45 protein-coding genes and 2 tRNA genes (2 of these 47 cut by a window edge) are annotated in these 57,671 nt (G+C 60.3%); 33 read left to right on the forward strand and 14 right to left on the reverse strand.

What is annotated here, in order from left to right; all coding sequences use genetic code 11:
• From F8N85_RS07555 to F8N85_RS07580, 6 genes are all read left to right on the forward strand, one after another.
• Window positions 1-244, forward strand: partial view of a YqiA/YcfP family alpha/beta fold hydrolase gene (locus tag F8N85_RS07555; RefSeq protein WP_150803029.1) — the 3' end only. Its footprint begins 365 nt before the window's first position; the window shows 244 of its 609 coding nt (coding positions 366-609); its start codon lies off the left edge, out of view; the stop codon is at window positions 242-244.
• 45 nt (window positions 245-289) lie between these two features.
• Entirely contained in the window at window positions 290-2,194 is a 1,905-nt protein-coding gene (parE, locus tag F8N85_RS07560) for a DNA topoisomerase IV subunit B (protein ID WP_150803030.1), read from the forward strand.
• On the forward strand, window positions 2,194-3,189 hold the full coding sequence (locus F8N85_RS07565) for an esterase-like activity of phytase family protein (protein WP_150803031.1): 996 nt from the start codon (window positions 2,194-2,196) through the stop codon (window positions 3,187-3,189). Before parE ends, F8N85_RS07565 begins: the two co-directional genes overlap by 1 nt.
• Window positions 3,186-3,710: a TIGR02281 family clan AA aspartic protease gene (locus F8N85_RS07570; protein ID WP_150803032.1), complete on the forward strand. Its 525-nt coding sequence runs from the start codon at window positions 3,186-3,188 to the stop codon at window positions 3,708-3,710. Before F8N85_RS07565 ends, F8N85_RS07570 begins: the two co-directional genes overlap by 4 nt.
• Before the next feature lie 7 nt (window positions 3,711-3,717).
• A complete protein-coding gene (parC, locus tag F8N85_RS07575; protein WP_150803033.1) occupies window positions 3,718-5,985 on the forward strand; it encodes a DNA topoisomerase IV subunit A in 2,268 nt (755 codons plus the stop codon).
• Window positions 5,986-6,153: 168 nt separating this feature from the next.
• Window positions 6,154-6,864 carry a membrane integrity-associated transporter subunit PqiC gene (locus F8N85_RS07580; RefSeq protein WP_150803034.1) on the forward strand — a complete coding sequence of 237 codons (711 nt, stop codon included), beginning with the start codon at window positions 6,154-6,156 and terminating at the stop codon, window positions 6,862-6,864.
• Between the two features lie 232 nt (window positions 6,865-7,096).
• On the opposite strand, the gene F8N85_RS07585 is transcribed toward F8N85_RS07580, so the two are convergent.
• Complete coding sequence (locus F8N85_RS07585) at window positions 7,097-8,623, reverse strand: AhpA/YtjB family protein (RefSeq protein ID WP_150803035.1); 1,527 nt, start codon at window positions 8,621-8,623, stop codon at window positions 7,097-7,099.
• 134 nt (window positions 8,624-8,757) lie between these two features.
• Between F8N85_RS07585 and serB the strand changes: the two genes are divergently transcribed.
• Complete coding sequence (serB, locus tag F8N85_RS07590) at window positions 8,758-9,972, forward strand: phosphoserine phosphatase SerB (RefSeq protein ID WP_150803036.1); 1,215 nt, start codon at window positions 8,758-8,760, stop codon at window positions 9,970-9,972.
• 165 nt (window positions 9,973-10,137) lie between these two features.
• Here serB and F8N85_RS07595 read toward each other — a convergent pair whose 3' ends face one another.
• From F8N85_RS07595 to F8N85_RS07610, 4 genes are all read right to left on the reverse strand, one after another.
• On the reverse strand, window positions 10,138-11,940 hold the full coding sequence (locus F8N85_RS07595) for a molecular chaperone (RefSeq protein ID WP_150803037.1): 1,803 nt from the start codon (window positions 11,938-11,940) through the stop codon (window positions 10,138-10,140).
• A 216-nt stretch (window positions 11,941-12,156) separates the two neighbouring features.
• Window positions 12,157-13,017 carry an archaetidylserine decarboxylase gene (asd, locus tag F8N85_RS07600; protein ID WP_150803038.1) on the reverse strand — a complete coding sequence of 287 codons (861 nt, stop codon included), beginning with the start codon at window positions 13,015-13,017 and terminating at the stop codon, window positions 12,157-12,159.
• Between the two features lie 19 nt (window positions 13,018-13,036).
• A complete protein-coding gene (rhdA, locus tag F8N85_RS07605; protein ID WP_150803039.1) occupies window positions 13,037-13,852 on the reverse strand; it encodes a thiosulfate sulfurtransferase in 816 nt (271 codons plus the stop codon).
• Between the two features lie 103 nt (window positions 13,853-13,955).
• On the reverse strand, window positions 13,956-15,488 hold the full coding sequence (locus F8N85_RS07610) for an HDOD domain-containing protein (protein WP_150803040.1): 1,533 nt from the start codon (window positions 15,486-15,488) through the stop codon (window positions 13,956-13,958).
• Window positions 15,489-15,652: 164 nt separating this feature from the next.
• Here F8N85_RS07610 and motA point away from each other — a divergent pair, with 164 nt between their 5' ends.
• Complete coding sequence (motA, locus tag F8N85_RS07615; protein WP_150803041.1) at window positions 15,653-16,504, forward strand: flagellar motor stator protein MotA; 852 nt, start codon at window positions 15,653-15,655, stop codon at window positions 16,502-16,504.
• A gap of 3 nt (window positions 16,505-16,507) precedes the next feature.
• A complete protein-coding gene (gene motB / locus F8N85_RS07620) occupies window positions 16,508-17,554 on the forward strand; it encodes a flagellar motor protein MotB (RefSeq protein WP_150803042.1) in 1,047 nt (348 codons plus the stop codon).
• 58 nt (window positions 17,555-17,612) lie between these two features.
• Here motB and F8N85_RS07625 read toward each other — a convergent pair whose 3' ends face one another.
• The 4 genes from F8N85_RS07625 to rsgA form a co-directional block, all read right to left on the reverse strand.
• Complete coding sequence (locus F8N85_RS07625; protein ID WP_150803043.1) at window positions 17,613-18,104, reverse strand: toll/interleukin-1 receptor domain-containing protein; 492 nt, start codon at window positions 18,102-18,104, stop codon at window positions 17,613-17,615.
• Window positions 18,104-19,066, reverse strand: a complete 963-nt coding sequence (locus tag F8N85_RS07630; RefSeq protein ID WP_150803044.1) for a caspase family protein — start codon at window positions 19,064-19,066, stop codon at window positions 18,104-18,106. The genes F8N85_RS07625 and F8N85_RS07630 overlap by 1 nt, the downstream gene beginning before the upstream one ends.
• A gap of 3 nt (window positions 19,067-19,069) precedes the next feature.
• Complete coding sequence (locus F8N85_RS07635) at window positions 19,070-19,477, reverse strand: TIR domain-containing protein (protein WP_150803045.1); 408 nt, start codon at window positions 19,475-19,477, stop codon at window positions 19,070-19,072.
• A 244-nt stretch (window positions 19,478-19,721) separates the two neighbouring features.
• On the reverse strand, window positions 19,722-20,753 hold the full coding sequence (gene rsgA / locus F8N85_RS07640) for a small ribosomal subunit biogenesis GTPase RsgA (RefSeq protein WP_150803046.1): 1,032 nt from the start codon (window positions 20,751-20,753) through the stop codon (window positions 19,722-19,724).
• A gap of 107 nt (window positions 20,754-20,860) precedes the next feature.
• On the opposite strand from rsgA, the gene orn reads away from it, so the two are divergent.
• The gene (gene orn / locus F8N85_RS07645; protein WP_150803047.1) at window positions 20,861-21,403 is read left to right on the forward strand and encodes an oligoribonuclease; all 543 of its coding nucleotides are present in this window, start codon (window positions 20,861-20,863) and stop codon (window positions 21,401-21,403) included.
• 182 nt (window positions 21,404-21,585) lie between these two features.
• Window positions 21,586-22,197, forward strand: a complete 612-nt coding sequence (locus tag F8N85_RS07650; protein ID WP_150803048.1) for a trimeric intracellular cation channel family protein — start codon at window positions 21,586-21,588, stop codon at window positions 22,195-22,197.
• On the opposite strand, the gene queG is transcribed toward F8N85_RS07650, so the two are convergent.
• On the reverse strand, window positions 22,179-23,258 hold the full coding sequence (queG, locus tag F8N85_RS07655) for a tRNA epoxyqueuosine(34) reductase QueG (RefSeq protein ID WP_150803049.1): 1,080 nt from the start codon (window positions 23,256-23,258) through the stop codon (window positions 22,179-22,181). The two genes, F8N85_RS07650 and queG, sit on opposite strands and share 19 nt — an antisense overlap.
• Window positions 23,259-23,321: 63 nt before the next feature.
• Between queG and F8N85_RS07660 the strand changes: the two genes are divergently transcribed.
• From F8N85_RS07660 to F8N85_RS07715, 12 genes are all read left to right on the forward strand, one after another.
• Window positions 23,322-24,821 carry an NAD(P)H-hydrate dehydratase gene (locus F8N85_RS07660; RefSeq protein ID WP_150803050.1) on the forward strand — a complete coding sequence of 500 codons (1,500 nt, stop codon included), beginning with the start codon at window positions 23,322-23,324 and terminating at the stop codon, window positions 24,819-24,821.
• On the forward strand, window positions 24,809-25,279 hold the full coding sequence (gene tsaE / locus F8N85_RS07665) for a tRNA (adenosine(37)-N6)-threonylcarbamoyltransferase complex ATPase subunit type 1 TsaE (RefSeq protein ID WP_150803051.1): 471 nt from the start codon (window positions 24,809-24,811) through the stop codon (window positions 25,277-25,279). Before F8N85_RS07660 ends, tsaE begins: the two co-directional genes overlap by 13 nt.
• Before the next feature lie 15 nt (window positions 25,280-25,294).
• A complete protein-coding gene (locus F8N85_RS07670) occupies window positions 25,295-26,707 on the forward strand; it encodes an N-acetylmuramoyl-L-alanine amidase (RefSeq protein WP_150803052.1) in 1,413 nt (470 codons plus the stop codon).
• Between the two features lie 8 nt (window positions 26,708-26,715).
• Window positions 26,716-28,614, forward strand: a complete 1,899-nt coding sequence (gene mutL, locus F8N85_RS07675) for a DNA mismatch repair endonuclease MutL (RefSeq protein WP_412072484.1) — start codon at window positions 26,716-26,718, stop codon at window positions 28,612-28,614.
• On the forward strand, window positions 28,614-29,585 hold the full coding sequence (gene miaA / locus F8N85_RS07680; RefSeq protein ID WP_150803054.1) for a tRNA (adenosine(37)-N6)-dimethylallyltransferase MiaA: 972 nt from the start codon (window positions 28,614-28,616) through the stop codon (window positions 29,583-29,585). The genes mutL and miaA overlap by 1 nt, the downstream gene beginning before the upstream one ends.
• Window positions 29,586-29,682: 97 nt before the next feature.
• Window positions 29,683-29,943 (forward strand): RNA chaperone Hfq, encoded by a 261-nt coding sequence (hfq, locus tag F8N85_RS07685; RefSeq protein WP_150640442.1) that lies wholly within the window; start codon window positions 29,683-29,685, stop codon window positions 29,941-29,943.
• Between the two features lie 12 nt (window positions 29,944-29,955).
• Window positions 29,956-31,257 (forward strand): ribosome rescue GTPase HflX, encoded by a 1,302-nt coding sequence (hflX, locus tag F8N85_RS07690; protein WP_150640441.1) that lies wholly within the window; start codon window positions 29,956-29,958, stop codon window positions 31,255-31,257.
• A gap of 96 nt (window positions 31,258-31,353) precedes the next feature.
• Window positions 31,354-32,526: an FtsH protease activity modulator HflK gene (hflK, locus tag F8N85_RS07695; protein WP_150803055.1), complete on the forward strand. Its 1,173-nt coding sequence runs from the start codon at window positions 31,354-31,356 to the stop codon at window positions 32,524-32,526.
• A complete protein-coding gene (gene hflC, locus F8N85_RS07700) occupies window positions 32,526-33,395 on the forward strand; it encodes a protease modulator HflC (protein WP_150803056.1) in 870 nt (289 codons plus the stop codon). The genes hflK and hflC overlap by 1 nt, the downstream gene beginning before the upstream one ends.
• A 318-nt stretch (window positions 33,396-33,713) precedes the next feature.
• Window positions 33,714-34,901 (forward strand): ATP phosphoribosyltransferase regulatory subunit, encoded by a 1,188-nt coding sequence (locus F8N85_RS07705; RefSeq protein WP_150803057.1) that lies wholly within the window; start codon window positions 33,714-33,716, stop codon window positions 34,899-34,901.
• Window positions 34,902-34,955: 54 nt separating this feature from the next.
• A complete protein-coding gene (locus F8N85_RS07710; protein ID WP_150803058.1) occupies window positions 34,956-36,248 on the forward strand; it encodes an adenylosuccinate synthase in 1,293 nt (430 codons plus the stop codon).
• A gap of 138 nt (window positions 36,249-36,386) precedes the next feature.
• Complete coding sequence (locus F8N85_RS07715) at window positions 36,387-38,321, forward strand: methyl-accepting chemotaxis protein (protein WP_150803059.1); 1,935 nt, start codon at window positions 36,387-36,389, stop codon at window positions 38,319-38,321.
• 113 nt (window positions 38,322-38,434) lie between these two features.
• Here F8N85_RS07715 and F8N85_RS07720 read toward each other — a convergent pair whose 3' ends face one another.
• The 4 genes from F8N85_RS07720 to F8N85_RS07735 form a co-directional block, all read right to left on the reverse strand.
• Complete coding sequence (locus tag F8N85_RS07720) at window positions 38,435-40,000, reverse strand: ABC transporter permease (protein ID WP_150803060.1); 1,566 nt, start codon at window positions 39,998-40,000, stop codon at window positions 38,435-38,437.
• Window positions 40,000-41,010 (reverse strand): extracellular solute-binding protein, encoded by a 1,011-nt coding sequence (locus F8N85_RS07725; protein WP_150803061.1) that lies wholly within the window; start codon window positions 41,008-41,010, stop codon window positions 40,000-40,002. The genes F8N85_RS07720 and F8N85_RS07725 overlap by 1 nt, the downstream gene beginning before the upstream one ends.
• Before the next feature lie 359 nt (window positions 41,011-41,369).
• Window positions 41,370-41,456 (reverse strand) — tRNA-Leu (locus tag F8N85_RS07730).
• A gap of 167 nt (window positions 41,457-41,623) precedes the next feature.
• Window positions 41,624-41,710: transfer RNA gene (locus tag F8N85_RS07735), tRNA-Leu, on the reverse strand.
• A 225-nt stretch (window positions 41,711-41,935) separates the two neighbouring features.
• Between F8N85_RS07735 and rnr the strand changes: the two genes are divergently transcribed.
• The 10 genes from rnr to F8N85_RS07790 all read left to right on the forward strand — a co-directional run.
• Window positions 41,936-44,566: a ribonuclease R gene (gene rnr, locus F8N85_RS07740; RefSeq protein ID WP_150803062.1), complete on the forward strand. Its 2,631-nt coding sequence runs from the start codon at window positions 41,936-41,938 to the stop codon at window positions 44,564-44,566.
• Window positions 44,563-45,324 (forward strand): 23S rRNA (guanosine(2251)-2'-O)-methyltransferase RlmB, encoded by a 762-nt coding sequence (gene rlmB / locus F8N85_RS07745; RefSeq protein ID WP_150803063.1) that lies wholly within the window; start codon window positions 44,563-44,565, stop codon window positions 45,322-45,324. Before rnr ends, rlmB begins: the two co-directional genes overlap by 4 nt.
• A gap of 285 nt (window positions 45,325-45,609) precedes the next feature.
• Window positions 45,610-46,035 carry a 30S ribosomal protein S6 gene (gene rpsF / locus F8N85_RS07750; RefSeq protein WP_020299424.1) on the forward strand — a complete coding sequence of 142 codons (426 nt, stop codon included), beginning with the start codon at window positions 45,610-45,612 and terminating at the stop codon, window positions 46,033-46,035.
• 28 nt (window positions 46,036-46,063) lie between these two features.
• A complete protein-coding gene (gene rpsR / locus F8N85_RS07755) occupies window positions 46,064-46,294 on the forward strand; it encodes a 30S ribosomal protein S18 (protein WP_002551829.1) in 231 nt (76 codons plus the stop codon).
• Window positions 46,295-46,330: 36 nt separating this feature from the next.
• A complete protein-coding gene (locus F8N85_RS07760) occupies window positions 46,331-47,224 on the forward strand; it encodes a hypothetical protein (RefSeq protein WP_150803064.1) in 894 nt (297 codons plus the stop codon).
• Window positions 47,225-47,243: 19 nt separating this feature from the next.
• Window positions 47,244-47,690 carry a 50S ribosomal protein L9 gene (gene rplI / locus F8N85_RS07765; RefSeq protein WP_003197251.1) on the forward strand — a complete coding sequence of 149 codons (447 nt, stop codon included), beginning with the start codon at window positions 47,244-47,246 and terminating at the stop codon, window positions 47,688-47,690.
• 123 nt (window positions 47,691-47,813) lie between these two features.
• A complete protein-coding gene (dnaB, locus tag F8N85_RS07770; RefSeq protein WP_150640431.1) occupies window positions 47,814-49,208 on the forward strand; it encodes a replicative DNA helicase in 1,395 nt (464 codons plus the stop codon).
• Window positions 49,209-49,449: 241 nt separating this feature from the next.
• Window positions 49,450-51,753: a YgiQ family radical SAM protein gene (locus tag F8N85_RS07780; protein WP_150803065.1), complete on the forward strand. Its 2,304-nt coding sequence runs from the start codon at window positions 49,450-49,452 to the stop codon at window positions 51,751-51,753.
• Window positions 51,754-52,072: 319 nt separating this feature from the next.
• The gene (locus tag F8N85_RS07785) at window positions 52,073-55,348 is read left to right on the forward strand and encodes a DUF2126 domain-containing protein (RefSeq protein ID WP_150803066.1); all 3,276 of its coding nucleotides are present in this window, start codon (window positions 52,073-52,075) and stop codon (window positions 55,346-55,348) included.
• An 88-nt stretch (window positions 55,349-55,436) separates the two neighbouring features.
• A protein-coding gene (locus F8N85_RS07790) for a circularly permuted type 2 ATP-grasp protein (protein WP_150803067.1) crosses the window boundary here: on the forward strand, window positions 55,437-57,671 show its 5' portion. 252 nt of this gene lie beyond the right edge of the window; the window shows 2,235 of its 2,487 coding nt (coding positions 1-2,235); its start codon is at window positions 55,437-55,439; its stop codon lies off the right edge, out of view.

Here is a 57,671-nt window from a genome sequence, read left to right on the forward strand (position 1 = left end):
GGCCCTGACCGAGCTGGAAGTGCCGGCGCCCCAGGATCCGCAGCGGTTTCAAGTATGGTTGCAGACAGGTGACGAGACCCTGGACTATCGTCTTGCCCAGCAGTACTACCGAGCCTGCGCCTTGCGCATTCAGCCCGGCGGCGACCATGGTTTCCAGGGATTTGCCGGGCAATTGCCGGCCCTGTTGAGTTTTGCCGGCATCGGCGCGGATCAGTACCAGGCGATCGACTTCACTACACTGTGAGTTTCCTGGCCTCTATTTTCATTGAACGACTAACGACGAGACCCCATGGCCACTCCCAGCGCTAGCTCTTATAACGCAGACGCCATCGAAGTCCTCTCGGGCCTCGACCCGGTGCGCAAACGCCCGGGCATGTACACCGACACCAGTCGGCCGAACCACCTTGCCCAGGAAGTCATCGACAACAGCGTCGACGAAGCCTTGGCCGGGCACGCAAAATCGGTGCAGGTCATCCTCCATGCCGACCACTCCCTTGAAGTCAGCGATGACGGCCGTGGCATGCCGGTGGACATTCACCCGGAAGAGGGTGTGTCGGGAGTCGAGCTGATTCTCACCAAGCTTCACGCCGGCGGCAAGTTTTCCAACAAGAACTACCAGTTCTCCGGCGGTCTGCACGGAGTGGGTATTTCCGTGGTCAACGCCCTGTCGACCCAGGTACGGGTGCGCGTCAAGCGTGACGGCAACGAGTACCAGATGACCTTCGCCGATGGCTACAAGGCCACCGATCTGGAAGTGATTGGTACTGTGGGCAAGCGCAACACCGGCACCAGCGTCTACTTTGTGCCGGACCCCAAGTATTTCGATTCGCCAAAATTCTCCGTCAGTCGCCTCAAGCATGTGCTCAAGGCCAAGGCTGTGCTGTGCCCGGGCCTGCTGGTCAGTTTTGAAGACAAGGCCACCGGCGAAAAAGTCGAGTGGCATTACGAAGACGGTCTGCGCTCCTACCTGGTGGATGCGGTCGCCGAGTTCGAGCGTCTGCCGGACGAGCCGTTCTGCGGCAGCCTTGCCGGTAATAAAGAAGCGGTGGACTGGGCCTTGCTGTGGCTGCCCGAAGGTGGCGACAGCGTTCAGGAAAGCTACGTCAACCTGATCCCGACTGCCCAGGGCGGTACCCACGTCAATGGCCTGCGCCAGGGTTTGCTGGATGCCATGCGCGAGTTCTGTGAGTTCCGCAGCCTGCTGCCGCGGGGCGTGAAACTGGCGCCGGAAGACGTTTGGGAGCGGATCGCGTTCGTTCTGTCGATGAAAATGCAGGAGCCGCAATTCTCCGGCCAGACCAAGGAGCGGCTGTCCTCGCGTGAGGCGGCAGCGTTCGTTTCCGGGGTGGTCAAGGATGCCTTCAGCCTGTGGCTCAATACGCACCCCGAGCTGGGCATGCAGCTGGCCGAGCTGGCGATCAACAACGCCGGTCGTCGCCTCAAGGCCAGCAAAAAGGTCGAGCGCAAGCGCATCACTCAAGGTCCGGCACTGCCGGGCAAGCTCGCTGACTGCGCCGGGCAGGACCCGATGCGCTCCGAACTGTTTCTGGTGGAAGGTGATTCCGCTGGCGGCTCGGCCAAGCAGGCGCGAGACAAAGAGTTCCAGGCGATCCTGCCGCTGCGCGGAAAGATCCTCAATACCTGGGAAGTCGATGGCAGCGAAGTGCTCGCCAGCCAGGAAGTACACAACATCGCCGTGGCCATCGGCGTCGATCCGGGTGCGGCGGACATCAGCCAGCTGCGCTACGGCAAAATCTGCATCCTCGCCGACGCCGACTCCGACGGTCTGCACATTGCGACCCTGCTTTGCGCGTTGTTCGTCCAGCATTTCCGCCCGTTGGTGGACGCCGGACACGTCTACGTCGCGATGCCGCCGTTGTACCGGATCGACTTGGGCAAGGAGATTTTCTACGCCCTGGACGAAGCCGAGCGCGATGGCATTCTCGATCGCCTGGTGGCCGAGAAGAAACGCGGCAAGCCGCAGGTCACCCGATTCAAGGGTCTGGGTGAAATGAACCCGCCACAACTGCGCGAAACCACCATGGACCCGAACACCCGGCGTCTGGTGCAGCTGACCCTGGATGATTTCGAGGCGACCTCGGAAATGATGGACATGCTGCTGGCGAAAAAACGCGCCGGTGATCGCAAATCCTGGCTGGAGTCCAAAGGTAACCTGGCCGAGGTTCTGGCCTGATGCCGAGCGGTTTCGCCCTGGCATTTTTGTTGTGGGCGGCTGCGGCTGCGGCGGCTCCGTTGCCGTTGCCATTGCCCGAGTTGGCGTTGCTTGCCGAGCATCCGGTGCAGGGCATGCGTGGCGCCAACCTTTCGGGGCTGGCGCTGTGCGGTAACGAACTGTGGACGGTGTCCGATCGCGATGACAATCAGATCTATCGGCTCGATACCCGCGAGACGGTCTGGCAGGCCGAAACCGTGCGTATCGACGTACCGCCCGTGCCGGACAGCGGTCTGCCGTGGAGGTTGAGTATGCTCACCTGGGCGATCGGCCCTTTGCGTGGCGGCGATCTGGACTTCGAAGGCATTACCTGCGACTCGGCAGGCAATCGGTATGTGGTCAGCGAAGCCCATGCGGCGGTCCTGCAAGTACCGACGACGGGCACTCCCGAGTGGTTGAACATCTCGCCGTTAATGGTCAGCCAGGCGCGGGCCAGTGGTATGTTGTTGCACTTTAACGCGGTGTTCGAAGGGCTTGCCATCAACCCCGCCGGCAATCTGCTCTGGCTGGCGGCCGAACGCAGGCATCGCGGTTTGCTCGCCGTGCACAAACAGCAGGCAGTGTGGGGTTGTGAGAGCAATTGTGTGCTGCTGAGCGAAGGTGGACTTGAACGACCGCCGGCCCAGGTCCCGACGACTCGCGGCCAGCAGAAGGATTTCAGCGACCTGGTGTTCTATCAGGGCAAGCTGTTCACCCTGGAGCGCATGGCTTACCGTGTTTGCCGCCGTACCCCGGAAACCGGGGAGGTCGAGCGCTGCTGGTCGTTTGCCGAAGTGGCCCTGGCGGACAACCGGCGTTACAACACCCGATACGGTACAACCGAGGCCTTGGCCATCGATGATGGCGGCGCATGGATCGGTGTCGATAATGGCAGTCATACCCGTGCCGATGGCGAGAAGCGGCCGATTGTCTGGCGCTTTGCAGCGCCGCAGGGTGGCTGGAGTGCCAAGTCATGAGTCAGCAACCACCGGGCAAGCGTGCCGGCCGGGTGCTGCTGGTGCTGGCCTGGGGTGCCGGGCTGTTTTTGGCGACACGATTTTTCGGGCAGTGGGAACAGCGTCAGGAAAACCCCAACGCCGTCGTCAGCTCGCAACAGCACGAGGGGTATATCGAGGTGAAGCTGGTCGGCAACGGTCAGGGGCATTTCGTCGCCAGCGGCCAGATCAACGGCCAGCCGGTGGATTTCATGCTCGATACCGGGGCGACCGATGTGTCGATTCCGTCCAGGCTGGCCGAGCGTCTTGGCCTGGAGAAAGGTGCCCCGGTGATCCTGAGCACCGCCAATGGTCGTAGCGAGGGCTATAGAACCCGTCTCGACCGCCTGCAGCTGGGCGATATCGTGTTGCGCGATGTTCGCGCGCTGGTGGCGCCAGGGCTCGGCGGCGAACAAGTGCTGCTGGGCATGAGCGCCTTGAAAAAACTTGAATTTACCCAGCGTGGTGGCACCTTGCTGCTGCGCCAGACAACGAATAAATGAGGCCCGCATGAGTGACATCCTTGCAGACAGCTTAGATGGCGTTGAACGCCGATCGCTGGCTGACTTCACCGAAAGTGCCTACCTCAACTACTCCATGTACGTCATCATGGACCGTGCCTTGCCGCATATCGGCGACGGCCTGAAGCCCGTACAGCGGCGCATCATCTACGCCATGAGTGAGCTGGGGCTGGACGCTGACTCCAAGCACAAGAAATCCGCGCGGACCGTCGGTGACGTGCTCGGTAAGTTTCACCCCCACGGCGACTCGGCCTGCTACGAAGCCATGGTCCTGATGGCCCAGCCGTTCAGCTATCGCTACACGCTGGTGGACGGTCAGGGCAACTGGGGTGCGCCGGATGATCCAAAGTCCTTCGCCGCCATGCGTTATACCGAGGCGCGGTTGTCGCGTTACTCCGAAGTACTGCTCAGCGAATTGGGGCAGGGTACTGCGGACTGGGGCCCGAACTTCGACGGCACTCTCGACGAGCCGCTGGTGTTGCCCGCTCGTTTGCCGAATATCCTGCTCAACGGCACCACCGGCATTGCCGTGGGCATGGCCACCGACGTGCCGCCGCACAACCTGCGGGAAGTCGCCACGGCCTGCGTGCGCCTGCTGGATGAGCCAAAAGCCACGGTCGAGCAGCTCTGCGAACACATTCAGGGCCCGGATTATCCGACCGAAGCGGAAATCATCACGCCGCGCGCCGACTTGCTGAAAATCTACGAAACCGGCCGTGGTTCGGTCCGCATGCGCGCGGTGTATCGCATCGAAGATGGCGATATCGTCGTCACCGCGTTGCCACATCAGGTCTCCGGCGCCAAGGTGCTGGAGCAGATCGCCGCGCAGATGCAGGCCAAGAAGCTGCCAATGGTTGCCGACCTGCGTGATGAGTCGGACCACGAACATCCATGCCGCATCGTGATCATCCCACGCTCCAACCGGATCGATCTCGATGAGCTGATGCAGCATTTGTTTGCGACCACCGAGCTGGAATCGAGCTATCGGGTCAACATCAATATCATCGGCCTGGACGGCAAGCCGCAGCTGAAAAACCTGCGCACGCTGTTGGTGGAGTGGCTGGAGTTTCGCGTCAATACGGTACGCCGTCGCTTGCAGTTCCGCCTGGACAAGGTCGAGCGTCGCCTGCACCTGTTGGACGGTTTGCTGATTGCTTACCTCAACCTGGATGAAGTGATCCACATCATCCGTACCGAGGAGCATCCAAAAGCCAGGCTGATCGAGCGTTTTGCCCTGAGTGAAATTCAGGCCGACTACATTCTCGACACCCGCTTGCGGCAGTTGGCGCGTCTGGAAGAAATGAAGCTGCGTGCCGAGCAGGACGAACTGCTCAAGGAACAGGCCAAGTTGCTGTCATTGCTCGGCAGCGAAACCAAGTTGAAGAAGCTGGTACGCACCGAGCTGATCAAAGACGCCGAAACCTATGGCGATGACCGTCGTTCGCCAATTGTGTCCCGCGCCGAAGCCAAGGCCTTGTCGGAAAACGAGCTGATGCCGACCGAGCCTGTGACCATTGTCCTGTCGGAAAAAGGCTGGGTCCGTTGTGCCAAGGGGCACGATATCGACGCTACCGGGCTGTCCTATAAAGCCGGGGACGGCTTCAAGACCTCTGCTGCCGGGCGTTCTAACCAATTTGCGGTGTTTATTGACTCGACCGGGCGCAGTTATTCAGTGCCGGCGCACACCTTGCCATCGGCGCGGGGGCAGGGCGAACCGCTGACCGGTCGTTTGACGCCACCGCCTGGGGCTACTTTCGAATGCGTGCTGCTGCCTGAAGACGATGCGCTGTACGTCATCGCATCCGACGCCGGCTACGGTTTTGTGGTCAAGGGTGAAGACCTGCAAGCCAAGAACAAGGCAGGCAAGGCGCTGCTGAGCCTGCCGAACAACGCCAAAGTTATCTTGCCGCGTCCAGTGAGCGACCGGGAACAGAACTGGCTGGCCTCCGTGACGACCGAAGGTCGTCTGTTGATCTTCAAGATCAGCGACCTGCCGCAACTGGGCAAAGGCAAGGGCAACAAGATCATCGGAATCTCCGGTGAGCGAGTGGCCAGTCGCGAGGAGTATGTTACCGATATTGCTGTGCTACCTGAGGGTGCAACGCTGGTGTTACAGGCCGGTAAGCGTACTCTGTCATTGAAGGCCGATGACCTCGAACACTACAAAGGTGAGCGTGGACGCCGTGGCAACAAGCTGCCACGTGGTTTCCAGAGGGTGGATGCATTATTAGTAGAAACTCCTAATCAAGCGGTCTAGAGCGCCCGATCTACGATTTAACCCGTAGATCGACGCATTCGGGCTGGAGTCGCGGCGCATATTCACGGATGATATGGCCTTTCAAGCGCCGGCGTGGCTGAGCGTTCTTTAGAATTTTTTAGTATTTACACTGTGGTTTCGCCTTGTGGCAGCCACCTGGACGGGATGATGATTGCGCTACGCCTTCCTTTTATGTTGATGCTCGCTGGTCTATTTGGCCTGGCGGGTTGCAGCACACACCAGCCGGTGTCGCTGTATCAGTTAGACAGCGGAAGTCCGACTCAACCGGCACAAAGCGCTGGTATGGCGGTATTGCTCGGGCCGGTATCGGTAGCCGATTACCTGCAACGCGAAACCCTGTTGCAGCGCCAACCTGACGGCAGCTTGCAAGCGGCGACCGACGGTCGTTGGGCTGGCAGCCTGTCTTCCGACATCAATCAATTGTTGTTGCGTCAAGTGGCCGGGCATCTGGACAGTCAGCGAGTGGTACTGGCACCGGCAACTCTGGGCTTTTCGCCCGATGTGCAGGTCTTGCTGTCGATTACCCGACTGGATTCGGGGGCCGCGCAACCGGCGGTTCTCGATGCTCAATGGCGCTTGATCGATCGCCGCGGCCAGGTCCGCGACAACCGCATCATTCATTTGCAGGAACAACATGCCGGCAGCACGGCCTCTCAGGTCCAGGCCCAGGGTGTATTGCTGCAACGCCTGGCGGAGCAACTGTCGGTGGCGCTCAAGCCGCTGGCCAACCAGCCACCTGTAGCTGAAACGCCGCGTAAATCGGCACCTGTGGCGGCAAAACCCGCCGAAAAAGATAAACAGCCGAAGATCCCGATGGCCTCGCCGATTCGTACGGATATGGAAGTGTTTCGGTTCTGAGTGATTGGGTACAAAGCAAAGCCCGCATCGATGCGGGCTTTGTTGTTTCTGCAGGACGTAGATCTCGGGTGCCTGTACCGGCCCTTCGCGGGCTTGCCCGCGAAGGGCCGGAACATTCAACCGGGATGCCAACAGGGTATCGGGAAAGAACCGCATTGGAGCAATCTCACCCCAACAAAAAAGCCCGCAGCGATTACTCGTCTGCGGGCTTTTGCGTATTGCTCTACCTGAATCAGCTCTTGGCGCGCGTCTCGTGCATTCGCGCCAGTTGCCGTTCGAGCATCGAAGGATAAGGCTCCATCAGACGTTCTACGCAGCAGGCGCCTTCAGGGCTGGCGATCGGTCGAATACGCGCGCGCTGGCGGATCAGTGCATCATCGCTGATCTTGCGTTCCACCAGCAGCAGGTTGCGGCTGTGTTGGGACAGGGCGAGGGCGTCCTGGGCGGTTTCGGTCAGCAGCAGATCGATCTGGCTCAGGCCGAAGAGTTCGTTGCCCAGCGTCAATCCAAGCTGTAGCTGCAAGGTGATGCCACTGTCCGCGACTTCGATTTGCAGGGCATGGCCCAAGGCCCTGAGCAGCTCGCCGCAGCAAATGGCGTTGGTCAGGTAATCGTCGCCGCTGTCTTCGCTGTGGAACAGCATCAGCGTGCTGCCGTCATTCAGGGTGTGCAGTTCACTCTGGTAGAGCGAGGCGGCCTGATCCAGGCAGTCGCGATAACGTTCCAGCAGCTCCGTCAGGCGTGCCCGGGGCAGGCGCCGCAGTTGGTCCTGAGCACCAAGTTGTACGGCCAGGACCGCACTGTGCTGTGGTTGCGAGGAGGCCAGCGGTTTTGCCAGCTGTTTCGGCGCTGTCACCACAGCTTGATCGCGCAGATCGGCGAACGGGTCTTCTTCGTCCAGTTCGTCTTCTTCGGCACTGACGATATGCCGTGGCACCGGTTTGAGCCCGGCAAGCGGCGCGGTTTCGTCGAAGCTCGGATCGCGCAGGTTGCGTACCTCGAAAGCCGGTTCCACGTCCTCTTCGTCTTCGAATTCGGCTTCAGTCTCAGGTTCGGGCTCAACCTTTTCAGGGGCGAAACTGGCGTGCAGCTGACGGGCCAGATCGCCGATCTCATCCTGACGTTCAGTGGCCGGGGTATATTCGTCGATATTGCGCAACCAGACGCGCAATTGCATCAGTGGCGTGGAGATATGCCGACCCAGGCGTAGACTCAAGGCCAGGGAGAGCGCCAGCAGAATCGCGCTGAGGATGCCCATGCTTTGCAGGCTGATGGTCATCGGCTGCTGGAACTGCTCCATATCGAGGCTGATCCGCAGGTGCCCCGCGGTCACGTCCTGGAAGGTGATCTTGGACTGGTACAGGCCTTCGGCTTCACCCAGCAGGCCGTGTTTCGGGCGCTGGCCGGCTTCGGCGAGAATCCGGTTGTCGACGCTGTAGATCGCAGCGTGGGCCACCAACGGGTTCTTGGTCAGATTGTTCAGCAGCACGTTGAGGCTGAGGATGTCGTTGGACACCAGTAGCTCGGTCGCTGACGTGGCGGTCTGGATGGTCAGGCTCTGGCCGAGGGCATCTGCCTGCTCGTGCATGGCCTGCTTGAACTGCAGTCCCATCACGCAGGCGTAGATCACCAGGGCCAGGGCGACCAGGATCACGTTATGGCTGGCAATGCGTAATGCGATCGGTACACGGCGATGGCGCAGTGCCCGGAAGATCAGCAGAAAGAAGTTATCGGTTTTAACTGGCGTAGGCCGGTTCACTGAGCTCGGCTCTTTTGTCCGTGAAGTTGACGCGCAGTATAGCGACAGGCCCTAGACCGGCAAAGCGCTCGCTGCGCCCGATGGTCACTGAAAGTGAGTAGAATGCGGTTTTTTTCCACCTGCGGGGGTGCGCCTTGCGTGAAATCGTCCTGATAAACATCACTGGTGTCGACCGTCCGGGTCTGACTGCAGCCATTACCGGCGTTTTGGCCCAGGGTGGTGTGAACATTCTCGACATCGGTCAGGCGGTCATCCACGACACCCTGTCGTTTGGCATCCTGGTTGAGATTCCGAGTACCGAGCAAGCCTCGTCGGTGCTCAAGGATATTCTGTTCACGGCTTACAAGCTGGATCAGCAGGTACGCTTCACTCCGGTGTCGGAGGAGGATTATCAGTTGTGGGTCGGCGGCCAGGGCAAGAAACGCCACATCGTCACCCTGTTGACGCGCAAAGTGACGGCTGAGCAATTGCAGCGAGTCAGTTCGATTACTGCCAAGTACGGATTGAACATCGATCATATCGATCGGCTGTCCGGCCGCATGCCGCTGGACACTCCGGCGGACCAAGGCAAGGGTTGTATCGAGTTTTCCGTTCGCGGCGAAGCGGCCGACCCGCAAGCCTTGCGTGCCGAATTCCTCAGCGTGGCCCAGGAGTTGAACGTCGATATCGCCTTCCAGGAAGACTCGCTGTTCCGCCGCAACCGGCGCCTGGCGGTGTTCGACATGGACTCGACCCTGATCGAAGCAGAAGTGATCGACGAATTGGCCAAGGCTGCCGGTATTGGCGATTTAGTGTCTGCCATCACTGAGCGTGCAATGGCCGGTGAGCTGGATTTTCGCGCGAGCTTCAAGGAACGCCTGGCTTTGCTCAAAGGCTTGGATGTCAGCGTGCTGGACTCGATTGGCGCCTCCTTGCGGCTGACCGAAGGTGCCGAGACGCTGTTCGCCGAACTCAAGCGCCTGGGCTACAAAACCGCGATTCTTTCCGGTGGTTTCACCTACTTCGCCAAACAGCTGCAGGCCAAGCTCGGCATCGACTACGTGTTTGCCAATGAGCTGGAAGTAGTGGATGGCAAGGTCACGGGGGTGGCAGTCGAACCGATCGTCGATGCACAGCGCAAAGCCGATCTGCTGCGCGAACTGGCCCACAAGGAAGGCTTGCGCCTGGAGCAGACCATCGCGGTGGGCGACGGTGCCAACGACTTGCCGATGCTGGCGATCGCCGGTCTCGGTGTCGCCTTCCGCGCCAAACCGCTGGTCAAGCAATCGGCCAAGCAGGCGATCTCGACCCTGGGCCTGGATGGCGTGCTGTATTTGCTGGGGTTCAGGGATCGCGACGGGCAGCTTTGAGAGGGGAGTGACCTTCTGTGGCGAGGGGGCTTGCCCCCGCTGGGGCGCGCAGCGGCCCTAAAACCTGCAATCACATTTTGTCAGGCACGCCGCATTCAAAGGTTTTGCGGCTGCTACGCACCCGAGCGGGGGCAAGCCCCCTCGCCACAGTTGATCGCCTGACCGTTACAGCGACTTCCACAACGAAGCAAATTCCTCTTCGGCACCGCGCACGCCGCCGCTCGCAGTGCTGTCAATTTTGGGCTGTTCCAGCGACTGGTACTCGAACCGGTTGAAACTGCCGGTGCTGTTCATTCGTTTGTTCAGGCTGGCAGGGTGTTCTTCACCATTGGTGTTGATCATGGCCTGTTGCCCTTGCTGAAACGGCAGGCGCGGGACGAGCAGGGTGGCGGGCAGGTCAATGGCGCTGATCTGCGGCAGCAGCAGTGCCCTGAGGTACTGGCTGTGCGGTTCATTGGCGCGGATCAGTTGCAAGCCGCAGGGTTGGCCGTGGGGTGAGATCAGCTCAATGCCCATCTGCGTGCCGCCATTGCGTACCTGACGGATCCAGCGCGCCACCGCGATGCTCCAGCTTTGCGTGCTCGTATCCAGAATGCCGACCAACTCTCCCGCCTGCAGTTCGTCAGGCACCTCTTTGGGCCACGCCAGGCAATAACCGCCAGGACTATGGTTGATGATAGGCAGGGCGTAGGTTGCAAAGTGCTGGTTGCTATCGGACAGCGCAGCGCCGCCGTCGGCCTGTGTCTGCGGGTATTGAATCTCTTCGTAGGGCAGCAGTTTTTCCCCGGAGCCCTGGCGATCGACATCAAATGCCTTGGCCCAAGGATCATCCGGGTTACGATGTTCACCCGGTAATGGGCGAAATTGCGCCGGTCGACTGGCGATCGGATTTTTGAGGACTTCACTGAACGAGCGTCGCCCGCTCAAATAAAAGTGCAACGCGCTCATGCCGATGCACAGGGTCAATGTGCCTTGGCCGACGCTGCGCTGGAATGTCCGCTCGGCAGTTTGGCCCCAGGCCGCGCAAAGGTGCAGCAATGTTTCCAGGCTAAACCCGCTGGGCACCGGCAGCGTTGATTGGCTGCGTTGCTCGATGGGCAAGTCCAGGTGGTGCTGGATGGCTTTGACCAGTGCCAGGGGGTTGATCCCCAGCAATGCCTCTTGTTGTTCGGGTGCCCATAAGGTTCGGTAGCGCGCAGGACCATCCACGCTGAGGTTAATGGCAAACAGGCTGCTGGCTTCACCCGCTGCCTGCAGCGTGACCCACCGGCTCCAGGGCTCCAGTGTTTCGGCGAGCCGGGCAATGTGATTCTGACGTAATTGATTGCAGCGCGAGCTTCCCAACAGCAATGCGACCACATAGGTTTGCTCGATGCGGGTATTGCGGGTGTGGCTGGTCAACTCGTCCGCGACAGCGACGTGCTGCAACCCGTGCTGGCTGGCAACCCGATAAAGCTGATGAAGCTCCAGCCATAACCCCTCGGGAGCAGGGCAATAGAGTTGGCTGGAGCGAATCAGCGAACCGTTCAGGCAATGCATCGCCCGTTGTATGGACGTGCTCAACAGCGTCTCGCGCTCTTTTTTGAAGCGCGGCGCAATGCGAATGACGATTTGTTTGTAGCCAATGGCGAGGTGGCTTTGCAGAGCCTGGCAAAGGTTGGCGATTTTGCGCGAACGTTCGTCGAGCACAATCATCTGGTTGAGGAAGTGCCGCTCCAGGTGCTTGCAAACGTAATACACCTCAGGCCGCAGCAGCTCAAGCAACTGCAGACGGTTATCACTGGGGGTGAGCAACTGGTTGAGCTCGGCGAGCCCCTGATACAGCTGGCGAGCTGTTTCGCCGATGTTGGCTTTCGGCAAGCCGGCAATCCAGCGCTTGAAGTCGCGCGGGGTGGGTTCGCAGAACGACAGGCGTGTTTGTGTGGGAAGCGGGGCGCGCAACAGTAGCGAAGGGCTGGGCTCATTCATGTAACAGACAGACTCCGTCCAGGAAAACGAGGAGTGCACCCGCTCGGCTCGGAAACCGACCAGGCCGCCCTGATAATTCTTCGACTCTAGCAGTAATGTCGGTCGCTCACAGCGTGTTCAAGCCCGCGCAGTGATTGCTGCGCCTGGCTGCCATCGTTGTTGCCTGGAGCATTCTGTCCCGCCAGCGCAGAGGGACAGAAAATGAAAGGGAAGGGCTCAGGCCTTGGACAAGCCCATGCCTTGGCCCATTTGCACCGGTGAGCCGGCAGCCAGCTCTTCGGCCCATTTCACCTGATCCGGTCCGAACAGCACAACTGCGGTAGAGCCGAGTTTGAAGCGCCCCAGTTCGGCACCTTTCTCCAGATGGATCGGCGCACGCGCGGCTTCGTCGTAGCGCACGGTTTTCAGCTCGCGTTTGGGCGGAGTGACCAAGCCGGCCCAGACCGTTTCGATCGAAGCGACAATCATCGCGCCCACCAGCACCACGGCCATCGGCCCGCGCTCGGTGTCAAAAATGCAGGCTACGCGCTCGTTGCGGGCGAACAGCTCAGGGACGTTTTCGGCAGTGGTCTGATTGACCGAGAAAATCCGCCCCGGGATGTAGACCATCTCGCGCAGCGTGCCGGCCAGCGGCATGTGCACGCGGTGGTAGTCTTTCGGCGACAGGTAGATGGTGGCGAAGTCGCCGCCCATGAACGGTGCTGCGGCCGCGGCATCACCGCCGAGCAGCTCCAGTACGCTGAAACTGTGGCCCTTGGCCTGGAACACGCGGCCGTGTTCGATCGGACCGAGCTGGCTCACCGCGCCGTCGGCCGGACTGAGGATCGCGCCCGGAGTCGGGTCCAGCGGCCGTGCACCGTCTTTCAAAGCGCGGGTGAAGAAGGCGTTGAAGTGCTCATAAGCGGTCAGGTCTTCGACCAGGGCTTGCGACATGTCCACCTGATAACGCTTGGCGAACCAGGCGGTGAAGGCATTCTTGAACCAGCGCACGCGGCATTCGGCAATGCAGCCGGCCAGGCGCGACAGCAGGTGATGGGGCAGCAGGTACTGGCTGAGGATAAACAAACGCTTTTTCATTAATTGTCCTTAAAAAACCTTAAATCTCTACAGGCGTGTCGGGGTGGTTGCCCCATTCGCCCCAGGAGCCGGCGTAGCCTTTGACCCGCGGATAACCGAGCGCCTTGGCCACCAGATAGGTGAAGCCAGAGCGGTGGTGAGTCTGGCAGTGGGTGATGACTTCTTTGTCTTTAGTGATGCCGAGGTTCTCGAGAATCTGCGGCATGTCGGAGCGGATGCGCAGGTTGCGCGCCGGATCCATGCCTGCGGTCCACTCGAAATTGACTGCGCCGGGGATATGTCCGGCTTTGGCCGCGAGGACTTTCTCGCCGGAGTACTCCAGCGGCCCGCGCGCATCCCAGATCGCCAGATCGGCGGCGCCCAAGCGGCTTTGCAGATACTCGCGAGTAGCGGTGGGTTCGTCGTGCAGGGTCAAGGCGACCGGGCCGCCGACCGCTGCCGGGACCTGGATCGACATTGGCGAGCCTTCTGCCAGCCAGGCCGACAGTCCGCCATCGACATAGTGGTAGTTGCGGTGGCCGATGACATCCAGCAGCCAGATAAAGCGCCCGGCCCAACCGCCGCCTTCGTCGTCATAGACCACGTAGACCGCATCGGGGTTATGTCCCAGTTCGCCGAACAACGCTTCAAGAGCGGCCTGTGTCGGCAGCAGGCCCGGCGCAGGTGGCAGGCCTTGCTGAGTGCGCTTGGGGTCGACGAAACGTGCGCCGGGGATGTGTCCCGCGGCGTAGCGGGCGCTGCTGGTCAGATCGACCAGGATCAGTTCGCGGGCGTCGAGACGAGCGAGCAGGTCGCTGGGCTCGATCACCAGCGCCAGGCCAGAGAAGTCAGACATGTGAGGTCTCCAGAGCACAAAGGGAAGGATTGTAGCGCAAGCGTCAGGAGGGCTTGTCATCAATTATTTCCTGTGCAGCGCCGGAAATAATGGATGACAGACCCTAGCGGTTGGTAAAGCTGTGCAGGGCTTTTTCGATGCATTGCGCGGATTTGCCGAAGGCCTGTACGGTGATTTCAGAGAACGGACCACCGCCCTGATCGGCCAGCACCAGCATCACCACCCGGCCGTTGTTGCTCAGTGAGCGTACCAATAGATGCTCACCGCCGAACCAGCTGCGCAGGCTCTCGGGCAGCAGCGCCGAAAATCGGCTGTTGTTGGCCGGTGTCAGGCGAATTTGTGCCGGCTGGGCCAGCAGGCGTTGCAGCACGCTGCTCTGACTGACTTGCAGATTCAGCATGGCCGCATCACTGGGCAGACCGGCGATCTGATGGACGCGCAGACTGCTCCCGCTGCGATCGGCCATCAACAACATCACCCGCCGCATCCCGCAGGCCACCAGCGCGTCGCGGGCAGAGGCGGTCAGGTGCAGTGCATTGGTGAAGCGGCTCGGCTCTGCCAGCAACTCGGCGCAGTGCTTGCGCCAGACCAGCAGATCTTCCGCCGAGGGCGGTGCCGCAGGCAGCAGGGCATTATTTTTGCGGTAAGGGGTCCACGGCCAGAGCAATGCCTGGGCCGGGTGCCAGAGGTCGGGCATCGTATGCTGGCGGGCACTTTCGACCGCTTGCTGGTGCAATTGCTGTTGCAATTGATCCAGCGGCATCTGCAGGTACAGGCTGGTCAGAAACTGCCAGCGCAGACTGTGCGGGCTGTCCCAGTCATGTTGCGCCGACAGCGCCAGACTGTTGGCCAGCAGTACGCTATTGGCCGGCTGGTTCAGCCAGCGGCGCAAGACCGGATCGGCATCCAGCCGCTGCTGCTGGCGCAATGGGTGATCGCTGTCACGGGCAATGCGCAGGATCTTGACCAGTAGCTGTTGCTCGCGGAGCAGCAGGCGGTAGCCCTGCAGTATCCAGATCGGCAAGTGCCAGTGTTCGGCCAGCGCCTGGCAGAGATCCAGCAGGCGAACGCCGAACAGTTCCTGTTCGACCTTGCTTGCCGGCTCGTCCTTATGAACGACCCGCAGCTGCCACTGTTCGAGCAATTGTGGATAGGTCAGCGCCAGTGGCCAGAGCGGTGAAAGGAACAGCAAGCTGCCCCAGTGGATGTCCTGCCAGAGTCGCGCCAGACGGCCGGCGAACAGGCCGTTGGCCTGCTGCGTAGCGTGCTGGCTGATCAATTGTAACTGCCGCAATGTGATCGGGATTGCGCCCTCGGCCAACGCCGGCAGGCGCGCGAGCAACTCTTCAGTGCGCTTCAGGCCGAGGCGATTGATGGCGATTTCAAGGTTCTCGGCCGGCTCGGCCATGCTGCCGTGGGTGTGCAGGTTGGCTTCGCGAATCACGCTGAGGGCCAGCGCGGGGCTGTCTTGCATCAACTCGGCAATATCGCGCATTGAGCTGCGGCTATTGGCGATGGCTTTGCACACGCGGTCATGACTGGCTCGCGGCACCGGCAAAACCACGTCGTCGAGGAGCTCTATCCAACCTTCGAGGGTGTCGGGTCTGGCAATTGGGACTGTCGTTTCATTAGCCATAGGTGGGCGCGATCATCATTCACAATTAACACGCCCGGAAGGGGCAAGCTGGCTTTTCGCCTTATCGGCCTATAGTCTGGCGCAGTTTTGCCGATAAGTAGAAGAAGAGTTTTTTTACTTTCCGAATATGACCTTGAACCCGACTCAGTAAGTACTTCCTACCTATGGCTAAAATTATCGGCATCATTGTCGTGTTCGCGAGTGTGCTCGGCGGATACGTGCTCTCCCACGGCAAAATTGCCGCCCTGATTCAGCCTTTCGAGGTCTTGATCATCGGTGGAGCGGCCTTCGGTGCATTTCTCCAGGCCAACCCCAGTTACATGACGAAGCATGTGATCAAGAAATCCCTGGGGATGTTCAGTTCGCGCTTCACCCACACTTTCTATCTGGAGGTGCTTGGCCTGATCTACGAGATCCTCAACAAGAGCCGTCGCGAAGGGATGATGGCGATTGAAGGCGATATCGAAGACGCCGCCGCCAGCCCGATTTTCGCCAAGTACCCGGCCGTGCTCAAAGATGAGCGCATGACCGCCTACATCTGCGACTACCTGCGAATCATGTCCTCCGGGAACATGGCGCCCCATGAGCTGGAAGGTCTGTTCGACATGGAACTGTTCAGCATGAAGGAAGATCTGGAGCATCCTTCCCACGCGGTCAATGGCATCGCCGACGCCATGCCGGGCTTCGGTATCGTCGCTGCGGTATTGGGTATCGTGGTGACCATGGCCTCCCTCGGTGACGGCGACCAGAAAGCCATCGGCATGCACGTGGGTGCAGCGCTGGTCGGTACCTTCTTCGGTATTCTCGCGGCGTACGGCTTCTTTGGCCCGCTGGCCCACGCCCTGGCTCACGATGCCAAGGAAGAACTGAACGTCTATGAGGCCATCAAGGCTTCGTTGGTGGCATCGGCCTCCGGCATGCCGCCGTCGCTGGCGGTGGAGTTCGGCCGCAAGGTTCTGTACCCGTCGCACCGCCCTAGCTTCGCAGAGCTGGAACAAGCGGTCCGCGGTCGCTGAGTCATGGAAAATAATCAGCCGATTATCATCAAGCGCGTCAAGCGCTTCGCTGCCGGACATCACGGAGGCTCCTGGAAAATCGCCTTCGCCGATTTCGCGACGGCGATGATGGCGTTCTTCCTGGTGATGTGGCTGATGTCCTCGGCCACCCCGGAACAGAAGATCGCCATTGCCGGTTACTTCAAGGATCCGATCGGTTTTACCGAGAGCGGCACACCCTTCATTATCGACTTGGGTGGTTCGCCAGAACTGGCGCCGGAGACCACCATCAATCCCGAGCTCAAGTCCCAGCCGCAACCTGACAAGATCACCGTCGACACCGAGCAAGTCGAGGGCATGGCCGAACAGGTGGAGAAGGAGCGTTTGGAGTTGTTGCTGCAAGAGTTGCAGAACAAGGTCAACGAGAACCCGCAACTGCATAAATTCAAGGATCAGATTCTGTTCGAGATCACTCAGGATGGTTTGCGGATCCAGATTATGGATGCCGAGAACCGGCCGATGTTCGATTCTGGCAGTGCACGCCTCAAGCCTTATTTCGAAGACATCCTGCTGGCGATGGCGGACACCATTAAAGCGGTGCCGAACAAGATCAGCGTCAGCGGTCATACTGATGCCAAACCCTACTCGAGCACCGGCGGCTTCGGTAACTGGGAGCTTTCGGCCAGCCGCGCCAATGCCGCACGCCGGGCGCTGGTTGCCGGTGGTTATCCGGATACGCAGGTGGCACGGGTGGTCGGTTACGCCTCTTCGGCGTTGTTCGACCGCGCTGACCCGTTCAACCCGGTCAACCGCCGGATCGACATTGTGGTCTTGACCAAAAAAGCCCAGCGGGCCATCGAGGGCGAGCAGAACACCCCGCAACCTCCGGCGCAGAGCCCTGGCCAAGGCGCGCCAGGGGAGGTGCCGGGCGCGGCAATCGACCCGAATGCCTTGCCGGCGGACCAGGAACCGCTGCCGGCCCATGAGGTACGGCAGCGGCTGAATATCTTCGAGGAGGGTGTGTTGAAGATGGATGAACCCGGGAACGCGCCGAACAGCCCGAAACCCTGACAAACAACCAGGCCGCGATCATCGCGGCCTGGTTGTTTTCGCGGAGTCATCCCAGTAGTTAAACGCTACGTCGGATTTTGTTTTTGAGCTCTGCGTGGAAGTGTTCAGCGTTTTTTCTGTTCGTGCTGCGCATCGACTCGTTACCCGCCATTGACTCAAGCGAAATCCCGCGCTGGCTGGTCATTTCAAGTTTGTAGGCCTCGATAAACAGCTCGATATCCGCGTTCCTGGTCATTGTTGGCCACTTGTCGAGGTACAGCGGCAGCTCGCTGTCGCCGGTCTTGAATGTACAGATCCGGCGATCGCTGATGGTCGCTTCACCGATTTCAAAAGGTACCCACCACGACAGTGCCGTTTGTTGCGAGACGACCGCGATCAGGTGGGTGCACTCGGTGATGTTGCGAGTAATGACGCCCGTTATGTCGTCGGTGGTCAGGGACTCGCTATCCAGCACATCCAGGTAGGTGTTGATGTTGGCAAGCTTCAACCGGGCGTCGATCGTCATTGCCTGGGGGCGGTCGGTATGGCGGTAGCTGATGAAGACTGTCATCAAAAATGTCCCTTGATCGCGAGTTCGCGGTAATAGGCACCGAGCGCCGTCAGGCGGCAGCCGGTGGAATTCATGGCGGCGTAGTACATGTGTTCGGCGTCTACCGGTTCGATCAGGCTATGGCGGTTGCACTTTTGTAGCTGGGCGAAGGTTTCGCCGTTTTCGGCGTTGAATACTGCTGTTTCGGTGGGTTCATAGCTGGGGTCGAGGCGGTAGACAGATTCGGCTTCCGGAAACCAGTCCGGCAGTTTGCGCAGAATCTCTTCCTGGATAAGCGGGGGCACCTCTCGCAAGGCGATGAACTGCGAAACGTTGGTCTTGAAGACTGGACGTTGCTCCCAGGCACCCAGAGCGTTGTCGACAAATGAGTACAGGCTGCCGGGAGTGATTTCTCCCAGAACATTGGCTGCACCACCGTGCAGTGCTTGCAGCAGGAGGCTGGTGAATACGCCGTGACCGGACTGTTCCTGGGCCGGTTGTTCTTTCTTGCAGGCGGTGAGGATCGTCATGCCTTCGCCAATGACGCTGGCTCCGCCACTCAGGCTGCGTGTTTCTCCAGCCGCGCCAGCCTGACAGCAGTCGAGAATGATGATTTTGTTTTTGATCTTGTCGGCATTGTTTGCCCACTGGAGGATGTCGCTGATCCGGATGCCATCGTTACTGGTTCGATAGTCTTGAGGAATCAGCATCCCCTCATCGATGCTGGTCTCGAAATGACCGTGTCCGGCGAAATACAGCAGGGCCACATTGCAGTCACCGGAGAACAGCGCTTTGATGTTTTCTACCAGGGTATGGCGAGTGAGATTTTCCTCGGCAGAAGTCAGGACTATATTTTTGAAGTTGGGTTTGCCTGTGGCATGGCGCTCTAATACTGAAGCCATGGCCATCGCGTCGTTATTGCAGCCTGACAGTGTCGAGATATGTGTGTAGTTGTTAATGCCAATAAAAAGTGCCTTGCGCATGGTTTAACCCGCCGCATGCAATTGAATGGCACTGACAATGCTTTTGGTGTTCCAGGCGCACTCGGCGTGGGCGGCATTTCGAACCACCGTGGAAATCCGCTCGGCGCCAAAGGGCTTGACCGCGATGATGACCTTGCCCATCCGCTTGGCGATCTCGATTTCCTTATTGATCCACTTGCTGTAGGTGGAATACATCCCAGCCATGATCAACACCGCCGAACAGGGGCGAATCTTGTTTTCTATGGCCTCTTCCAACTGTTGGTCGGTCTGTGCGCCGATGATGGGATTGTGCGGCGGTACAGAGAAGTTTTTGAAGGTGAAGTCAGGGTGTGCGCTGAGAAGTCTTACCAGGTTGTCGTGAGCGTCCGGGTAGTTCCAGGAATGGCTGATGAACAAATGAAATGTCTGCATGAGTTACCCCAGGTTTCGCATGGGCGAAGTAGCACTTGCACGGTCCGGTTAACCGCGCCAGGAGGGGCTGAATGTATTCGGATAATTCAAGGCGACAAGGCGCCTGGAAACAAAGGGAAGTGTCCTTCTTTATGGAGGATACAAGTCCTACGGAAGGTTCTTTTGTTTAACTGGAGGGGGTGTTTTGTAGGGCGTGCAGAACAGCGAGCAAGCCTGCATGAGTGCAGGCTTGCTCAGCGTCTGTTTAATAGCTGTTTTCAGGCAGGCTGGCGATGATCGAGCGATAGCTGTTCATCCGTTGCTGCTGCACACGACCTTCTTCCAGAGCCTTGAGCAGGGCGCAACCGGGCTCGCGGTCATGCTTGCAGTCGCGGAAGCGGCAGGTGCCGATCAGATCGTTGAACTCGATGAAGCCGGCTTCGACGTCGGCGCGGCTGACATGACCGAGACCGAATTCGCGAATCCCCGGGGAGTCGATCAGTTCGCCGCCGCCCGGGAAGTGGAACAGCCGGGCGGTGGTGGTGGTGTGGGTGCCCTGGCCGGACAATTCGGAAAGCGGCCCGACTCGGGCTTCGACTTCCGGCAGCAGAGTGTTCACCAGCGAGGACTTGCCAACGCCGGACTGGCCGACGAACACGCTGATGCGCCCGTCCAGCTGCTCCTGCAATTTCTCCATGCCATCGCCGTGATGGGCCGAGACTTCCAGCACCGGGTAACCCAGCGAGCGGTAAACCGCCAGCAAGGCATTCAGCGCCGGAGCGTTCTGCTCGTCGATCAGGTCGAACTTGTTCAGCAACAGCAGTGGCTTGATGCCCGCATGCTCGGCGGCGACCAGATAACGGTCGATCAGGTTGGCATGGGGCTCGGGCAGCGGGGCGAAGACGATCACGATCATGTCGACGTTGGCCGCAACCGGCTTGAGCTGGCCGCGACTGTCCGGGCGACAGAGTTCAGTGTTGCGCGGCAGTTGCGCCACGATCACCCCGATACCCTGGTTGCCAGCACGCCAGACCACCTGATCGCCGGTTACCAGCGCGGGCAGGTTGGCGCGCAAGTGGCAGCGGAAAACCTGACCGGCCAATTCGCCGTCGCGGGCTTCGACTTCGACCTGCACACCGAAGTGAGCGATCACCAGCCCGGTTTGCTCGGGGCCAAGATCGCCACCCTCGAGTGCTTCCACGGCGGAGGATTCGCGTTTGGCGGCGCGGGCAGCGCGTTCACCTTGAATCTTTTCGATGCGCCAGTTTTGGCGACGATTGAGCTGGCGTTTGGCCATTGGTGTTCCGTGTCGATAATGCAGCGGTTAGGTAAAACGGCCGCGAGTTTAGCACGCCGGGCAAGTTCTCTAGGCTAAACTGCGCAACTACGCCGAGGAGCCGACACATGCAAAACCCGCAGAATCTGATTTGGATCGATCTGGAAATGACCGGTCTGAACCCCGACACCGACGTCATCATCGAGATGGCGACCATTGTCACCGACAGCAATCTCAATACCCTGGCTGAAGGTCCGGTCATTGCCATCCACCACAGCGACGACATTCTCGCCGGCATGGATGAGTGGAATACCCGTCAGCACGGCGGTTCCGGCCTGACCCAGCGGGTGCGCGACAGCCGTATCAGCATGCCGCAAGCAGAAGCCGAAACCATTGCCTTCCTGGAAAAATGGGTACCCAAGGGTAAATCGCCGATCTGTGGTAACAGCATTTGCCAGGACCGCCGCTTCCTCTATACCCACATGAAGGCGCTGGAAAGCTACTTCCATTACCGCAATCTCGACGTGTCGACCTTGAAAGAGCTGGCCGCACGCTGGGCGCCGGAAGTACGCGACAGCTTCCAGAAGGGCAGCACCCACCTGGCTTTGGACGACATTCGCGAGTCAATCGCCGAGCTGCAGCACTACCGTAAGAACTTCATCAAATTCTGATGAAGGAACTCGGTCACCGTAGGAGCTGCCGCAGGCTGCGATCTTTTGATCTTTCCCAATATCAGCGGTGATCCCGAAAAGTTCGCAGCCTTTGGCAGCTCCTGCATGGATTAACGGTTGCCCTCTTTTGGTGCCCAGGCGATCTGGTTAGACTGCGCGCCTTCTCGCAAGGACTGCCCGCCATGTTGCTCATGCTCTACCTGATTGCCATTACCACCGAAGCCATGACCGGTGCTTTGTCTGCCGGTCGCCGTGGCATGGACTGGTTTGGCGTGGTGTTGATCGCTTGCGTGACGGCGCTCGGTGGTGGTTCGGTACGCGACGTGCTGTTGGGGCACTACCCACTGACCTGGGTCAAGCACCCGGAATATCTGGTGCTGACCTCCATCGCGGCACTGGTGACGATCATTTTTGCGCGGTGGATGCGTCATTTACGCTCACTGTTTCTGGTGCTCGACGCCGCAGGTTTGGTGGCCTTCACCCTGATCGGCTGCATGACCGCCCTGGAAATGGGCCACGGCATGCTGGTGGCCTCGGTCAGCGGGGTGATCACCGGGGTGTTCGGTGGCATTCTGCGGGATATTTTCTGCAACGACATTCCGCTGGTCTTCCGCCGCGAGCTCTATGCCAGCGTCTCGTTTGCCGCCGCCTGGTTTTATCTGCTCTGCGTCTATCTGCAATTGCCGAGCGAACAGGCGATTCTGCTGACCTTGTTCAGCGGCTTCCTGCTGCGCTTGCTGGCGATTCGCTTTCATTGGGACATGCCCAAGTTCGTCTATAACGACGAAACCTGACGGTTGGCGTGTTGCCTCAGCGCCCACTCCACATGCTCCCTCACCAACTCCGACGGATAGTCCCGTCGCGCCTTCAAGGCTTCCAGCACTGGAATCGTTGACGGCGCATTTCCCAGCCCCACCGCTAGATTGCGTAGCCAGCGCTCGTAACCGGCGCGACGCAGGGGCGAGCCCTCGGTGCTGCTGAGGAATTTGTCTTCATCCCACATAAACAGCTCGGCCAGTTCGGCATTGTCCAGATTGTGCCGGGGTTTGAAGTCGCCCTCTCCCGATGGGCGGGCGAAGCGGTTCCACGGGCAGACGATCTGGCAGTCATCGCAGCCGAATACCCGATTGCCGATCAATGGCCGCAAATCCTCGGGGATGGCGGTTTTCAGTTCGATGGTCAGGTAGGAAATGCAGCGCCGGGCGTCCAGTACATAGGGGCCGACGAAGGCATTGGTCGGGCAGATGTCCAGGCACGCGGTGCAGCGGCCGCAATGTTCGGTGGAGTGGGGCGGGTCCACGGGCAGCGGCAGGTCGACAAACAGCTCACTGAGGAAGAAATAGCTGCCGGCCTTGCGGTTCAGCACCAGGGTGTTCTTGCCGATCCAGCCGAGCCCGGCCTGTTCGGCGATGGCTTTTTCCAGCACCGGGGCGCTGTCGACAAAGGCGCGGTAGCCAAAGGGGCCGATAACCGCCTGAATCCGCTCGGCAAGCTGTTGCACGCGCTTGCGGATCAGCTTGTGATAATCGCGGCCCAAGGCATAACGCGAGACATAGGCTTTTTCCGGCTGAGCCAGACGTTGCGCCATCTGGGTATCGCCGGGCAGGTAATCCATGCGCAGAGACACTACTCTCAAGGTGCCGGGGACCAACTCTTCAGGGTGGGAGCGCTTGCTGCCATGGGCACCCATGTAGTCCATCTCGCCGTGATAGCCGGCGTCGAGCCAGCGTTGCAGGTGCTGCTCATGCTCGGCCAGGTCCAGGCCGCTGATGCCGACTTGTTGGAAGCCCAGTTCGCGACCCCAATCCTTGATCGATTGGGCGAGAGCGGCGAGGTCAGTGTTAATAGCAGGCATGAGACGAGAGAAACCGGGGCTGAGGTGCGTATAATTCTGCCAGACATCGGAGCCCGAAGACGCATGCCGCACATTAAAGACGATTTACCCGACGCGCTGTATAGCGCCGCGCAAGTTCGCGAGCTTGACGCCAGCCTGATTGCGGCGGGCACCACGGGCTTCGAATTGATGCAGCGTGCCGCGCGGGCCGTGTGGCGAGCCATGGTCCGACGCTGGCCGGATGCACGGGAACTCAGCGTAGTGGCGGGGCATGGGAATAACGCTGGCGATGGTTATCTGGTTGCCGCGTCGGCCCAGCGCGGCGGTTGGCAGGTGCAGGTTCTGGCCGCTGGCGATCCGCAGCGATTGCAGGGCGATGCGGCCCTGGCCTATGCCGAGGCTTTGGCGGTCGGCGTCTCAGTCCAGCCCTGGACCGGGCCCGGCGTATTGCGCGGGGTCCTGCTGGATGCGCTACTGGGGACGGGACTGGCCGGTGAAGTGCGTGAGCCTTACGCCAGTATCATCGCCGCGATCAATGCCAGCGGCCTGCCAGTCGCCGCGGTGGATATTCCTTCGGGCCTGTGTGCCGATACCGGGCGAGTCCTGGGCGTGGCGGTACGGGCTGACCTGACGGTAACGTTCATTGGCTTGAAGCTGGGGTTGTTCACCGCCCAGGCTCCGGATTACGTTGGCGAGTTGCTGTTCAATGACCTGCAGGCCTCGCCTGAGCTGCTGGCCGAGGCTTGTGTCAGCGCCAAACGCCTGGTGCCGGGTAATCTACCGCGTCTGGCAGAGCGTCGGCCCACTGCCCATAAAGGTCAATCCGGCCATGTGTTGCTGATCGGCGGCGATCGTGGCCTGGGTGGGGCGATTCTGTTAAGTGCCGAGAGTGCCCTGCGCAGCGGTGCCGGCATGGTGTCGCTGGCGACCCGCAACGAGCATGTGGCAGCGGCCTTGGCGCGTTTGCCGGAAGTCATGACGGTGGGCACGCATTCGGCGAACCAGCTGATGGGACTGCTTGAACAGGCTTCGGTAGTGGTGGTTGGCCCGGGCCTGGGTCAAGCCGCGTGGGGGTGCAGCCTGTTGTCGGCGGCGGTCAATGCGCCTGTCCCGCAAGTCTGGGATGCCGACGCGCTGAACCTGCTGTCCAGAGGCGGACTGGAACTGCCCGAGGGTTGCGTGATCACTCCGCATCCAGGCGAGGCGGGGCGTCTGTTAGGAATCTCGACAGCGCAGGTTCAGGCTGATCGCTTTACTGTTGCGCGCCAATTGAGCAAGAAATATTCAGCGGTCGTGGTGCTCAAAGGTGCCGGTAGCCTGATCGCCAGTCCGGATGGTCGTCTGGCGCTGTGTGATCGCGGCCATCCGGCGATGGCCACTGCAGGTCTGGGGGATGTGCTGGCGGGCCTGGTTGGCGCACTGCTGGCACAAGGCATGGACGCTTTCGACGCGGCCTGTCTGGCGGTCTGGTTGCATGCCAGCGCCGGCGAGCGTCAAGGAAAGTTGGGCCGGGGGCTGGCGGCCAGTGATTTGATTCCAGCCATTCGTCAGTTGCTGGAGGAGCAATCACCGTGTCTGAAGTAACCCTGTATCTACCCGACGAGGAGTCGATGATCAAGTTGGGGACGTGTATCGCTCAAGTCACCGAAGGGCTTGGGATCATCTTTCTGGACGGTGACCTGGGAGCGGGCAAAACCACCTTGTCGCGAGGCATCATCCGTGGATTGGGGCATGTGGGGGCGGTCAAGAGCCCGACCTTTACCCTGGTCGAGCCCTATGAGATTGGCAAGGTTCGGGCCTTCCATTTCGACCTCTATCGACTGGTCGATCCGGAGGAGCTGGAGTATCTCGGTATCCGTGATTACCTCGAAGGTGATGCGCTGTGTCTGATCGAATGGCCCCAGCGTGGTGCAGGCTTTTTGCCAAAGCCCGACCTGACCATTACCATTAGCCCGCATAACAGCGGACGTTCGCTGAGTTTGTTGCCCCAAGGCTCGCGTGGCGAGTTGTGGTGTGCCGCTTTGGCATTGGAATTCAAATAAATGATGGGGTTAGGTATGCGCTTTCGCGCGTTGGTTGCTGTCGTAGGACTATTGCTTACGGCACTGGCCGTCGACGCTGTGGCTGCAACACAGGTCCGTAGCGTACGCCTGTGGCGCGCACCGGATAACACCCGACTGGTGTTCGACCTGACCGGTCCGGTCCAGCACAGCGTTTTTACCCTTACGGCACCGGACCGTCTGGTCATTGACATCAATGGCGCGACGCTTGGCGGCCCGTTGAATGTCTCCTCCGCCAACACTCCGATTACCGCCATGCGCTCGGCCCAGCGCACGCCGACCGACCTGCGGGTGGTCATCGATCTGAAACAGGCCGTCACTCCGAAGAGCTTTACCCTGGCGCCGAATGCGCAGTACGGCAACCGATTGGTGGTCGACCTGTTCGACAATCCCGCCGATGCCGCGCCGACCCCGCCGCCGACCAATGTCGCCACGGTGCCTGTGATACCCGTGACTCCGGTGGAGCCAACGGTCAAGTTGCCGCCAGCGCCAGCCGGCAAGCGTGACATTATCGTGGTGATCGACGCCGGTCATGGCGGCGAGGATCCGGGGGCTTCCGGCTCCCGCGGTCAGAAGGAAAAAGACGTAGTGCTGGCGATCGCCAGGGAGTTGCAGCGTCAGGTCAACGGCATGAAAGGCTTCCGCGCCGAGCTGACCCGCACCGGCGACTACTTCATTCCCTTGCGCGGCCGTACCGAGATTGCCCGCAAGAAAGGCGCTGACCTGTTCGTGTCGATCCACGCCGATGCGGCGCCGTCCAAGGCGGCTTTTGGCGCTTCGGTATTCGCCCTGTCCGACCGCGGTGCCACCTCGGAGACCGCTCGTTGGCTGGCCGACAGTGAAAACCGTTCCGACCTGATCGGCGGTGCTGGCAATGTAAGCCTCGATGACAAGGACCGCATGCTGGCTGGTGTGTTGCTGGATCTGTCGATGACTGCCTCGCTGACTTCAAGCCTGAACGTCGGCCAGAAAGTGCTGAGCAACATCGGCCGGGTCACCCCGTTGCACAAGCAGCGCGTCGAGCAAGCCGGGTTCATGGTGCTGAAATCCCCGGATATTCCGTCGATCCTGGTGGAAACCGGGTTCATCTCCAACGCCAACGAAGCCTCGAAACTGGCGGCGGCCAGCCACCAGCAAGCATTGGCTCGTTCCATCAGCGGTGGTGTGCGGCAATTCTTCCAGCAAAACCCACCGCCAGGCACCTACATTGCCTGGCTGCGCGACTCGGGCAAGATTGCGCAGGGGGCGCGTGATCATCGGGTTAATCCGGGTGAGACACTGGCGATGATCGCAGTGCGCTATCAGGTTTCTCCAGCGGCCTTGCGCAGCGCCAATAACCTGAGGAACGATGAGCTGAAGATTGGTCAGACCCTTAACATTCCGAGCTCGGAACTGGCGGTCAAGGAATGAGCGAAGCAATGATCAGCGGCGCTCGTATCGAGCTGCTCAGCCCACGGCTGGCGAACCAGATTGCCGCCGGTGAGGTGGTCGAGCGTCCGGCTTCGGTGATCAAGGAATTGCTGGAAAACAGCCTCGATTCCGGTGCCAAGCGTATCGACGTGGACGTCGAGCAGGCCGGCGTCAAGCTGTTGCGAGTGCGTGACGATGGCAGCGGTATCTCTTCGGATGACCTGCCGCTGGCCCTGGCGCGACATGCCACCAGCAAGATCCGCGACCTGGAAGACCTCGAACGGGTGATGAGCCTGGGGTTTCGCGGCGAAGCACTGGCGTCCATCAGTTCTGTCGCGCGACTGACCCTGACCTCCCGCACTCATGGTGCCGAGCAGGCCTGGCAAGGCGAGACCGAAGGCCGTGACATGGCGCCTCGGGTCCAGCCGGCCGCCCACCCAGTGGGCACTTCGGTGGAAGTGCGCGATCTGTTTTTCAATACACCGGCACGGCGCAAGTTCCTCAAGGCTGAAAAAACCGAGTTCGATCACCTGCAAGAAGTGATCAAGCGTCTGGCGCTGGCGCGTTTCGACGTGGCCTTCCACCTGCGCCACAACGGCAAGACCATCCTCAGCCTGCACGAAGCCCATGACGACGCGGCCCGCGCCCGGCGCGTGGCAGCAGTTTGCGGTGCGGGGTTCCTCGAGCAGGCGCTGCCGATCGAAGTCGAACGCAACGGCCTGCACCTGTGGGGTTGGGTGGGCCTGCCGACTTTTTCTCGCAGTCAGGCGGACTTGCAGTATTTCTACGTCAACGGTCGGGCGGTGCGTGACAAGCTGGTTGCCCACGCGGTGCGCCAGGCTTACCGCGACGTATTGTTCAATGGCCGACATCCAACGTTCGTACTGTTCTTTGAAGTCGATCCGGCGGTAGTGGACGTCAACGTGCACCCGACCAAGCATGAAGTACGCTTCCGTGACGGGCGCATGGTTCACGATTTCCTTTACGGCACCCTGCACCGCGCCTTGGGCGACGTGCGTCCGGAAGACCATCTGGCAGCACCCGTCGCGGTTGCCGGTATGGCCCGCCCCACCGGTATCGAGGCCGGCGAGTTCGGTCCGCAGGGCGAAATGCGTCTGGCGGCCAACCTGCTGCTGGAACAGCCGCAGCCGCAACCGACGTTCAGCGCGCCGGGCTCAGGCGCTGGCGCGGGTTATCAGTACCAGTACACGCCACGGCCACAATCGGCGGTGCCGGCCGCCGAAGCCCAGAGTGCTTATCGCGAGTTTTATGCGCCTTTGCCAGAGAACGCAGCGGCAGCGCTGCCGGATGGTCAGGGCGATATTCCGCCCCTGGGCTATGCGCTGGCGCAGCTCAAAGGCATCTATATCCTCTCGGAGAACGCTCAGGGGCTGGTGCTGGTGGATATGCACGCGGCCCACGAGCGGATCATGTATGAGCGACTGAAAGTCGCGATGGCCAGTGAAGGCTTGAGTGGCCAGCCGTTGCTGGTACCAGAGTCGATTGCGGTCAGCCAGCGTGAAGCGGACTGCGCCGAAGAACACATGAGCTGGTTCCAACGGCTCGGTTTCGAGTTGCAGCGACTGGGCCCGGAAACCCTGGCGATTCGGCAGATACCGGCGCTGTTGAAGCAGGCCGAGGCCAATCGGCTGGTACATGACGTGCTGGCGGACCTGATGGAATACGGCACCAGCGACCGGATTCAGGCGCACCTGAACGAGTTGCTCGGAACCATGGCCTGCCATGGCGCGATTCGCGCCAATCGGCGCCTGGCCTTGCCGGAAATGAACGGGTTGTTGCGCGACATGGAAAACACCGAGCGCAGCGGTCAATGTAACCATGGCCGACCGACCTGGACCCAATTGGGCCTGGACGATCTGGACAAACTATTTTTGCGCGGTCGTTGATGAGTCAGCTCCCTCCCGCGATATTCCTGATGGGGCCGACGGCCGCTGGCAAGACCGATCTGGCCATCGAACTGAGCAAGGTGCTGCCCTGCGAGTTGATCAGCGTCGATTCGGCGCTGGTCTACCGCGGCATGGACATCGGCACCGCCAAGCCTTCGAAAGCGCTGTTGGCCGAGTTTCCCCATCAATTGATCGACATTCGTGACCCGGCACAGAGCTATTCAGCGGCTGATTTTCGCCACGACGCCCTGGCCGCCATGGCCGAGATCACCGCGCGCGGCAATATTCCGCTGCTGGTAGGCGGCACGATGCTTTATTACAAGGCTTTGCTCGAAGGCCTGGCGGACATGCCGGCGGCCGATCCGCAGGTGCGCGCAGAAATCGAACAAGAGGCTGCACGCCTCGGCTGGCAAGCCCTGCACGACCAGTTGGCGGTGATCGATCCGGAATCGGCGGCGAGAATTCACCCCAATGATCCACAGCGATTGAGCCGGGCACTGGAAGTTTATCGAGTCAGCGGCCTGAGCATGACGGCCCTTCGGCAGCGACAATCTGCGCAAAGTACTGAAGCAGCCGCTTCGGGACATGGACAATTGCCCTATACTGTCGCGAACTTGGCCATCGCTCCGGCGAACCGTCAGGTACTGCACGAGCGAATTGCACAAAGATTCACACAAATGTTGGAACAGGGATTCATTGATGAGGTCGTAGCTCTGCGTACTAGAAGTGACCTGCATATCGGGTTGCCGTCTATACGTGCTGTAGGCTACCGACAAGTCTGGGATCATCTGGATGGCAAGCTGACGTCAGCCGAGATGCAGGAGCGTGGAATCATTGCCACGCGCCAATTGGCGAAGCGCCAGTTCACCTGGCTACGCAGCTGGGCTGACCTGCATTGGCTGGACAGCCTGGATTGCGACAATCTGCCACGCGCCTTGAAATACCTGGGAACGGTCTCCATATTGAGCTGAGTCCTTGTAATTGCCGTCTATCCTTTGGGGGTTGTGACGGCCCAAGCCATTTGTTTTTCTAATTTTTTTATTATTGATCCTTAAAGGAGTGCGGCACATGTCAAAAGGGCATTCGCTACAAGACCCTTACCTGAATACTTTACGTAAAGAGAAAGTTGGGGTTTCTATCTACCTGGTCAACGGGATCAAGCTGCAAGGTCAGATCGAGTCTTTCGACCAGTTCGTGATCCTGCTGAAGAACACCGTCAGCCAGATGGTCTACAAACATGCTATCTCGACAGTAGTGCCGGTTCGTCCAATTCGTCTGCCTAGCGCAACCGAAACCGAACAAGCTGACGCTGAGCCAGGTAACGCCTGATAGGAGTCTCCTTTGTTCTTTGAGCGCCACGGTGGTGGTGAACGGACAATTCTCGTTCACTTGGATGGTCAGGACCCTGAGGCGCGCGAAGATCCGCAGGAGTTTCAGGAGTTGGCCATATCGGCCGGCGCCGAGACCGTCGCGTTTTTTAACGTGCCGCGTCATCGGCCAACCGCTAAATACCTGATTGGCAGTGGCAAGGTCGAAGAGTTACGCGACCTGGTCAAAGCCGAGCAGGTAGATCTGGTGATTTTCAATCACGTCCTCACGCCCAGTCAGGAGCGTAACCTCGAACGTGTTTTCGAGTGTCGCGTGATTGACCGTACGGGCCTGATTCTCGATATCTTCGCCCAACGCGCCCGCACCCATGAAGGCAAGCTCCAGGTCGAATTGGCCCAGCTTGATTACATGAGTACGCGACTGGTTCGCGGCTGGACTCACCTTGAGCGGCAGAAAGGCGGTATCGGTCTGCGCGGCCCGGGTGAAACACAGCTCGAAACCGACCGGCGTCTTCTGCGGGTTCGCCTGCGGCAGATCAAGGGGCGCCTGGAAAAGGTCCGCAGCCAGCGTGAGCAGTCGCGTCGCGGCCGCAAACGTGCCGACATCCCGACGGTTTCACTGGTGGGCTATACCAACGCCGGCAAATCGACGCTGTTCAACTCGGTGACCGACTCCGACGTCTTCGCGGCAAACCAGCTGTTCGCCACGCTCGATCCGACCCTGCGCCGTCTCGAACTCGACGACCTCGGTCCGATCGTGCTGGCCGATACCGTGGGTTTCATCCGTCACTTGCCGCATAAACTGGTCGAGGCATTTCGGGCAACGCTCGAGGAGTCGAGCAACTCCGACCTGTTGCTGCATGTGATCGATGCCCATGAGCCGGAGCGTATGGCGCAGATTGAGCAAGTCATGGTGGTGCTGGGCGAGATCGGGGCTCAAGACTTGCCGATCCTGGAGGTCTATAACAAACTCGACCTGCTCGAGGGCGTAGAGCCGCAGATCCAGCGTGATGCCGATGGCAAACCGCAGCGGGTCTGGTTGTCGGCGCGGGACGGTACGGGTCTGGACTTGCTCAAACAGGCTGTCGCAGAGCTGCTTGGCAATGATTTATTCGTTGGCACCTTGCGCTTGCCGCAGCGTTTTGCTCGACTGCGCGCTCAGTTCTTCGCCTTGGGCGCAGTTCAGAAAGAAGAACACGACGAAGACGGCATCAGTTTGCTGGCCGTTCGCTTGCCACGGGTCGAGTTGAATCGACTGGTGAGTCGCGAAGGTCTGCAGCCGCTGGAATTCATCGAGCAACACACTTTGCAATAAAAGCCTGAAAAAGCGGTTGTGCCGCTGTGGCAGGCATTCTGTAGCATTGGTCGGCGCGCCGTGGGTGCGTCTTTGCTTTATCAGATGGAGAGCGCTATGGCTTGGAATGAGCCGGGTGGCAACTCGAATAATCAGGATCCTTGGGGTGGTAAACGCCGTAATAACGGCGACCGCAAGGGGCCACCAGATCTCGACGAGGCCTTCCGAAAGCTACAGGAAAGCCTGAATGGGTTGTTCGGTGGTGGTAAAAAACGTGGTGACGACGGCGGTGGTTCGGGCAAGGGCGGTGGTTACGGCTTGCTCGGCATCGGCCTTGTCGTGCTGGCGGCTGTCTGGCTGTACAGCGCGGTTTACGTAGTCGACGAGCAGGAGCAGGCCGTCGTGCTGCGCTTCGGTAAATACTACGAAACCGTCGGCCCGGGCCTGAACATCTACTTCCCACCGATTGATCGCAAGTACATGGAAAACGTCACGCGTGAGCGTGCGTACACCAAGCAGGGTCAAATGCTGACTGAAGACGAGAACATCGTCGAAGTGCCGCTGACCGTGCAGTACAAGATCAGCAACCTGCAGGACTTCGTGCTGAACGTCGATCAGCCGGAAATCAGCCTGCAGCACGCGACCGAGAGTGCCTTGCGCCACGTGGTGGGTTCCACCGAGATGGACCAGGTGCTGACCGAAGGTCGTGAATTGATGGCCAGCGAAATCAAGGAACGTCTGCAACGCTTCCTCGATACCTATCGCACCGGTATCACCGTCACTCAGGTCAACGTTCAGAGCGCAGCTGCACCGCGTGAAGTCCAGGAAGCCTTCGATGACGTGATCCGCGCTCGTGAAGATGAGCAGCGTTCGCGCAACCAGGCTGAAACCTACGCCAACGGCGTCGTGCCGGAAGCTCGTGGTCAGGCCCAGCGCATCCTTGAGGATGCCAATGGTTATCGCGACGAAGTCGTCTCCCGTGCCAAGGGTGAGGCAGATCGCTTCACCAAGCTGGTAGCCGAGTATCGCAAAGCCCCTGAAGTCACCCGTGAGCGTCTGTACCTGGACACCATGCAGGAAGTCTTCAGCAACACCAGCAAGGTACTTGTGAGCGGCAATAAAAACGGCCAGAGCAATCTGCTTTACCTGCCGCTGGACAAGATGATCGAAAGTGGCCGTAGCGGCACTGCGCCGGTAACGGGTGCAGCAGTGGGCGGCACCGATGCGAGCACGCGTAGCGCAGCGGATTCGCAGCAACAGCAGCCAACGCGTTCCAGGGAGAGTCGCTGATGAGCAATAAATCGCTGATCGCCCTTATTGTCGGCGTCGTCGTGGCCATCGCTGCCTGGAACTGCTTCTACATCGTGGCTCAGACCGAGCGTGCGGTGTTGCTGCAGTTCGGTCGAGTGGTCCAGGCGGACGTTCAACCGGGCCTGCATGTGAAAGTGCCTTACGTTAACAAGGTGCGTAAGTTCGACGCGCGCCTGATGACGCTGGATGCACCGACACAGCGCTTCCTGACACTGGAAAAGAAAGCCGTCATGGTCGATGCCTACGCCAAGTGGCGGGTGAAAGATGCCGAGCGCTTCTACACCGCGACCTCCGGCCTCAAGCAGATTGCTGACGAACGCCTTTCGCGTCGTCTGGAATCGGGTCTGCGTGACCAGTTTGGTAAGCGCACCCTGCATGAAGTGGTTTCCGGTGAGCGTGACGCGCTGATGTCGGACATCACGGCTTCGCTGAACAAAATGGCCAACAAGGAACTGGGCATCGAAGTGATCGATGTTCGGGTCAAGGCCATCGATCTGCCGAAGGAAGTGAACCGTAGCGTGTTCGAGCGGATGAGCACCGAGCGTGAGCGTGAGGCTCGTGAGCATCGCGCCAAAGGTAACGAGCTGGCGGAAGGCATTCGTGCCGACGCCGATCGTCAGCGTCGCGTGCTGCTGGCCGAAGCTTATCGCGAGTCGGAAGAGGCTCGCGGTGATGGTGACGCACAGGCCGCTTCGATCTACTCCAAGGCCTACGGTCAGGATCAGGAGTTCTACGCGTTCTACCGTAGCCTGCGCGCCTACCGTGAAAGCTTCGCGAGCAAAACCGACGTCATGGTCCTGGACCCAAGCAGCGACTTCTTCCGATATCTGGAAAAGCCCAAGCCTTGATTCAGTACGCATCCGGCAACACCCCGTCGAGCGGCTAAAGCGCTTGGCGGGGTGATCCTTTGGGAAAACGGGTGTATGATGCGGCAGCCGGGAAATTCCCGGCTTTTTTGCGTCTGCATGTTTGATTGCTGTTTTTTATTGCACGGCGTCGAGTGGAATGACTCGACAGTTTTTTCGAGGAAAGTGGTTGGCGAAGCCGATTTCAGGCTGTTCGTCCCGTTGTTCATGCGCGGGGTTTGTACACATGAATCAATCATTTTCTGCTTCACTCAAGGCTCGCCCATAGGCTGGCCACCCGGATCATAGGGGAATGGCGTAATGGCAACGGTAGACCGCTGGCTGCTGCCAGATGGCATCGAAGAAGTACTGCCGCCGGAAGCGGCGCGCATTGAAATAGCGCGCCGCCAGGTGCTGGATCTGTTCCAGAGCTGGGGCTATGAGTTCGTCGTCACCCCGCATATCGAATACCTGGAATCCCTGCTGACGGGTGCAGGCCAGGATCTCGATCTGCGAACCTTCAAGGTGATCGACCCGCAGTCGGGCCGGCAGATGGGCTTTCGTGCCGACATCACGCCGCAAGTGGCGCGCATCGATGCGCACACCCTGCGTCGCGAAGGGCCGAGCCGTCTGTGCTATGCCGGCAGCGTCCTGCATGCCCAGCCGCGGGCCTTGTCGTCCTCGCGCAGCCCGATCCAGCTGGGTGCCGAGCTGTATGGCGATGCCAGTCCGAGCAGCGATGTTGAAGTCATCAGCCTGATGCTGGCTATGCTGCAACTGGCCGACGTGCCGGATGTGCACATGGACCTCGGTCATGTCGGCATCTATCGCGGCCTGGCCCGTGCCGCCGGTTTGTCCGGTGAAGTGGAACAACAATTGTTCGACGCCCTGCAACGCAAGGCGATCGATGAGGTCATTACCTTGACCGAAGGCCTGCCCGCCGATTTGTCGGGCATGCTGCGGGCCCTGGTTGATTTGTGTGGCGGTCGTGAAGTACTGCCCGCTGCTCGCGAGCGTTTGGCCAATGCGCCGGCTCCCGTACTGGCGGCGCTGGACGATTTGCTGGCGATTGCCGAGCGATTGTCCGCGCGTTTCCCCGAGTTGCCGCTGTACTTCGACCTGGGTGAGTTGCGCGGTTACCACTATCACACCGGTGTGGTGTTCGCGGTATTCGTACCGGGTGTTGGCCAGTCCATCGCTCAGGGCGGTCGTTATGACGATATCGGCGCCGACTTCGGTCGTGCCCGTCCGGCGACTGGCTTCTCTACCGATTTGAAAACCCTGGTGACCCTGGGGCGTGCTGAAGTCGAGCTACCGTCTGGCGGTATCTGGATGCCTGACAGTACGGACGCAGCACTCTGGCAGCAGGTTTGCCAGTTGCGCAGTGAGGGTCAGCGTGTCGTTCAGGCGTTGCCTGGGCAACCTTTGGCCGCCGCCCGTGAAGCGGACTGCGACCGGCAATTGATTCAGCAGAACGGGCTTTGGCAAGTATTGCCGCTGGCTTCTTGAGTTTTCCTGCCGGCCGTTGCCGGCACCAAGTTTGCGCGAATGAGGACAAGTGTTATGGGTAAGAATGTCGTAGTCCTGGGCACCCAATGGGGTGATGAGGGCAAAGGCAAGATCGTTGATCTGCTGACCGAACATGCTGCCGCGGTAGTGCGCTATCAAGGTGGCCACAACGCCGGTCACACGCTGGTGATCGATGGCGAGAAAACCGTTTTGCACCTGATCCCGTCGGGCGTCCTGCGCGATGGCGTGCAGTGCCTGATCGGTAACGGTGTAGTGGTTGCACCTGACGCCTTGCTGCGTGAAATCATCAAGCTGGAAGAGAAGGGTGTACCGGTACGCGAGCGTCTGCGTATCAGCCCGTCCTGCCCGTTGATCCTGTCCTACCACGTGGCGCTGGACCAGGCCCGTGAAAAGGCCCGTGGCGAGCTGAAGATCGGCACCACCGGTCGTGGCATCGGCCCGGCGTACGAAGACAAGGTTGCCCGTCGCGGTCTGCGCATTGGTGACCTGTTCCACCGCGAGCGTTTCGCCGCCAAGCTGGGCGAGTTGCTGGATTACCACAACTTCGTGCTGGTCAATTACTACAAAGAGCCCGCGATCGATTTCCAGAAGACGCTCGACGAGTGCATGGAATACGCCGAACTGCTCAAGCCGATGATGCTCGACGTCACCGCCGAACTGCACGAACTGCGTCGCGCGGGTAAAGACATCATGTTCGAGGGCGCTCAAGGCTCCTTGCTGGACATCGACCACGGTACCTACCCGTACGTCACCAGCTCCAACACCACCGCTGGCGGCATCGCCACCGGTTCGGGTTTTGGTCCGATGTACCTGGATTACATCCTTGGCATCACCAAGGCGTACACCACTCGCGTGGGCTCGGGCCCGTTCCCGACCGAGCTGTTCGACGACATCGGTGCATTCCTGGCCAAGCGTGGCCACGAGTTCGGCGCTACCACCGGCCGTGCCCGTCGTTGCGGCTGGTTCGATGCCGTGATCCTGCGTCGCGCTATCGATGTCAACAGCATCTCCGGCCTGTGCCTGACCAAGCTCGACGTGCTTGATGGTCTAGAGACCATCAATATCTGCGTGGGCTACAAGAACCAGGATGGTGCAGTGATCGACGCACCAACCGACGCCGACAGCTACATCGGCCTGGAACCGGTATACGAAGAAATGCCGGGCTGGACCGAATCGACCCTCGGCGCCAAGACCCTGGAAGAGCTGCCTCAGGCTGCTCGCAACTACATCAAACGCGTCGAAGAGTTGGTCGGCGCGCCGATCGACATTATTTCGACGGGCCCGGACCGCAACGAGACCATCGTTCTGCGTCATCCGTTCGCTTAATAAGTCGTTGATGTAAAAGACAAAGGGCCCTTCTCAGGGCCCTTTTTCGTTTCTGTCGGTCAAACGGCACGACCCTTGCTGTGATTCCCTTTTTCTGGCTGCCATCAATTTAATGGCGTCCTAGCAGAGGGATTTCCTGTGTCGGCCGTTCTCTCACTGTTACAAAGCCGTTTATTGCGGCCTGTGTTCGTTACCCTTGGTATCGCCCTCTTGGTGCAAGTACTGGTGGCTGTCGCCCTGACCCGGAGCACAGTGACCGCACTGGAAGCCGATCTCGGCAATCGCCTGGGCGTCGATAGCCAAAAACTCGCAGGCGAACTTGAGCAGGCGGGACGTGAAGTCACGTCGAGTCTCGACAGCCTGTCCACCAGTACCCGTCAACGTCTGACCGCAGGATTGTCCTCGCGGCTGGAAGACGAGCAGGCGCAATTGCGCGCGACGCTGGAAAAGGGTCTGAAGGACTCGGCCAATGACATGGCCCAGCTGCTGGCTTCGGTGGCTCCGCGGGCCATGTGGGACAGTGACGTGCCGGCCCTTTCCGAGTTCGCTCGACGCGCCCAGCGCAATCCCAACGTACTGTTCGTGGTGTATGACGACGCCACCGGCCAGCACCTGACTCGCTATATGAATCGCGAAAACCCGATCAACAAGGCGCTGCTGGAAAAGGGCCAGGGTGATCGCGCGATGGATAAAATCCTCGATGCGGCGAAAAACGATCCTTCGGTCTACTACCTCGAAGCCTCGATCAACCCTAACGGCGTGGAAATCGGCAAGGTCTTGATGGGTGTCTCCACCGCGTCGGTGGAAACCGATCTGGCGGCGCTGGACCAGCGCTTCTCGGCCTTGATCGCCAGCGGTGATCAACTGGTGGGCGACAGCCTCAAAGGTGCGGCGGCTGACAGCGCCACGGCCATGCGGGCGCGCTTGCAGTCGGCACAAGCCACCGCCTCCGAGATGAAAGACAACACTACCAGCACCGTGCAGGAGGCTGCGGCCACCTTGCGCTGGCGGATTGGCATGGGCCTGGCGTTGGTCGGCCTCGGTGTACTGCTGTTACTGGCGGTGGTCCTGGGGCGTCGAGTGGTCAACAGATTGCATTTGCTAATCGCGGCGCTGAATGATCTGGCGGCCGGGGAGGGGGATCTGACCAAGCGCGTGCAGCTCAACAGCAAGGATGAGATTGGCGAAATGGCCTCGGCGGTCAATCGCTTTGTCGACAAGTTGCAGCCGATCGTTCGCGAGGCGGGTGATGTGGCGCAGCGTACGGGCGTGGAAATCGGCGCCATGACCTTGCGCAATGCCGGTGCCGACGCAGCGGCAGCGGCGCAGCGCGACGAGGTGGCCGAGAGCTTGCGGGCGCTGTCGCAAATGGCTGATGAAGCGCAGGCCGAAAGTCATGCCATGCAGGCGGCCTTGCAGCAAGTGGTGGATATCCGTCAGGCGACCGACCAGAACACCCGGACCTCGGCTCAGGTCGGCAGTCTGATCGAAGCCTTGGCCGGACAGGTGGAGACCGGGTCCAAAGTGATCGAGCGGCTGGCGCAACAAAGCGAGCAGATCGAAGTGGTGCTGACGGTGATTCACGGAATTGCCGAGCAGACTAACCTGTTGGCGCTGAACGCGGCCATCGAAGCAGCCCGTGCCGGTGAGACCGGGCGTGGCTTTGCGGTCGTAGCCGATGAAGTGCGGGCGCTGGCGAGCAAGACCCAGAGCTCTACCGGCGATATCCAGGCGCACATCGGCGCCTTGCAGCAAGGTGCCCGTGAGGCGGTAGCGGCCATTGGCCAGGCAGGTCGTCAGGCCAGCGAAGGCTTGCTGGTGTTGCGCGACAGCGCGCGGCTGCAGCAGTCGGTGCAGGCCTCGGTCGAGCAGGTGCATGCGGCGATTGGTCTGGCGACCCAGGCGGCCGCCCTTCAGGCGCAAGGCGCACATGCGGTGCGTGGGCGGGTTGAAACTATTCATGCCCAGGCCGAGCGGGCGGCTCAGGCAGTGGTGGAAACCACTGCCAGTGGCAAGGTGCTGGATGGGCTGGCGGCGCAGTTGAAGGCGAGCCTGGGGCAGTTCAGGGCGTAATAGGCCCGAAAAGATCGCAGCCTGCGGCAAGCTCCTACAGTTTGCGTACATCTCAATGCCGGAGGTGTACTCGGTCGGTGTAGGAGCTGCCGAAGGCTGCGATCTTGGCGCTTTCAGCGACTCAGATACATCTTCGTCGTGAGCAAATACACCGGCAACCCTGACACCAGAATCAACAGCGCCGCATAAGGCGCCGCTGCTGCAAACTCCACATTCGCGGTATGCGCCCAGACTTCCGTTGCCAAAGTGTTGAGCCCGGTCGGGCTGAGCAGCAAGGTCGCCGTCAGCTCCTTCATGGCATCCAGGAACACCAAGGCAAACGCTGCCCCCAGCGCCGGGAAGATGATCGGCAGGGTCACCCTGACAAATGCGCTGAAAGAAGACGCTCCGAGGGTTCGGGCAGCTTCTTCCAGTTGCGGTGCGGCTTTGTTCAGGGCGGTGCGGATCGGCGCCTGAGCCAGTGGCAGAAACAGCAGGGCATAAGCAATCAGCAGCAAGCCGGACGTCTGATACAGCGCCGGTACATAGTGCAAGGCGAAGAACACCAGCGTCAGCGCAATCACCAGGCCTGGCAGTGCATGCAGCAGATAGGGCAGGCGCTCCGCCCACAGGGCCAATCGGCCTTTGTAGCGAACTACCAGCAGGCCGACCGGCACTGCCAGCACCAGGCACAGTGCTGCGCCGCCCAGGGACAGCGCCAGCGAAGACAGCAAGGCTTCGCTGATGGCGCCGACCGGGAATGCCGCTGACGAGCCCACGGCCAACCAATACGCGAGCATGCCCAGCGGAATGCCGCTGCCGATAATCGTCAGCAGCAGGCAATACAACTGGCCCGCAGCCGCCCATTTACCTAGCTGAACCTGCTCGGCATGCCGCGCCGCGCCCTGGCCAATGCGCACGTGACGGCCCTTGCCGCGAACCCGCAACTCCAACCACAAAAGCACCAGGCACAGTGCAAGCAATACCGCGGACAGCATCGCCGCATTGGCGTTGCTGAATTCCAGCTCGAACTGCTGATAGATCGCCGTGGTAAAGGTTTGCAGGCCGATGATCGACAGGGCGCCGAACTCCACCAGCATGTGCAGGGCGATCAGCAGGGCGCCGGCCAGTAACGAAGGCCAAAGCAGTGGCAGGGTAATCCTGAAGAACACCCCCCAACGATTTTGCCCCAGGGTCCGCGCGGACTCCTCCAGGGATGGATCGAGGTTGCGCAAGGTGGCTGCCACGGGCAAGAAAACCAGGGGGTACTTGGAAAGGGTCATGACCAGAATGGCGCCGCCCAGGCCTTCGAAGTTCGCGCTCAGCGACACCCAGGTGAAACTGCTGACGAAGGCCGGTACCGCGAACGGCAGGCAGAGCACCACGCCCCACAAGCGCCGCCCGGGCAAGTTGCTGCGCTCCAGCAGCCAGGCCAGCGACAGGCCGATCACCGCGCACGCCAGCGTGACACCAACCATCAGCAACAGCGTGTTGCGCAGCAAGCCGAACACATACGGTCGCCACAACAGATGCAGTGCCTCGGTCCAGCCAGCCTGCCAGGCCTTGAGTCCGACATAGAGCAGCGGCAGCAGGCTCATGGCGACCAGCAACAATACGGGCAGCAGCAGCCAGATCGATGGCCGTTTGCGCCTCGGTACAAAACCGCTGCGCAAGACGCCGGCGGGTAGCGATGCGCTCATCAATTCAGGCCAACGTCACGTTCCAGCTCCAGGGCTTGTTCGGCGTTGCCGAGGTCGGCCGGGGTGACGTTTGGCGGTTGCAGTTCGCTGAAGGGTTTGAGGTCGCGATCCGATTCCATGCCCTTGCGCAGCGGGTACTCCGCCGACGTCTGAGTAATAATGCGCTGGCCTTCTTCGCCGGCCATGAAGGCGAGGAACTGCTGGGCTTCCTTGGGGTGTTTGCTGGATTTGAGTGCCGCCGCGCTGGAGACGGTAATCAGTCCGCCGACATCGCCGCCGGTGAAGTAATGCAGTTTGGAATCGAGCTGGCCTTTTTCGCGCTGCAGGGCGAACCAGTAGTAGTTGTTCACCAGGACAGTGGCGACTTCGCCATTCTCCACGGCCTTCAAGGCCACCATATTGTTGCTGTAGACCTTGCCGAACGCCCGCAGGCCGGTCAGCCATTCTTCGGCCGCGTCCATTCCGTGCACTTTGATGATCGCCACGGCCTGTTCCTGGAAGGCGCCGCTGGTGGGGACGAAGCCGACCTTGCCTTGCCATTGCGGTTGGGAGAATTCCATGACCGATGTCGGCAGGTCTTGTTCGGCGATCAGTTTCGGGTTGAACGCGACCACCCGAACCCGTGCGGTGACGCCCATCCAGGTGCCATTGCCGGCCACGTATTCCTTGGGCAGAACGTCGAGCGTGCTGGCGTCGATCGTCGCCAGCAGGCCCTGTTCGCCAAGCTTGTTCAGCGGTGGAGACTCTTCGGTATAGATCACGTCGGCCGGGGAGCGGTCGCCTTCTTCGACGACCTGGCTGGCGAGCTGGTTGCTGCTGCCTTTGCGCACATTGACGTGAATACCGGTCTTGGCTTCGAAGGCTTTGGCGATGGCGTCGCCGACTTCCTTGTGCTGGCCGTTGTACAGCGTCAGGGAAACAGGGTCTGCAGCTTGAGTGAGGGGAGACGCGAGTGTCAGGCCGAGCAGGGTGATGGTCAGGCCGCGACGCAGGGTATTTCGAAACATCATTCGCAGGGTTCCTCGCTGGCGCATTGCAATATTTAGTTACAATGATAAACGATATTGTTTCTCGTGTGCGCCTGGAGGGGATGCAGGGGAGGCTTTCGGGTGCAGGCACCTGTGGCGAGGGAGCTTGCTCCCGCTGGGATGCGAAGCAGCCCCAAATACTGCAACTGCATTCTGTCAGGCTCGCCGCATTCACCGGCTTACGACTGCTTCGCCCGAGCGCGGACCGGCCGGCGGGAGCAAGCTCCCTCGCCACAAAATGCAGTCCTGCTCTTTGGGGGGGATGTTGGACGGCCAGAAACGCAAAAACCCGCTTTCGCGGGTTTTTGTGAAGCTTCAAAGCAATGCTTTGAAGTTTGAATTGGTGCCCAGAAGAAGACTCGAACTTCCACGACCTTGCGGTCACCAGCACCTGAAGCTGGCGTGTCTACCAATTTCACCATCTGGGCAGTATCAGCAGCGTTGTCCGCCGTTGATGAGGCGCACTATACGGAGAGCGTTTTGATCTGTAAACCCCTGTTTTGGTTTTAATAAATCAAATACCTAAAATGCAAAAACCCGCTTTCGCGGGTTTTTGTGAGAGTCTGGAGATTGATGTAATCTCTAGCTCTTGAATTGGTGCCCAGAAGAAGACTCGAACTTCCACGACCTTGCGGTCACCAGCACCTGAAGCTGGCGTGTCTACCAATTTCACCATCTGGGCAATATCGACATGCGTCTGCGTCGTCGATGGCGCGCACTATACGGACCACCTATTTCACTGTAAACCCCTGTTATTAAAAATACCTGGAAAATTTCACGAGCGGCATTCATGAGAGCTTTCTATGCTTGGCAAAGGGCGTTTCGAGCGCTGTCCGAGCCTGAAATTTCCCGTTTCAATACGCGTATGCCAAACTAACCCGCATATAGACAAGGTGAAAACTCTCTAATGGCCGATTGGCAGTCCCTCGATCCCGAGGCCGCTCGTGAAGCGGAAAAATACGAAAACCCTATTCCTAGCCGCGAACTGATCCTCAAGCATCTTGCGGATCGGGGTTCGCCGGCTAACCGCGAGCAGTTGGTGGAGGAGTTTGGTCTGACCACAGAAGACCAGCTCGAAGCCCTGCGTCGCCGCCTGCGCGCCATGGAGCGCGATGCTCAGCTGATTTACACTCGTCGCGGCACCTACGCGCCGGTGGACAAGCTCGATCTGATCCTCGGTCGCATCAGCGGTCACCGCGATGGTTTTGGTTTCCTGATCCCGGACGACGGCAGCGATGACCTGTTCATGAGCCCGGCGCAAATGCGCCTGGTGTTCGACGGTGACCGTGCGCTGGCCCGGGTTTCCGGCCTGGACCGTCGTGGTCGTCGCGAAGGCGTGATCGTCGAAGTGGTTACCCGCGCCCACGAAACCATCGTTGGCCGGTACTTCGAAGAAGGCGGTATCGGCTTCGTGGTGGCCGACAACCCGAAGATCCAGCAAGAAGTGCTGGTCACGCCGGGTCGCAATGCCAGCGCTAAAGTCGGTCAGTTCGTCGAAGTGAAGATCACTCACTGGCCAACGCCACGCTTCCAGCCGCAAGGCGACGTGGTGGAGGTAGTGGGTAACTACATGGCGCCGGGCATGGAAATCGATGTCGCCCTGCGTACTTACGACATTCCTCACGTCTGGCCTGAAGCGGTGCTCAAAGAAGCCGCCAAGCTCAAGCCGGAAGTCGAAGAGAAAGACAAAGAGAAGCGCATCGACCTGCGCCATCTGCCCTTCGTCACCATCGACGGTGAAGATGCCCGCGACTTCGATGACGCGGTCTACTGCGAAGCCAAGCCGGGCAAGCTGCGCCTGTTCTCCGGTGGCTGGAAGTTGTACGTGGCGATTGCCGACGTTTCCAGCTACGTGAAAATCGGTTCGGCGCTCGACGCCGAATCCCAGGTGCGTGGCAACTCGGTGTATTTCCCCGAGCGCGTGATACCGATGCTGCCTGAGCAGCTGTCTAACGGTCTGTGTTCGCTGAACCCGCACGTCGATCGTCTGGCCATGGTGTGCGAGATGACGATCTCGAAAACCGGCGAGATGACGGATTACCAGTTCTACGAAGCGGTGATCCACTCGCAGGCGCGCCTGACCTACAACAAGGTCAGCACCATCCTCGAACAACCGAAAACCAGCGAAGCCAAGCAACTGCGTGGCGAATACGCAGGCGTCGTGCCGCACCTCAAGCAGCTGTATGCACTGTACAAAGTGTTGCTCGGCGCCCGGCATATCCGTGGAGCGATCGATTTTGAAACCATGGAGACCCGAATCATCTTCGGCTCCGAGCGCAAAATCGCTGAAATCACCCCGACCGTTCGTAACGATGCGCACAAGCTGATCGAGGAATGCATGCTGGCGGCCAACGTGGCCACCGCTCAATTCCTGAAAAAGCATGAAATCCCTGCGTTGTACCGGGTCCATGCCGGTCCGCCGCCGGAGCGTCTGGAAAAGCTTCGCGCGTTTCTGGGTGAGCTCGGCCTGTCGCTGCACAAAGGCAAGGACGGCCCGTCGCCGAAGGACTACCAGGCACTGCTCGCCGGCATCAAGGATCGTCCGGATTTCCATCTGATCCAGACCGTCATGCTGCGCTCGTTGAGCCAGGCGGTTTACAGCGCCGATAACCAGGGCCACTTCGGTCTGAATTACGAAGCCTATACACACTTCACTTCGCCGATTCGTCGTTACCCGGACCTGCTCACGCACCGGGCGATCCGCAGCGTGATCCATTCCAAGCAGAACACCCCGCACGTCAAGCGCGCCGGTGCGATGACCATTCCCAAAGCGCGTATCTATCCGTACGACGAAGCGGCGCTGGAGCAGCTCGGCGAGCAGTGTTCGATGAGCGAGCGGCGTGCCGATGAAGCGACCCGGGACGTCGTGAACTGGCTCAAGTGCGAGTTCATGAAAGACCGCGTCGGCGAGTCGTTCCCGGGTGTGATCACCGCGGTGACCGGTTTTGGTTTGTTCGTCGAGCTGACCGATATCTATGTCGAGGGCCTGGTGCACGTCACCGCCTTGCCGGGTGACTACTACCACTTCGATCCAGTGCACCACCGCCTGGCCGGTGAGCGTACCGGTCGCAGCTTCCGCTTGGGTGATACCGTGGAAGTACGGGTCATGCGGGTTGACCTGGACGAACGCAAGATCGACTTCGAGATGGCCGAAAAAACCATCAGCGCGCCGATCGGTCGCAAAAAACGTACGGCGGGAGTCGATGTACCTGCGGCCAAACCTGTTCCTGAGCCGGCAGCGGCCAAGACCGGGCGGCGTACCGCGGCTGACAAGAAAACCGGCGAAGCTTACCGTCCAAGCGACGCTGCGGCGAAAAACGCCGAGCTGCGCAAAAGTCGTGAAATGAAGCAGGCGTTGCTGTCTGAAGCGAAAAGCGGCGGTAAAGCGCCGTCTGCGGGAAAGTCCGGCAAGTCGACGCCAGACCGGGCGACGGACAAGCCAGCCAAACCGAGTAAACACCGTAAAGGCCCGCCGAAAGCGGGCTCGGCTCCAGCCGCGAAAAGCGGCGGAGTGCGTAAACCAAAGGCCAAGTCATGAGTCAGTTGGAAAAGATCTACGGCGTGCATGCGGTAGAAGCGTTGTTGCGCCATCACCCAAAGCGGGTCAAGCAGATCTGGTTGGCTGAGGGTCGTAATGATCCGCGAGTTCAGGTGTTGATCGAACTGGCCAACGAAAATCGGGTGGCCGTCGGCCAGGCTGAAAAGCGTGAGCTGGATGCCTGGGTCGAAGGCGTGCACCAGGGCGTGGTGGCGGACGTCAGTCCGAGCCAGGTCTGGGGCGAAGCAATGCTCGACGAGCTGCTCGACCGCACTGAAGGCGCGCCACTGATTCTGGTGCTCGATGGCGTGACCGATCCGCACAATCTCGGCGCTTGCCTGCGTTCGGCGGATGCGGCGGGCGCGTTGGCAGTCATTGTGCCGAAAGACAAGTCGGCAACCCTGACGCCGACTGTACGAAAAGTGGCCTGCGGCGCGGCGGAGGTGATTCCGCTGGTGGCCGTGACCAACCTGGCGCGCACCCTGGAAAAACTCAAGCAGCGAGGCTTGTGGGTCGTCGGTACGGCGGGCGAGGCTGAGCAGGATCTGTATCAGCAGGACCTGACCGGCCCGACCATCCTGATCATGGGCGCGGAGGGCAGCGGGATGCGCCGCCTGACTCGCGATCTTTGCGACTATCTGGTGCGCCTGCCAATGGCCGGCAGTGTCAGCAGCCTCAATGTGTCCGTGGCGACCGGTGTCTGCCTGTTCGAAGCCCTGCGTCAGCGCGGCGTCAAGGCTACTGCCAAAAAGTCCTGACACACCTCTGTAGGAGCTGCCGCAGGCTGCGATCTTTTGATTTTGCTTTTTAGAAGATCAAAAGATCGCAGCCTGCGGCAGCTCCTACAAGTGTTCTGCTTTCCAGTCGAGGTGATTGTTCAAATAATCACCAATTGCCTTGCACCTCTTCTGTCCCTTCTCTACAATTGCGCCCCTTGCTGTGACGGCAGGCACGCATGTGTCTATCGCAAGCAAGTCCACAGTGTCATTCACTCCTTGTCTGACCGCTTTTGAGCGGCAGGCTACAACCCGTAAGGAGCATTCATGCGTCATTACGAAATCATCTTTTTGGTCCACCCGGATCAAAGCGAGCAAGTCGGCGGCATGGTAGAGCGTTACACCAAGCTGATCGAAGAAGACGGCGGCAAAATCCACCGTCTGGAAGATTGGGGCCGTCGTCAACTGGCCTACGCAATCAACAATGTTCACAAGGCTCACTACGTGATGCTGAACGTTGAATGCACCGGCAAAGCCCTGGCTGAGCTGGAAGACAACTTCCGTTACAACGATGCAGTGATCCGTAACCTGGTCATCCGTCGCGAAGAAGCCGTTACCGGCCAATCCGAGATGCTCAAGGCTGAAGAAAACCGCAGTGAGCGCCGTGAGCGTCGTGACCGTCCTGAGCATTCTGACAGCGCCGATGGCGATGACAGCGATAACAGCGACGCCAGCGATAACGCTGACGAGTAATCCACGGACCTTTTGAGGAGCCAATTACATGGCACGTTTCTTCCGTCGTCGTAAATTCTGCCGCTTCACCGCTGAAGACGTGAAAGAGATCGATTACAAAGATCTCAACACCCTGAAAGCATATGTATCCGAGACCGGCAAAATCGTTCCAAGCCGTATCACCGGTACCAAAGCTCGTTATCAGCGTCAGCTGGCCACCGCTATCAAGCGCGCCCGCTTCCTGGCCCTGCTGGCCTACACCGACAGCCACGGCCGCTGAGACCGGGCAGTCGACACGTAGTAAGGGATTGAATGCATGCGCGCCTTAGCTGAGTTCATCATGCGTGGTCGTATGCAGGCCACTCTGGTAGTGGCTGGATGTGCCGCATTGCCGATGTTGTATTGGTTGGGTGCTGCCGCGGGAAGCTTCGTGCTCCTTCGGCGCGGATTGAAGGATGCCCTTGGCGTCCTTGCTCTGGGAATGCTGCCGGCGTTGATCTGGTGGCTTTATTCCGACGACCCGCGCGCACTTATGGTGTTGCTCGGGTCATCGGGCCTTGCGTTGGTTTTGCGCGCAAGTGAATCCTGGAACCGCGTGCTGCTGGTCAGCATAGCGATGGGGTTGGTGTTTTCAGTGGTGCTGGGTGCGGTTTACCGCCCTCAGATCGAAAGCCTGGCGCAGGAGTTGGTAAAAATCCTGCCGCTGGCGCTCGGTGATCTCTACCAGCAGTTTTCGGTAGAAGAACGAGCGCGTCTGGCTTCACTGATTGCACCCATCCTGACCGGACTGATAGCGGCTTTGCTGCAGATCGTCAGTGTGCTGAGCCTGATTGTCGGGCGCTACTGGCAGGCGTTGTTGTACAACCCGGGTGGTTTTGGTCGCGAGTTTCGCGCCATCCGAATCCCGCTGGGGCCGGCGATGTTGCTGCTGGCGTGCATGCTTCTGGGGCCGAATTTCGGTTCGCAGATGGCCATGTTGACGCCGTTGTGCAGCGTACCGCTGGTGTTCGCCGGGCTGGCCCTGATTCACGGGCTGGTGGCTGAAAAGCGACTGGCCAGGTTCTGGCTGGTGGGGTTGTACGTCACGCTGTTGCTGTTTATGCAGCTGCTCTATCCGTTACTCGTGGTGTTGGCCATTGTCGACAGCCTGATTGATTTTCGCGGTCGTTCTGCGCCGAAAGACGCCGATAACGCGAACGGTGAAGGTTAAAAGTTAAGAGGATTTTCACATGCAACTGATCCTTCTGGAAAAAGTCACCAACCTGGGCAACCTGGGTGACAAAGTGAACGTTAAGGCTGGTTACGGTCGTAACTACCTGCTGCCTTACGGCAAAGCTACCGCTGCGACCGCTGCCAACCTGGCTGCGTTCGAAGAGCGTCGCGCTGAGCTGGAAAAAGCTGCAGCAGACCGTAAAACTTCGGCTGAAAGCCGCGCTGCCCAACTGGCTGAGCTGGAAGTGACTATCACTGCCACCGCCGGTGACGAAGGCAAGCTGTTCGGTTCGATCGGCACCCACGACATCGCTGATGCACTGACCGCCTCTGGCGTTGAAGTTGCAAAAAGCGAAGTTCGTCTGCCGAACGGCACTATCCGCAACGTAGGCGAATTCGACGTAGCCGTGCACCTGCACGCCGAAGTTGAAGCCACCGTACGCGTTGTCGTGGTAGCAGCTTAAGCAGCACTTGTCGGCTGGCACCCTTGGGTGCTTGCCGGTAACATCGGGCACGATCCTGTTTACAGGTCGTGCCCTTTGTCTTTCTGCTGATCCTGTTTTTTTAGACCCTAATTCCAAGTGGCCATGAACGATATCTCCGCTCCTGAGCAATACGATCTGCAAACCGCTGCCCTGAAGGTGCCGCCGCACTCCATCGAGGCCGAACAGGCCGTGCTCGGTGGTCTGATGCTGGACAACAACGCCTGGGAGCGAGTGCTCGATCAAGTCTCGGACGGAGATTTCTATCGACATGACCACCGCCTGATCTTCCGCGCGATCGCCAAGCTGGCCGATCAGAACTCGCCGATCGACGTCGTGACCCTTGCCGAGCAGTTGGACAAGGAAGGTCAGACCTCGCAAGTCGGCGGCCTCGGTTACCTGGGCGAACTGGCGAAAAACACCCCGTCGGTCGCCAACATCAAGGCTTATGCGCAGATTGTTCGCGAGCGAGCGACGTTGCGCCAACTGATTGGCATCAGCACCGAAATCGCCGACAGCGCCTTCAATCCGGAAGGTCGCTCCGCCGCCGAGATCCTCGATGAAGCCGAACGGCAGATCTTCCAGATCGCCGAAGCACGGCCGAAAACCGGTGGTCCGGTCAGCGTCAACGACCTGTTGACCAAGGCCATCGACCGTATCGACACGCTGTTCAACACCGACAACGCCATCACTGGCCTGTCCACCGGTTACACCGACCTCGACGGGATGACCAGCGGCCTGCAGCCATCGGACTTGATCATCGTCGCCGGCCGTCCGTCCATGGGTAAGACTACTTTCGCCATGAACCTGGTGGAGAACGCCGTATTGCGCAGCGAGAAGGCCGTATTGGTCTACTCGCTGGAGATGCCAGGCGAATCGCTGATCATGCGTATGCTGTCGTCCCTGGGGCGGATTGACCAGACCAAGGTCCGGGCCGGTCGCCTTGAAGACGATGACTGGCCACGCCTGACCTCGGCGGTCAACCTGCTCAACGATCGCAAGCTGTTCATCGATGACACCGCCGGCATCAGCCCGTCGGAGATGCGTGCGCGGACTCGTCGACTGGTGCGCGAGCATGGCGAGGTGGGCCTGATCATGATCGACTACCTGCAATTGATGCAGATTCCAGGCTCCGGCGGCGATAACCGGACCAACGAAATTTCCGAGATTTCCCGCTCGTTGAAAGCCCTGGCCAAGGAATTCAACTGCCCGGTGGTTGCACTTTCGCAGCTCAACCGATCCCTGGAGCAACGCCCGAACAAGCGCCCGATCAACTCCGACTTGCGGGAATCCGGAGCGATCGAGCAGGATGCCGACGTCATCATGTTCGTGTACCGGGACGAGGTGTATCACCCGGAAACCGAGCACAAAGGCATTGCCGAGATCATCATCGGCAAGCAGCGGAACGGCCCGATCGGCACCACTCGCCTGGCGTTTATCGGTAAGTACACTCGCTTCGAAAACCTGGCGCCGGGCAGTTACAATTTCGACGACGAATAAGCCTGTGGCGAGGGGGCTTGCCCCCGCTGGGGCGCGCAGCGGCCCTGAAAGCAGCTGATGCGTCCATCCAGGTGTACTCAAGTAACCGTTTTGCGACTGCTTCGCAGTCGAACGGGGGCAAGCCCCCTCGCCACAGCAGTCGCCACCTATTTCCGACCATAGCCGTCGGAATTGGTCAAAATTTGTGCTATATTCCGCGACCGCGATTTTCCATCCTTTTACACCAACACCGGTCATCGACATGCAAGCAGCCAAGCCGTTATTTGACTATCCCAAGTACTGGGCCGAATGTTTCGGGCCAGCGCCATTCCTGCCGATGAGCAGGGAGGAGATGGATCAGCTTGGCTGGGATTCCTGCGACATCATCATCGTCACCGGTGATGCCTACGTCGACCATCCGTCGTTCGGCATGGCGATCATCGGCCGTCTGCTGGAGGCCCAGGGCTTTCGTGTCGGCATCATTGCGCAGCCGAACTGGCAGTCCAAAGACGACTTCATGAAGCTTGGCGAGCCGAACCTGTTCTTCGGTGTTGCGGCCGGCAACATGGACTCGATGATCAACCGCTACACCGCCGACAAGAAAATCCGTTCCGATGACGCCTACACCCCCGGTGGCATGGCTGGCAAGCGTCCGGATCGCGCAAGCCTGGTCTACAGCCAGCGCTGCAAGGAAGCCTACAAGAACGTGCCGATCGTACTCGGTGGCATCGAGGCTTCGCTGCGCCGTATTGCCCACTACGATTACTGGCAGGACCGGGTTCGCAACTCGATCCTGATCGACGCCTGCGCCGACATCCTGCTCTACGGCAACGCCGAGCGCGCGATCGTCGAAGTCGCCCAGCGTCTGTCCTACGGTCACAAGATCGAAGACATTACCGATGTTCGCGGCACCGCGTTCATTCGTCGTGACACGCCCAAAGACTGGTACGAGATCGACTCCACGCGCATCGACCGTCCGGGCAAGATCGACAAGATCATCAACCCGTACGTCAACACGCAAGACACCCAGGCCTGCGCCATCGAGCAGGAGAAGGGGCCGGTCGAAGATCCGGAAGAAGCCAAGGTCGTGCAGATCCTGGCGAGCCCGCGGATGACCCGCGACAAAACCGTGATCCGTCTGCCATCGGTAGAAAAGGTTCGCGCCGACTCGGTGCTCTATGCTCACGCCAACCGCGTGCTGCACTTGGAAACCAACCCGGGCAACGCCCGCGCATTGGTTCAGAAGCATGGCGACGTGGATGTCTGGTTTACTCCGCCTCCGATTCCGATGACCACCGAAGAAATGGACTACGTGTTCGGCATGCCCTATGCGCGTGTCCCGCACCCGGCGTACGGCAAGGAGAAGATTCCGGCCTACGACATGATCCGTTTCTCGGTGAACATCATGCGCGGCTGCTTCGGTGGCTGTACCTTCTGCTCGATCACCGAGCACGAAGGGCGGATCATCCAGAACCGCTCCGAAGAATCGATCATTCGCGAAATCGAAGAGATTCGTGACAAGGTCCCAGGCTTTACCGGCGTTATTTCCGACCTCGGCGGCCCGACGGCGAACATGTACCGCATCGCCTGCAAGACCCCGGAAATCGAATCCGCATGCCGCAAGCCTTCGTGCGTGTTCCCCGGCATCTGCCCGAACCTGAACACCGACCACTCGTCGCTGATCCAGCTCTATCGCAGTGCCCGTGCGCTCCCGGGTGTGAAGAAGATCCTGATTGCCTCCGGCCTGCGCTATGACCTCGCGGTCGAGTCGCCGGAGTACGTCAAAGAGTTGGTGACCCATCACGTTGGTGGTTATCTGAAGATCGCCCCGGAACACACCGAGGAAGGTCCGCTCAATCAGATGATGAAGCCGGGCATCGGCAGCTATGACAAGTTCAAGCGGATGTTCGAGAAGTACACCAAGGAAGCCGGCAAAGAGCAGTACCTGATTCCGTACTTCATCGCCGCTCACCCCGGCACCACCGACGAAGACATGATGAACCTGGCTCTGTGGCTCAAGGGCAACGGTTTCCGTGCCGACCAGGTGCAGGCGTTCTACCCGTCGCCGATGGCCACCGCCACCGCCATGTACCACTCGGGCAAGAACCCGCTGCGCAAGGTCACCTACAAGAGCGATGCGGTGACCATCGTCAAGAGCGAGGAGCAGCGTCGTCTGCACAAGGCCTTCTTGCGCTACCACGACCCGAAAGGCTGGCCGATGCTGCGTGAAGCATTGACCCGCATGGGCCGCGCCGACCTGATCGGGCCGGGCAAGAACCAGTTGATTCCGCTGCATCAGCCGGCGACCGACAGCTACCAGAGCGCCCGTCGCAAAAACTCGACGCCAGCCGGCAGTCATAAAGTGGCCCAGGAAAAGACCACCAAAATCCTGACCCAGCACACCGGCCTGCCACCGCGTGCCAGTGATGGCGGCAACCCGTGGGACAAGCGTGAGCAAGCAAAAGCGGCAGCCTTCGCTCGTAACAAGCAGGCAGCCAAGGAGCGTATGGACGCGGCCAAGGGCAAAGGCAAGAAGCCTGATCGCAAGCCGGTGGTTCCGCGTTAAGCGCCACCTGTTCTGAACAGAACGCCAGCCTTCGGGTTGGCGTTTTGCGTTTTTGCCTAAGATCAAAAGATCGCAGCCTGCGGCAGCTCCTACAAGGAAACGCGTATTCCGGTGTAGGAGCTGCCGAAGGTTCGGGCCGTGTTCGGACGATCTTTTCAGGGGCTCGCCACATTTGCGTGCAACTCTTCCCAAGCAAAATCCTGCATCGCCCGATTTTGGTGCTGTGCTGCCTCAAGCAACCGAAGAAAGCGCCTGACTTGCCTGAATGGCATAAGTCTTGCGCCGCTTTCGAAACGCCCAGGCTCGCAGGAGGCACGCCGTGTCGATTCATGTCGCATTGCACCATGTCACGCATTACCGCTACGACCGTGCGGTCGAACTCGGTCCGCAGATCGTCCGCCTGCGTCCGGCGGCCCACAGTCGCACCCGGATTCTTTCCTATGCGCTGAAGGTTTTACCCGAGCAGCATTTCATCAACTGGCAGCAGGACCCCCAGGGCAACTACCTGGCGCGTTTGGTGTTCCCGGAGAAAACCGATGAGCTGCGGATCGAAGTCGATCTGCTGGCCGAGATGGCGGTCTTCAATCCCTTCGACTTCTTCCTTGAGCCCTACGCGGAAAAGATCCCTTTCGTCTACGCCGCGGATGAGCGCAAGGAGCTGGCGCCGTACCTGGAAACCTTGCCCCTGACGCCGAAATTCAAGGCCTATCTGGAGGGCATCGACCGCACACCGTTGCCCAGCGTAGATTTCCTCGTCGCACTCAATCAGCGCCTGAGTGAAGACATTGGTTACCTGATTCGCATGGAACCGGGCGTGCAGACGCCCGAACACACCCTCGAACATGCCTCCGGCTCCTGCCGTGACTCCGCGTGGTTGCTGGTGCAACTGCTGCGCAACCTTGGGCTGGCTGCTCGTTTTGTATCCGGCTACCTGATCCAGCTGACCGCCGACGTCAAAAGCCTCGACGGCCCCTCGGGCACTGAAGTGGACTTCACCGACCTGCACGCCTGGTGCGAGGTCTATTTGCCAGGTGCTGGCTGGATCGGCCTGGATGCGACTTCAGGGCTGTTTGCCGGTGAAGGACACATTCCGTTGGCGTGCAGTCCCGATCCGTCCTCTGCGGCACCGATCAGTGGCTTGGTAGAGCCGTGCGAGTGCGAACTCACCCACGAAATGTCCGTGGAGCGGATTTGGGAAGCGCCGCGAGTCACAAAGCCCTACACCGAAGACCAGTGGCTGGCGATTCAGGCACTGGGTTGGCAAATTGATGCCGACCTGCTGGAAGGCGACGTGCGCCTGACCATGGGCGGCGAGCCAACCTTCGTCTCCATCGACGACCCGGACGGCGCCGAGTGGAACACCGCAGCGCTCGGACCGGACAAACGCCGGCTGTCCGCCGAGCTGTTCCAGCGCATGCGCACGCACTACGCCCCCAAAGGTTTGGTGCATTTCGGTCAGGGCAAGTGGTACCCCGGCGAACCATTGCCGCGCTGGTCGCTGAACGGCTACTGGCGCCGAGACGGTGTGCCGATCTGGCACAACAGCGCGCTGATTGCTGATGAGCAGCAAGACTACGGTGCCAATGGTGAGCTGGCTGGGCGTTTTCTGGCGAGTGTCGCCGAACGCCTGAAAATTCCGACACGGTTTGTGTTCCCAGCCTACGAAGACAATTTCTATTACCTCTGGCGCGAAGGCGCTTTGCCGCAAAACGTCAGTGCCGAAGATTCACGTCTTGAAGAACCGCTGGAGCGTGCACGCCTGCGCAAAGTCTTCAGCCAGGGCCTGGACAAGGTTATTGGTCAGGTTCTGCCGCTGGCGCGCACCGCCAAGGGCGATCAATGGCAGAGCGGCCGCTGGTACCTGCGCGACGAGCACTGCCGACTGGTGCCGGGGGATTCGCCGCTGGGTTATCGCTTGCCGCTCGGTTCGCAGCCTTGGGTGAAAGCGGCGCAGTACCCATTCATTCATCCTGTGGACCCGAATCAGGATTTCCCTGCACTGCCCGACACCGCACAACTTCAGAGCCAAGGCACCGCTGCCGTTGCTGAGGAGCGCGTACCGAAGATCGACGAATCCGCCGACTGGCTGACCCGCACGGCGTTCTGCGCCGAAGCACGAGAAGGGCGGTTGTACCTGTTCATGCCGCCGCTGGAGCGGGTCGAGGATTACCTGGAACTGGTCGCTGCCATCGAAGCCACTGCCGAGGAGCTGCATTGCCCGGTATTGCTGGAAGGCTATGAGCCGCCGAGCGATCCGCGCCTGAGCAATTTCCGTATCACTCCGGACCCGGGTGTGATCGAGGTCAATGTGCAGCCGTCCGCCAGCTGGGACGAACTGGTGGAGCGCACCGAATTTCTCTACGAGGAGGCGCGGCAGACGCGCCTGACCACCGAGAAATTCATGATCGACGGCCGCCACACCGGCACCGGTGGCGGAAACCATTTCGTATTGGGTGGTGCAACACCGGCCGACTCGCCGTTTCTGCGTCGCCCGGACTTGTTGCGCAGCCTGATCAGCTACTGGCACAACCACCCATCGCTGTCTTACCTGTTCTGCGGATTGTTCATCGGGCCGACCTCCCAGGCGCCGCGGGTGGACGAAGCGCGCAACGACGCCTTGTATGAGCTGGAGATCGCCTTCGCGCAGATGCCCGCGCCTGGCGAAGAATGCCCTCCATGGCTGGTGGACCGGCTGCTGCGCAACCTGCTGATCGACGTCACTGGCAACACTCACCGCGCCGAGTTCTGCATCGACAAACTGTATTCACCGGATGGCGCGACCGGTCGCCTTGGGCTGCTGGAACTTCGCGCGTTCGAAATGCCGCCCCATGCGCGCATGAGCCTGACCCAGCAACTGCTGTTGCGAGCGCTGGTGGCACGGTTCTGGCGTGAGCCCTATGCGCCGGCCAAGCTGGCGCGTTGGGGCACCGAACTGCATGACCGCTTCCTGCTGCCGCACTTTATCGAACAGGACTTTGCCGACGTGATCGTCGACCTGAACGCCGCAGGCTATGCCGTGCGCGCTGAATGGTTCGCCGCGCATCTGGAGTTCCGCTTTCCGAAGGTTGGAGATTACGCCGTCAGTGGCATCGAACTGGAACTGCGTCAGGCCCTCGAACCCTGGCATGTCCTGGGTGAAGAGGGCACGGCCGGAGGCACGGTGCGCTATGTCGACTCTTCTCTGGAGCGCTTGCAAGTCAAACTGACCGGCCTGCCACCGCAACGCTATGTGCTGACCTGCAATGGCATCCCGGTGCCGCTGCAACCGACCGGGCGAGTCGGTGAGTTTGTCGCTGGCGTGCGGTTTCGCGCCTGGCAACCGGCCAACTGCCTGCAACCGACCATCCCGGTGCATGCGCCATTGGTGTTCGACCTGCTCGATACCTGGATGCAGCGCTCGCTGGGTGGTTGTCAGTACCATGTCGCCCATCCGGGTGGGCGCAACTATGACAGCTTGCCAGTGAACGCCAACGAAGCCGAGAGCCGGCGCATGGCGCGTTTCTTCCGCCTCGGTCACAGTCCCGGGGCTTTGCCGGTGCCGACCTTGACGATCAACGACGAGCTGCCGATGACCCTCGATTTGCGACGTTTCTAAATCAGACACGACGCTCGGATTTTTCGCATATCCGGGCGTCATCCGTCTGCGCTAATCTGCCTTTTCCTTGCAGTCTGCCGAGCTCTCCATGCCTGATCTGCTTGACCGCTACCCGCTGACAGCGGGCACTTATCACGAATTGCTCGACGACAGCGGCGTGGTACGCCCGCATTGGCGTCGGTTGTTCGAGCAATTGCAACGCAGCACTGCGGCGCAACTGGTTCAGCGTCAGGCGCTGCTGACCCGGCAGATTCAGGAAAACGGCGTGACCTACAACGTCTACGCCGACCCCAAGGGTGCCGATCGTCCATGGGAGCTGGATGTGCTGCCCCATGTCATTGCCGCCGATGAGTGGCCGCAGCTGGCCGCCGGCATTGCCCAGCGCGCACGCTTGCTCAATGCGCTATTGGCGGATCTGTACGGCCCACAGCGCTTGATCGCTGAAGGGTTGTTGCCGGCCGAACTGGTGTTCGGTCACAACAACTTCCTCTGGCCCTGTCAGGGCATTGCGCCGCCTGACGGCACCTTCCTGCATCTGTACGCCGTCGACCTGGCGCGCACCCCCGATGGGCGCTGGTGGGTAACCGCTGACCGGACTCAGGCACCGTCCGGTGCCGGGTATGCGCTGGAAAACCGCACCATCGTTTCGCGCGCCTTTCCCGAGCTGTACCGCGATCTGAAAGTGCAGCACCTGGCCGGGTTCTTCCGCACCCTGCAGGAAACCCTGGCCCGCCAGGCGCCGAGCGATGATGAGGCGCCGTTGGTGGTGCTGCTGACGCCAGGGCGTTTCAACGAGAGTTACTTCGAGCATCTGTATCTGGCGCGTCAACTCGGCTATCCGTTGGTCGAAGGCGGTGATCTGACCGTGCGCGACGCCACGGTCTACCTGAAGACCCTGAGCGGTCTGCGTCGGGTACACGCCATCATGCGTCGGCTCGACGATGATTTCTGCGACCCGCTGGAACTGCGCACCGACTCGGCGCTGGGTGTGCCGGGTCTGCTCGAAGCTGTCCGTCAGGGCCGGGTGCTGGTGGCCAATGCCCTGGGCAGCGGCGTGCTGGAGTCGCCGGGGTTGCTGGGGTTTCTGCCACGGATCAATCAATTCCTGTTTGGTGAAGAGCTGCTCCTGCCGTCCATCGCCACCTGGTGGTGCGGTGAAGCGCCGGTGTTGGCCCAGGCGCTGGAGAAGCTGCCGGAGCTACTGATCAAGCCGGCCTTCCCCTCACAAAGTTTTGCCCCGGTGTTCGGTCGCGACCTGAATGACCAACAACGTCAGGCCCTGGCCGAGCGCATGCAGGCCAGGCCCTATGCCTACGTCGCGCAGGAGTTGGCGCAGTTGTCCCAGGCGCCGATCTGGCAGGCCGAAGATGGCCAGTTGCAGCCGCGAGCGATCGGCATGCGGGTCTTTGCGGCGGCCAGTGCCCAAGGCTATCGGGTGCTGCCCGGTGGCTTGACCCGGGTCGCGGCCGAGGCTGACGCCGAGGTGGTATCGATGCAGCGCGGCGGCGCGAGCAAGGACACCTGGGTGCTGGGTGAGCGCGCGCCGAGTGGCGAGCAATGGAAGGCCCAGCGGACCATTGGCGTGCAGGACCTGGTACGGCGCGATCCGTACCTGCCTTCACGGGTGGTGGAAAACCTGTTCTGGTTCGGCCGTTATTGCGAGCGCTGCGACGACAGCGCCCGGCTACTGCGGATCATGCTGGCACAGTATGTCGACGGAGATGACCCGCAGGCGCTGCAGGCCGCGGTCGATCTCGGTGAGAGCCTGATGCTGCTGCCGGAAGAGGGCGACTTGCCTGATCGGCTGCTGGCGGCGTTGCTCGGTGACGACTGGCCATTCAGCCTGCGCTCCAACCTGCAGCGCTTGCAGTGGGCGGCCTCCCAGGTGCGCGGCAAACTCTCGCGGGAGAACTGGCAGGCGTTGGTGGAGCTGCAACGCGAAGCCCTGGAGCTGGAATCCGAACAGCCGGACTTTGGTGAGCTGCTGGATTTTCTCAACCGCTTGGTCATGTCGCTGGCGGCGTTGTCCGGGTTTGCCCTGGACGACATGACCCGTGACGAAGGTTGGCGCTTCTTGATGATCGGTCGGCGACTCGAGCGGCTGCAGTTTCTCAGCAGCAGCCTGGCGGCGTTCCTGCGCGGTGCGGCGGCGTTCGATCAGGCCGGATTGGAATGGTTGCTGGAACTGGGTAACAGCAGCATCACCTACCGCTCGCGCTATCTGGCGGTGGCGCAGCTGATTCCAGTGCTCGACCTGTTGCTGCTCGATGAGCAGAACCCCCACGCAGTGCTGTTCCAGTTGAAACTGGTGACCCGTACCCTC

Origin of the sequence: Pseudomonas fluorescens (assembly GCF_902497875.1) — a bacterium.
Taxonomy (GTDB): Bacteria; Pseudomonadota; Gammaproteobacteria; order Pseudomonadales; family Pseudomonadaceae; genus Aquipseudomonas; species Aquipseudomonas fluorescens_BR.

What these genes read in the sequence shown, in the direction of transcription:
- F8N85_RS07780 (WP_150803065.1), top strand. Translation starts at nt 49,450, where the DNA reads ATGCAAGCAGCCAAGCCGTTATTTGACTATCCCAAGTACTGGGCCGAA.
- orn (WP_150803047.1), top strand. Translation starts at nt 20,861, where the DNA reads ATGCAAAACCCGCAGAATCTGATTTGGATCGATCTGGAAATGACCGGT.
- F8N85_RS07565 (WP_150803031.1), top strand. Translation starts at nt 2,194, where the DNA reads ATGCCGAGCGGTTTCGCCCTGGCATTTTTGTTGTGGGCGGCTGCGGCT.
- F8N85_RS07630 (WP_150803044.1), bottom strand. Translation starts at nt 19,066, where the DNA reads ATGCGCAAGGCACTTTTTATTGGCATTAACAACTACACACATATCTCG.
- F8N85_RS07725 (WP_150803061.1), bottom strand. Translation starts at nt 41,010, where the DNA reads ATGATGTTTCGAAATACCCTGCGTCGCGGCCTGACCATCACCCTGCTC.
- motA (WP_150803041.1), top strand. Translation starts at nt 15,653, where the DNA reads ATGGCTAAAATTATCGGCATCATTGTCGTGTTCGCGAGTGTGCTCGGC.
- F8N85_RS07670 (WP_150803052.1), top strand. Translation starts at nt 25,295, where the DNA reads ATGCGCTTTCGCGCGTTGGTTGCTGTCGTAGGACTATTGCTTACGGCA.
- F8N85_RS07650 (WP_150803048.1), top strand. Translation starts at nt 21,586, where the DNA reads ATGTTGCTCATGCTCTACCTGATTGCCATTACCACCGAAGCCATGACC.
- parE (WP_150803030.1), top strand. Translation starts at nt 290, where the DNA reads ATGGCCACTCCCAGCGCTAGCTCTTATAACGCAGACGCCATCGAAGTC.
- rpsR (WP_002551829.1), top strand. Translation starts at nt 46,064, where the DNA reads ATGGCACGTTTCTTCCGTCGTCGTAAATTCTGCCGCTTCACCGCTGAA.
- F8N85_RS07705 (WP_150803057.1), top strand. Translation starts at nt 33,714, where the DNA reads ATGGCAACGGTAGACCGCTGGCTGCTGCCAGATGGCATCGAAGAAGTA.
- rpsF (WP_020299424.1), top strand. Translation starts at nt 45,610, where the DNA reads ATGCGTCATTACGAAATCATCTTTTTGGTCCACCCGGATCAAAGCGAG.
- dnaB (WP_150640431.1), top strand. Translation starts at nt 47,814, where the DNA reads ATGAACGATATCTCCGCTCCTGAGCAATACGATCTGCAAACCGCTGCC.
- F8N85_RS07625 (WP_150803043.1), bottom strand. Translation starts at nt 18,104, where the DNA reads ATGACAGTCTTCATCAGCTACCGCCATACCGACCGCCCCCAGGCAATG.
- rsgA (WP_150803046.1), bottom strand. Translation starts at nt 20,753, where the DNA reads ATGGCCAAACGCCAGCTCAATCGTCGCCAAAACTGGCGCATCGAAAAG.
- rnr (WP_150803062.1), top strand. Translation starts at nt 41,936, where the DNA reads ATGGCCGATTGGCAGTCCCTCGATCCCGAGGCCGCTCGTGAAGCGGAA.
- hflC (WP_150803056.1), top strand. Translation starts at nt 32,526, where the DNA reads ATGAGCAATAAATCGCTGATCGCCCTTATTGTCGGCGTCGTCGTGGCC.
- rhdA (WP_150803039.1), bottom strand. Translation starts at nt 13,852, where the DNA reads ATGTCTGACTTCTCTGGCCTGGCGCTGGTGATCGAGCCCAGCGACCTG.
- F8N85_RS07610 (WP_150803040.1), bottom strand. Translation starts at nt 15,488, where the DNA reads ATGGCTAATGAAACGACAGTCCCAATTGCCAGACCCGACACCCTCGAA.
- F8N85_RS07720 (WP_150803060.1), bottom strand. Translation starts at nt 40,000, where the DNA reads ATGAGCGCATCGCTACCCGCCGGCGTCTTGCGCAGCGGTTTTGTACCG.
- parC (WP_150803033.1), top strand. Translation starts at nt 3,718, where the DNA reads ATGAGTGACATCCTTGCAGACAGCTTAGATGGCGTTGAACGCCGATCG.
- F8N85_RS07760 (WP_150803064.1), top strand. Translation starts at nt 46,331, where the DNA reads ATGCGCGCCTTAGCTGAGTTCATCATGCGTGGTCGTATGCAGGCCACT.
- hflK (WP_150803055.1), top strand. Translation starts at nt 31,354, where the DNA reads ATGGCTTGGAATGAGCCGGGTGGCAACTCGAATAATCAGGATCCTTGG.
- F8N85_RS07580 (WP_150803034.1), top strand. Translation starts at nt 6,154, where the DNA reads ATGATTGCGCTACGCCTTCCTTTTATGTTGATGCTCGCTGGTCTATTT.
- asd (WP_150803038.1), bottom strand. Translation starts at nt 13,017, where the DNA reads ATGAAAAAGCGTTTGTTTATCCTCAGCCAGTACCTGCTGCCCCATCAC.
- F8N85_RS07710 (WP_150803058.1), top strand. Translation starts at nt 34,956, where the DNA reads ATGGGTAAGAATGTCGTAGTCCTGGGCACCCAATGGGGTGATGAGGGC.
- rlmB (WP_150803063.1), top strand. Translation starts at nt 44,563, where the DNA reads ATGAGTCAGTTGGAAAAGATCTACGGCGTGCATGCGGTAGAAGCGTTG.
- F8N85_RS07635 (WP_150803045.1), bottom strand. Translation starts at nt 19,477, where the DNA reads ATGCAGACATTTCATTTGTTCATCAGCCATTCCTGGAACTACCCGGAC.
- motB (WP_150803042.1), top strand. Translation starts at nt 16,508, where the DNA reads ATGGAAAATAATCAGCCGATTATCATCAAGCGCGTCAAGCGCTTCGCT.
- queG (WP_150803049.1), bottom strand. Translation starts at nt 23,258, where the DNA reads ATGCCTGCTATTAACACTGACCTCGCCGCTCTCGCCCAATCGATCAAG.
- miaA (WP_150803054.1), top strand. Translation starts at nt 28,614, where the DNA reads ATGAGTCAGCTCCCTCCCGCGATATTCCTGATGGGGCCGACGGCCGCT.
- mutL (WP_412072484.1), top strand. Translation starts at nt 26,716, where the DNA reads ATGATCAGCGGCGCTCGTATCGAGCTGCTCAGCCCACGGCTGGCGAAC.
- hfq (WP_150640442.1), top strand. Translation starts at nt 29,683, where the DNA reads ATGTCAAAAGGGCATTCGCTACAAGACCCTTACCTGAATACTTTACGT.
- rplI (WP_003197251.1), top strand. Translation starts at nt 47,244, where the DNA reads ATGCAACTGATCCTTCTGGAAAAAGTCACCAACCTGGGCAACCTGGGT.
- F8N85_RS07595 (WP_150803037.1), bottom strand. Translation starts at nt 11,940, where the DNA reads ATGAATGAGCCCAGCCCTTCGCTACTGTTGCGCGCCCCGCTTCCCACA.
- F8N85_RS07660 (WP_150803050.1), top strand. Translation starts at nt 23,322, where the DNA reads ATGCCGCACATTAAAGACGATTTACCCGACGCGCTGTATAGCGCCGCG.
- F8N85_RS07570 (WP_150803032.1), top strand. Translation starts at nt 3,186, where the DNA reads ATGAGTCAGCAACCACCGGGCAAGCGTGCCGGCCGGGTGCTGCTGGTG.